The sequence below is a fragment of the Kocuria massiliensis genome (assembly GCF_900169715.1).
GTDB classification, from domain to species: Bacteria; Actinomycetota; Actinomycetes; order Actinomycetales; family Micrococcaceae; genus Rothia; species Rothia massiliensis.
Genome location: NZ_LT835161.1, coordinates 1 through 57,671, shown reverse-complemented (window position 1 = coordinate 57,671; position 57,671 = coordinate 1). Strand labels below are relative to the sequence as shown.

At 62.7% G+C, this 57,671-nt stretch carries 43 protein-coding genes and 1 rRNA gene (1 of these 44 running past the window's edge); 13 read left to right on the top strand and 31 right to left on the bottom strand.

The window, feature by feature from the left end; translation table 11 throughout:
- Window positions 1-743, top strand: the 3' end of a protein-coding gene (pknB, locus tag B9Y51_RS04575; RefSeq protein WP_085528960.1) for a Stk1 family PASTA domain-containing Ser/Thr kinase. Its footprint begins 1,444 nt before the window's first position; 743 of the gene's 2,187 nt are visible here — the last part of the coding sequence; its start codon lies off the left edge, out of view; its stop codon occupies window positions 741-743.
- Window positions 744-811: 68 nt separating this feature from the next.
- Here the strand turns inward: pknB and B9Y51_RS04570 are convergent, their stop codons facing one another.
- Window positions 812-1,744, bottom strand: a complete 933-nt coding sequence (locus tag B9Y51_RS04570; protein WP_085528959.1) for a hypothetical protein — start codon at window positions 1,742-1,744, stop codon at window positions 812-814.
- An 88-nt stretch (window positions 1,745-1,832) separates the two neighbouring features.
- Between B9Y51_RS04570 and B9Y51_RS04565 the strand changes: the two genes are divergently transcribed.
- Window positions 1,833-2,570, top strand: a complete 738-nt coding sequence (locus B9Y51_RS04565; protein WP_085528958.1) for a hypothetical protein — start codon at window positions 1,833-1,835, stop codon at window positions 2,568-2,570.
- Window positions 2,571-2,599: 29 nt separating this feature from the next.
- Here the strand turns inward: B9Y51_RS04565 and B9Y51_RS04560 are convergent, their stop codons facing one another.
- On the bottom strand, window positions 2,600-3,007 hold the full coding sequence (locus tag B9Y51_RS04560; RefSeq protein WP_143468004.1) for a nuclear transport factor 2 family protein: 408 nt from the start codon (window positions 3,005-3,007) through the stop codon (window positions 2,600-2,602).
- A gap of 46 nt (window positions 3,008-3,053) precedes the next feature.
- Between B9Y51_RS04560 and B9Y51_RS04555 the strand changes: the two genes are divergently transcribed.
- On the top strand, window positions 3,054-3,536 hold the full coding sequence (locus tag B9Y51_RS04555) for a MarR family winged helix-turn-helix transcriptional regulator (RefSeq protein ID WP_158088251.1): 483 nt from the start codon (window positions 3,054-3,056) through the stop codon (window positions 3,534-3,536).
- On the opposite strand, the gene B9Y51_RS04550 is transcribed toward B9Y51_RS04555, so the two are convergent.
- From B9Y51_RS04550 to B9Y51_RS04525, 6 genes are all read right to left on the bottom strand, one after another.
- A complete protein-coding gene (locus B9Y51_RS04550; protein ID WP_085528955.1) occupies window positions 3,505-4,959 on the bottom strand; it encodes an amino acid permease in 1,455 nt (484 codons plus the stop codon). The two genes, B9Y51_RS04555 and B9Y51_RS04550, sit on opposite strands and share 32 nt — an antisense overlap.
- 173 nt (window positions 4,960-5,132) lie before the next feature.
- Window positions 5,133-6,473 (bottom strand): 4-aminobutyrate--2-oxoglutarate transaminase, encoded by a 1,341-nt coding sequence (gabT, locus tag B9Y51_RS04545; RefSeq protein ID WP_048683286.1) that lies wholly within the window; start codon window positions 6,471-6,473, stop codon window positions 5,133-5,135.
- A 29-nt stretch (window positions 6,474-6,502) separates the two neighbouring features.
- The gene (locus B9Y51_RS04540) at window positions 6,503-7,933 is read right to left on the bottom strand and encodes a gamma-aminobutyraldehyde dehydrogenase (protein ID WP_085528954.1); all 1,431 of its coding nucleotides are present in this window, start codon (window positions 7,931-7,933) and stop codon (window positions 6,503-6,505) included.
- A 43-nt stretch (window positions 7,934-7,976) separates the two neighbouring features.
- Complete coding sequence (locus B9Y51_RS04535; RefSeq protein WP_085529670.1) at window positions 7,977-9,452, bottom strand: NAD-dependent succinate-semialdehyde dehydrogenase; 1,476 nt, start codon at window positions 9,450-9,452, stop codon at window positions 7,977-7,979.
- Window positions 9,453-9,561: 109 nt separating this feature from the next.
- Window positions 9,562-10,455, bottom strand: coding sequence for a universal stress protein (locus B9Y51_RS04530; RefSeq protein WP_085528953.1), 894 nt, complete (start codon window positions 10,453-10,455; stop codon window positions 9,562-9,564).
- Entirely contained in the window at window positions 10,452-11,900 is a 1,449-nt protein-coding gene (locus tag B9Y51_RS04525; RefSeq protein WP_085528952.1) for a flavin monoamine oxidase family protein, read from the bottom strand. Before B9Y51_RS04525 ends, B9Y51_RS04530 begins: the two co-directional genes overlap by 4 nt.
- A gap of 138 nt (window positions 11,901-12,038) precedes the next feature.
- On the opposite strand from B9Y51_RS04525, the gene B9Y51_RS04520 reads away from it, so the two are divergent.
- Window positions 12,039-12,761 (top strand): TetR/AcrR family transcriptional regulator, encoded by a 723-nt coding sequence (locus B9Y51_RS04520; protein WP_085528951.1) that lies wholly within the window; start codon window positions 12,039-12,041, stop codon window positions 12,759-12,761.
- Between the two features lie 50 nt (window positions 12,762-12,811).
- Here the strand turns inward: B9Y51_RS04520 and B9Y51_RS04515 are convergent, their stop codons facing one another.
- The 3 genes from B9Y51_RS04515 to B9Y51_RS04505 form a co-directional block, all read right to left on the bottom strand.
- Window positions 12,812-14,344 (bottom strand): APC family permease, encoded by a 1,533-nt coding sequence (locus B9Y51_RS04515; RefSeq protein WP_048683422.1) that lies wholly within the window; start codon window positions 14,342-14,344, stop codon window positions 12,812-12,814.
- Between the two features lie 184 nt (window positions 14,345-14,528).
- Window positions 14,529-16,253, bottom strand: coding sequence for an amidase (locus tag B9Y51_RS04510; RefSeq protein WP_085528950.1), 1,725 nt, complete (start codon window positions 16,251-16,253; stop codon window positions 14,529-14,531).
- Complete coding sequence (locus B9Y51_RS04505) at window positions 16,250-17,302, bottom strand: agmatine deiminase family protein (protein WP_085528949.1); 1,053 nt, start codon at window positions 17,300-17,302, stop codon at window positions 16,250-16,252. Before B9Y51_RS04505 ends, B9Y51_RS04510 begins: the two co-directional genes overlap by 4 nt.
- A gap of 231 nt (window positions 17,303-17,533) precedes the next feature.
- On the opposite strand from B9Y51_RS04505, the gene B9Y51_RS04500 reads away from it, so the two are divergent.
- Entirely contained in the window at window positions 17,534-18,607 is a 1,074-nt protein-coding gene (locus B9Y51_RS04500; RefSeq protein ID WP_085528948.1) for a YdcF family protein, read from the top strand.
- Here B9Y51_RS04500 and B9Y51_RS04495 read toward each other — a convergent pair.
- On the bottom strand, window positions 18,604-19,260 hold the full coding sequence (locus B9Y51_RS04495) for a WbqC family protein (RefSeq protein WP_085528947.1): 657 nt from the start codon (window positions 19,258-19,260) through the stop codon (window positions 18,604-18,606). The two genes, B9Y51_RS04500 and B9Y51_RS04495, sit on opposite strands and share 4 nt — an antisense overlap.
- Complete coding sequence (locus tag B9Y51_RS04490; RefSeq protein WP_085528946.1) at window positions 19,257-19,877, bottom strand: PIG-L deacetylase family protein; 621 nt, start codon at window positions 19,875-19,877, stop codon at window positions 19,257-19,259. Before B9Y51_RS04490 ends, B9Y51_RS04495 begins: the two co-directional genes overlap by 4 nt.
- Before the next feature lie 209 nt (window positions 19,878-20,086).
- On the opposite strand from B9Y51_RS04490, the gene B9Y51_RS04485 reads away from it, so the two are divergent.
- Window positions 20,087-21,121, top strand: coding sequence for an LLM class flavin-dependent oxidoreductase (locus B9Y51_RS04485; RefSeq protein WP_218189214.1), 1,035 nt, complete (start codon window positions 20,087-20,089; stop codon window positions 21,119-21,121).
- Between the two features lie 25 nt (window positions 21,122-21,146).
- Here the strand turns inward: B9Y51_RS04485 and B9Y51_RS04480 are convergent, their stop codons facing one another.
- From B9Y51_RS04480 to B9Y51_RS04455, 6 genes are all read right to left on the bottom strand, one after another.
- The gene (locus tag B9Y51_RS04480; RefSeq protein WP_085528945.1) at window positions 21,147-21,926 is read right to left on the bottom strand and encodes an HpcH/HpaI aldolase family protein; all 780 of its coding nucleotides are present in this window, start codon (window positions 21,924-21,926) and stop codon (window positions 21,147-21,149) included.
- Window positions 21,911-22,696, bottom strand: a complete 786-nt coding sequence (gene hpaH, locus B9Y51_RS04475; protein ID WP_085528944.1) for a 2-oxo-hept-4-ene-1,7-dioate hydratase — start codon at window positions 22,694-22,696, stop codon at window positions 21,911-21,913. The genes B9Y51_RS04480 and hpaH overlap by 16 nt, the downstream gene beginning before the upstream one ends.
- A gap of 8 nt (window positions 22,697-22,704) precedes the next feature.
- Window positions 22,705-23,811 (bottom strand): 3,4-dihydroxyphenylacetate 2,3-dioxygenase, encoded by a 1,107-nt coding sequence (gene hpaD / locus B9Y51_RS04470; RefSeq protein WP_048683426.1) that lies wholly within the window; start codon window positions 23,809-23,811, stop codon window positions 22,705-22,707.
- A gap of 104 nt (window positions 23,812-23,915) precedes the next feature.
- On the bottom strand, window positions 23,916-25,430 hold the full coding sequence (gene hpaE, locus B9Y51_RS04465; protein ID WP_048683324.1) for a 5-carboxymethyl-2-hydroxymuconate semialdehyde dehydrogenase: 1,515 nt from the start codon (window positions 25,428-25,430) through the stop codon (window positions 23,916-23,918).
- Between the two features lie 40 nt (window positions 25,431-25,470).
- The gene (locus B9Y51_RS04460; RefSeq protein WP_048683328.1) at window positions 25,471-26,148 is read right to left on the bottom strand and encodes a GntR family transcriptional regulator; all 678 of its coding nucleotides are present in this window, start codon (window positions 26,146-26,148) and stop codon (window positions 25,471-25,473) included.
- The gene (locus tag B9Y51_RS04455; protein WP_085528943.1) at window positions 26,145-27,728 is read right to left on the bottom strand and encodes a fumarylacetoacetate hydrolase family protein; all 1,584 of its coding nucleotides are present in this window, start codon (window positions 27,726-27,728) and stop codon (window positions 26,145-26,147) included. The genes B9Y51_RS04460 and B9Y51_RS04455 overlap by 4 nt, the downstream gene beginning before the upstream one ends.
- 151 nt (window positions 27,729-27,879) lie before the next feature.
- Here B9Y51_RS04455 and B9Y51_RS04450 point away from each other — a divergent pair, with 151 nt between their 5' ends.
- Both B9Y51_RS04450 and B9Y51_RS04445 read left to right on the top strand, forming a co-directional pair.
- A complete protein-coding gene (locus tag B9Y51_RS04450) occupies window positions 27,880-29,277 on the top strand; it encodes an MFS transporter (RefSeq protein ID WP_085528942.1) in 1,398 nt (465 codons plus the stop codon).
- A gap of 159 nt (window positions 29,278-29,436) precedes the next feature.
- The gene (locus tag B9Y51_RS04445) at window positions 29,437-31,476 is read left to right on the top strand and encodes a family 16 glycosylhydrolase (protein WP_085528941.1); all 2,040 of its coding nucleotides are present in this window, start codon (window positions 29,437-29,439) and stop codon (window positions 31,474-31,476) included.
- Here the strand turns inward: B9Y51_RS04445 and B9Y51_RS04440 are convergent.
- Window positions 31,473-33,221, bottom strand: coding sequence for a thiamine pyrophosphate-binding protein (locus B9Y51_RS04440; RefSeq protein WP_085528940.1), 1,749 nt, complete (start codon window positions 33,219-33,221; stop codon window positions 31,473-31,475). The genes B9Y51_RS04445 and B9Y51_RS04440 overlap by 4 nt on opposite strands.
- A 168-nt stretch (window positions 33,222-33,389) precedes the next feature.
- Window positions 33,390-34,100, bottom strand: a complete 711-nt coding sequence (locus tag B9Y51_RS04435; RefSeq protein ID WP_085528939.1) for an IclR family transcriptional regulator — start codon at window positions 34,098-34,100, stop codon at window positions 33,390-33,392.
- 146 nt (window positions 34,101-34,246) lie between these two features.
- Between B9Y51_RS04435 and B9Y51_RS04430 the strand changes: the two genes are divergently transcribed.
- Both B9Y51_RS04430 and B9Y51_RS04425 read left to right on the top strand, forming a co-directional pair.
- Window positions 34,247-36,133 (top strand): FAD-binding monooxygenase, encoded by a 1,887-nt coding sequence (locus B9Y51_RS04430; protein WP_085528938.1) that lies wholly within the window; start codon window positions 34,247-34,249, stop codon window positions 36,131-36,133.
- 156 nt (window positions 36,134-36,289) lie between these two features.
- Window positions 36,290-37,510: a M20 metallopeptidase family protein gene (locus B9Y51_RS04425; RefSeq protein ID WP_085528937.1), complete on the top strand. Its 1,221-nt coding sequence runs from the start codon at window positions 36,290-36,292 to the stop codon at window positions 37,508-37,510.
- 320 nt (window positions 37,511-37,830) lie between these two features.
- Here B9Y51_RS04425 and B9Y51_RS04420 read toward each other — a convergent pair whose 3' ends face one another.
- Window positions 37,831-39,195, bottom strand: a complete 1,365-nt coding sequence (locus tag B9Y51_RS04420; protein WP_085528936.1) for an FAD-binding oxidoreductase — start codon at window positions 39,193-39,195, stop codon at window positions 37,831-37,833.
- 81 nt (window positions 39,196-39,276) lie between these two features.
- Complete coding sequence (locus B9Y51_RS04415; RefSeq protein WP_158088250.1) at window positions 39,277-42,666, bottom strand: NAD-glutamate dehydrogenase domain-containing protein; 3,390 nt, start codon at window positions 42,664-42,666, stop codon at window positions 39,277-39,279.
- Between the two features lie 228 nt (window positions 42,667-42,894).
- Here B9Y51_RS04415 and B9Y51_RS04410 point away from each other — a divergent pair, with 228 nt between their 5' ends.
- Complete coding sequence (locus tag B9Y51_RS04410) at window positions 42,895-43,272, top strand: YidH family protein (RefSeq protein ID WP_048683351.1); 378 nt, start codon at window positions 42,895-42,897, stop codon at window positions 43,270-43,272.
- Window positions 43,242-43,640, top strand: a complete 399-nt coding sequence (locus B9Y51_RS04405; protein ID WP_173834737.1) for a DUF202 domain-containing protein — start codon at window positions 43,242-43,244, stop codon at window positions 43,638-43,640. Before B9Y51_RS04410 ends, B9Y51_RS04405 begins: the two co-directional genes overlap by 31 nt.
- Window positions 43,641-43,750: 110 nt before the next feature.
- On the opposite strand, the gene B9Y51_RS04400 is transcribed toward B9Y51_RS04405, so the two are convergent.
- From B9Y51_RS04400 to B9Y51_RS04370, 7 genes are all read right to left on the bottom strand, one after another.
- Entirely contained in the window at window positions 43,751-48,739 is a 4,989-nt protein-coding gene (locus B9Y51_RS04400) for an NAD-glutamate dehydrogenase (protein ID WP_085528934.1), read from the bottom strand.
- Window positions 48,740-48,907: 168 nt separating this feature from the next.
- Window positions 48,908-50,302: a polysaccharide biosynthesis protein gene (locus B9Y51_RS04395; protein ID WP_245826064.1), complete on the bottom strand. Its 1,395-nt coding sequence runs from the start codon at window positions 50,300-50,302 to the stop codon at window positions 48,908-48,910.
- An 8-nt stretch (window positions 50,303-50,310) separates the two neighbouring features.
- Window positions 50,311-51,186: a glycosyltransferase family 2 protein gene (locus B9Y51_RS04390; protein ID WP_048683357.1), complete on the bottom strand. Its 876-nt coding sequence runs from the start codon at window positions 51,184-51,186 to the stop codon at window positions 50,311-50,313.
- Window positions 51,183-51,725 carry a DUF2304 domain-containing protein gene (locus B9Y51_RS04385; protein ID WP_085528932.1) on the bottom strand — a complete coding sequence of 181 codons (543 nt, stop codon included), beginning with the start codon at window positions 51,723-51,725 and terminating at the stop codon, window positions 51,183-51,185. Before B9Y51_RS04385 ends, B9Y51_RS04390 begins: the two co-directional genes overlap by 4 nt.
- Window positions 51,722-52,477 carry a glycosyltransferase family 2 protein gene (locus B9Y51_RS04380; RefSeq protein ID WP_048683359.1) on the bottom strand — a complete coding sequence of 252 codons (756 nt, stop codon included), beginning with the start codon at window positions 52,475-52,477 and terminating at the stop codon, window positions 51,722-51,724. The genes B9Y51_RS04385 and B9Y51_RS04380 overlap by 4 nt, the downstream gene beginning before the upstream one ends.
- A 93-nt stretch (window positions 52,478-52,570) precedes the next feature.
- A complete protein-coding gene (locus B9Y51_RS04375) occupies window positions 52,571-54,670 on the bottom strand; it encodes a DUF6541 family protein (RefSeq protein WP_143468001.1) in 2,100 nt (699 codons plus the stop codon).
- A 104-nt stretch (window positions 54,671-54,774) separates the two neighbouring features.
- A complete protein-coding gene (locus B9Y51_RS04370; protein ID WP_143468000.1) occupies window positions 54,775-56,778 on the bottom strand; it encodes a DUF6541 family protein in 2,004 nt (667 codons plus the stop codon).
- 165 nt (window positions 56,779-56,943) lie between these two features.
- On the opposite strand from B9Y51_RS04370, the gene B9Y51_RS04365 reads away from it, so the two are divergent.
- On the top strand, window positions 56,944-57,432 hold the full coding sequence (locus B9Y51_RS04365) for a GNAT family N-acetyltransferase (protein ID WP_085528929.1): 489 nt from the start codon (window positions 56,944-56,946) through the stop codon (window positions 57,430-57,432).
- Between the two features lie 121 nt (window positions 57,433-57,553).
- Here B9Y51_RS04365 and rrf read toward each other — a convergent pair.
- Window positions 57,554-57,671: ribosomal RNA gene (rrf, locus tag B9Y51_RS04360) — 5S ribosomal RNA — on the bottom strand.

Sequence of the window (57,671 nt, the reverse complement as noted above, 5' to 3'; positions counted from 1 at the left end):
CAACCGTCGCGAATCAGGCCGAACAGCAGGCCGAAGACAACCTCCGCAATGAAGGCCTCAAGGTCAACGTCAAGGAAGACTTCTCCGACAAGGTCGAGTCCGGCCACGTGATCGGCACCGACCCGGTCGACGGGACTCAAGTCGAGAAGGACTCTACGGTGACGTTGAAGGTCTCCAAGGGACCTTCCTCGGTGACGATTCCCGATGACCTCGCGGGGCAGTCCGAAGCATACGTGCGATCCCGGCTGGAGGAGTTGGGGCTCAAAGCGGGACGAGTACAAAACGCCAATAGCGCGTCGGTTCAAGCCGGCATGGTGATCGGGACCGAACCCAAACTCGGAGGTCAGGCGGCCGCCGGGAGCACGGTGGATCTGATCCTCTCCACTGGCAAGGTTCAGGTTCCGAGCGTCGTCGGGCTCAACCGTGACGCCGCCATTGCCACACTGACGAGCCAAGACACCTTGCTCTCGACGGAAATTGTGAACCAAGATTCCAGCGAACCCGCCGGAACCGTGATTCGGCAGTCGGCCCAGGCTGGCACCTCGGTCCCTCAGGGATCGACGGTGACGATCACCGTTTCTTCCGGCCCCAAGGCGACCCCGGCGCCTGCGCCGTCGTCGTCCCCATCGTCAGGGCCCTCTTCGGATAACAACTCGAATGACAACTCGAAGCCGAGCAGTAGCCCGTCGTCTTCGGCCCCGGAGCCATCCAAGTCCTCGGAGCCGAAGCCCAGCAAGAGCTAAATCGGGCTGGTAGCTGCACCTGTTGAGGGTGACGACGTCGGGCATACGACGGCGTCACCCTCAGCGGTTTAAGCGGGCTTCGGTCCATTCGTGGGATCTTCGACGCGTGTCGAGGGAGGCCTGCGCAGGTTGGATGCCGGGGTTTCCGGGCGGACCAAGTCGATCCGACGGGTAGCCAGTTCCTCGCGAGACGCGGCCTTGGAGATATCTGTCCGAGAATCCAGCGCCGGGGTCATTCGACCGGCCGCTTCGGCCCGACGGACGGTGAGCTCCTGGCCCATGAACCACAGGCGCAACACGATCGTCGTCACCCATCCCGCCACGATCACCACGAGCGCCACAGCGAAGATATATCCCCTCGCCGATCCCAAGGCTTCAAACCAACTCAGGATGCCGGCGGCGATGAGCACGTACATGGTTCGACGACTATTCATCGGCCCTTGCAGGAAGGTGCCGATCTCGCCCAGTTCCCCTAGGGCCGTGAGGTACGGGGCGACGACGGCCAGCAGGGCTGCGGTCCAGGCAAGGGTCAGACCGGTGTCGAGATGATCCGACGTGAGCCAAACCTGACGTGTGGCAGCGCCCGCGGCAAGCAGCAAGAGGACGTCGGCGGCCGCGTCGATAAGGTTCACCGGAATGTCTCCGATGCGACGGTTCCCCGCCACTTTGGTTCGGAGCGATTCCAGCACCACGTTTCCCGCAAGCCGGAGCCCCAGGAGGATTACGGCGAGCAACGACCACCAGAATCGCGCTAGGTCCGATCCGGCCCACGCGCTGAGGGCCAAGGTCAGCGCCGCCAAGAGCCCGCTTCCGGCGGCCACCAGCGATAGCTTCCGTGGCGGGATTCCGGCTCGATGGGCTGCGTCAGCGACCTTCACTAAGGCATGTCGCGTGTTGTCGGGAATTCCGCGGCCCACGGATTCCACCGTCTCCCAAGGAACGGAGACTCGGGCCCAGGGCGCGGTTCGAGGTCGGTCAGTGCGGCGAGTGCTCTCCTCCATGACTCCTGCTTTCTGCGGACGAGCGATTGATAGGTCCAGCATAAGCGGCGGGTAGGGTGAATGGAGGACACCAATCGAAGGAGCACAGATGGGGTTTGTCCCGAAAAAACAGAAGCGTCGCAGCGAGTGGCAGATCTCCCTCTCGCCGGACGAGACCAAAAAGCGCCGTCACGAGGCCAAAGAACGTCAGAAGGCCATCGCCGAGCGATCCACGAGGTCGCGAGGAACGCACAACGGCTCCGCGAAGAACGGCTCGAATTCTGCTCGCTCGGGTGCACTCCGCGCTCATGTGGTGGCCTTCGGCCTCGGTATCGCCGACGGTGCCTTGGGCGTCATCTCCCCCGAGGTGTGGACCACCAACCTCGCGGTGCGTCATGCCCGGCGCGGGCTCTCCGCCACCATCTCAGCCACGGCGGGTTCCCTTGTGGGAGGCGCACTGACGTATTACCGCGCCCAAGAACTCGGCAAGCGCCGCACCCGCAATGAATTCTTGGACCGTCCCGGCATCACCGCCGAAACACTCTCCCTGGTGGAACGTGAGTCCAAGAAGTACGGTGCTCGCGCCGTAATATCCGGGCTCGTCGAAGACATCCCGTACGCCGCCTACGCCCGAGAGCAGGGCCTTCGGGATGCGGATCTCCAGGAATTCTTGGGCTGGTCCGCTGTCAACCGACTGACCCGCTTTGGCGCACTGACCGCAGGAACCGCCGTCGCCTCAGGTTTAGCCCACGGCCTGGCCCCTCGCCTCACGAAAGTGGCGGCACCCGTAGCACTCAATGCCGCATGGATCGCCTATTACAGGTGGCGTTGGGCCAAGTCGGCGTAACCGCACATCGAGAGCTCGTGGCAGGGCATCTAGGCCTGCCCGAGCCCTCGATCCCTTTCTGAGCCCTCGGTCATCAGGGTGACCTCTTGAAGCTCGAGGAACCGTCCGTCCTGATCTCGACGCGCGAATACGTACACTTCCTGAACGGTCGATTCGCCATTCCTCTTGTGGATTCGGAGGATGTGGTGATCCGCGTACCGCTCACCCTCGACGAGTTCACTCGCCACGGTGATATCCATGCTTTCGACGACGTCGCGCACCCTCGAAAGATGGGAAACGAATTCATCCCGGGTTGACCACGACCCATTGGTCCGTTGCCGGTAGCCCCGGGCGAAATACGTCTCAACGATCTCTTCGAGGGGCACCCGCCGTTGGTTGAATATCTCATCAAGCATCTTTTTCATCAGGGGCCGGCCCACCTCAGTTATGTGCATCATGCACAGAACATATCAAATATGTGCATATTGCACATATAATTCGGCTATGTCACAGGAAGCACATGAGATCTCCGCAGCGCTAGGTGCAATACTCAACCAAGGTTTCAGAACGTCCCTCTACGCCGAACTCACCGCCGGAATTCACGAGGGCTTCGATGCGGGCACGTACACGACCCTGAGCGCCTTGGAACGCTGTCTCGGAATAGAGGAGTCCGTCAACGCGGCAACGGTGGCCCGTCACCTGGGCCTCGACCGCAGCGTCGTGAGTCGCCGCTGCTCGTCCCTGACCGCGCAGGGTCTCCTCCGGGTCGAGCGTTCTCCGGACGACGGACGTCAAGCGCTGCTTTCCCTCACCCCAGCGGGTCATGAGGCGATGGACATGGCTCGTTCTCGGCTCAGGAGAGCTATCGACGCGCGAACGTCGGGGTGGACGGTCGACGAGAAGACTACGTTCGCAAGACTTTTGAAACGCTTCACCGACGACGGCCCACTGCGACTCAGCCGCGCTGAGCCGCCTTCCGCTTCTTGAGCCCGCGACGGACGAGGGGCCAGAAAATCAACAATACGAGGGTCGCAATGAGGCTCGTCCACACCTGACTCCGGCCATCCGGCGTCGTCAGCATGACCACCAGGACAAACGCGACGCCTGCCATCAGAAGCAGATTGAGCCACGGGTGGAACCACACCTTGAGTTTGAGCCCCGCACGCTCTTCCGGCGTCATCTTGCGGCGCAGGTTCATTTGCGTGAGGGCAATGAATACGTACACGAAGAGTGCGACGAGTCCCGCGGAATTCATGATGAAGTCGAAGACACCGGAATCCGGTGCGGCGAAGTTAACGATGGTGGCCACCACGCCACCGGTCGTCGAGGCCAAGAGCGCCATATAAGGGACGCCTCCGCGAGAACGGCGGGTCACAAATTTGGGCGCGAATCCCTGGTCTGCGAGGGCCGCGAACATGCGCGAGGCCGAATAGAGGCCGGAGTTCAACACCGAGAGCACAGCTGTGAAGATGATCAGCTGCATCACCAAGTCGGCCCCGGGAAGCCCAAACTTCGCAAAGGCCAGGGTAAACGGAGCTTGCGAAACGTCGCTCGGCACCGGGAGTTCATCCCACGGAATCACGGCGGTAATCACCAGGACCGCACCCACGAAGAACAACAGGATGCGCCAAATCACCGTGGACGTGGCCTGCCGAATTCCCTTGGCGGGGTCCTCGGATTCGGCCGCGGCCATCACGGCGATCTCGGTCCCGAAGTAGGAGAAAATCACCAAGGCGACGCCGGTAAAGGCCACCCCGAAACCGTGCGGCGCAAATCCTCCATGTTGCCAGAGGTTACCCACCGAGAAGTCCGCGTGCGGCCACCATCCCAGCGCGAAAAGCACGCCCACCACGAGGAAGACGACAATGGAGATGACTTTGATGCTCGCGAGCCAGAACTCCACCTCGCCGAAGGTCCGCACCGAGATCAGGTTGGTGCCCACGAAGAGCGCCAAGAGGGCGAAGGATCCCGCCCAGGCCGGAATCGCCGGGAACCAGCCGTGGAGGGTCTCTCCACCCAGAACGGACTCGTACGCGAGGACGCCCACCCAGAAGTACCAGTAGAGCCAGCCCACGAGGTAAGCCGCCCAGTCGCCGAGCCCTTCTCGCGCGTACTCCATGAACGAACCGATGGCCGGACGCGCGGCCGCCATCTCGCCGAGCATGCGCATCGCGAGGAAAACCAACAAGCCGCCGATGAGGTACGAGACCACGGCGGCTGGGCCCACGGATCGGATGACGTTGCCGGAGCCCACAAAGAGGCTCGCGCCGATGATTCCACCGAGGGTAATCATCGTGACGTGTCGCGATTTGAGCTTGTGTCCGTTCGGTTCACCGGACCGAATACGGCGAGCAGTGGAACCCATCGATGTTTGAGGCGAAACGGGCTCATCATAGGGGGAATGACTCATGGGGGATATTCTGGTCAATTTGCACGGCCCCTGTCGCATTTTCTTGAAAATATTTATTGATGACGTGCGCCCACTTGCACATGACACGTCCTTTTACTTCACATACGTCGACGGTGCGCTCCCTCCCTCGGAAGGTCGCGCACCGTCGTCGTGATGTTCGGGGCTTCTCGGGCTTAGACCGAGCGGATGCCCTCCACGAGAACTGCCAAGGCCTCGTCGAGGAGGTCGTCGCCGATCGTGAGCGGGGGAAGCAAACGGATGATATTTCCGTACGTTCCACAGGTCAGGATTACGACGCCGCGTTCGAGGCAGTAGGCCGCAATATCCTTCGCGGCTGAGGGATGCGGCTTTTTGGACACGGAATCCGAAACCAGCTCCACGGCCATCATGGCGCCACGGCCACGCACTTCACCCACGATGTCGAGTTCATCGACCAACGGTTCGAGCGCGCTGCGAACCGACTTCTCAATAGAGGCGGCGCGTTCGTTGAGGTTCCACTCCTCCATGGTCTCGATCGAGGCCAAGGCGGCGGCGCACGCAACGGGGTTGCCGCCGTATGTGCCACCCAGGCCACCGGGGCCCACGGCGTCGAGCAGATCGGCACGGCCGGTCACCGCGGACAACGGCATGCCTCCCGCGATGCCTTTAGCGAGCGTCACCAGGTCGGGTTCGACTCCCTCGTGATCGACGGCGAACCACTTACCCGTGCGGCAGAATCCCGCCTGCACCTCGTCGGCGATGAACACGATGCCATTTTCACGCGCCCACTCGGCCAGTCGAGGCAGGAAACCTTCCTCCGGAACGATGAATCCGCCCTCACCCTGGATGGGCTCAATGAGAATCGCGGCAACGTCCTGTCCGCCGATTTGCTTCTCGATCTGCAAAATCGCGCGCTCGGCGGCTTCCTTCCCGTCAATCTCCGCGGGTTCGCGGTACGGGTAGCTCATGGGCACGCGGTACACCTCAGAGGCGAACGGACCGAACCCACGCTTATAGGGCGCGGCCTTGGCCGTGAGCGCCATCGTGAGGTTCGTGCGGCCGTGATATGCATGGTCGAACACGACGACGGCGTTGCGCCCGGTGGCCGCTCGAGCCACCTTGACGGCGTTCTCCACGGCCTCGGCACCGGAGTTGAACAGCACGGAACGCTTCTCGAAATCACCGGGGGTGACTTCGGCGAGCTTCTCCGCCACCGCAACGTACCCTTCGTACGGGGTCACCATGAAGCAGGTGTGCGTAAAGTGCTGCGACGCCTCTTGAACGGCCTCGACGACCTTCGGGGCGGATGCGCCGACCGAGGTCACGGCGATGCCGGAGCCCAGGTCAACCAGCGAGTTTCCGTCGACATCGACGATCACGCCGCCGTCGGCGTCGGCAGCGTACACCGGAACGGACGAGGCCACGCCGCCCGGCACAACCTTGGCGCGGCGATCAGCGAGGGCCTTCGACTTGGGGCCGGGGAACTGCCCGTTGAGTCGGATCTCCTGAGGGAGACGGTATGAAATCTCGGTCATGAATGAAGCCTCTTTCTGGCGAAGTACGGTTAGGCGCTGAGGTCGTGCATCACGTGCTTGACGCGCGTGTACTCTTCGACGGCGTACATGGACAAATCCTTGCCGTGGCCGGAATCTTTGAATCCGCCGTGCGGCATTTCCGCGGCGAGCACCACGTGAGTGTTGACCCAGACGCAGCCGAAATCGAGGTCACGGGAGACCCGCATCGCGGTTCCGTGATTCGAGGTCCACACGGAGGAGGCCAAGGCGTAGTCGACGTCGTTGGCCAGCTCGAGGGCCTCTTCCTCATTCGTGAACGTCTGCACGGTCAGGACCGGAGCGAAGGTCTCTTCCTGAACGATCGGATCGTCTTGGCGGACGCCAGAAATCACGGTCGGTTCGATGAAGAAGCCCTTTTCTCCCAGCTGCTTGCCGCCGCATTCAACGACCGCGTGCTCGGGCAGGTTTTCGAGCTTACCCATGACGGTGCGGAAATGATTCACATTGTTGAGGGGGCCGTAATAATTCTCGGCGTCGTCCTCGGAACCGGTCTTGGTCGCCTTGGCGGCCTTGACCAACAATGCGGTGAACTCCTGAGCTACGGACTCCTCAACGAGCACTCGGGTCACGGCGGTGCAGTCCTGCCCCGCGTTGAAATATCCGAATTCCGTGAGCATTTGGGCCGTGCGCTCGAGATCGGCGTCGGCGAAGACGACTGCGGGCGCCTTGCCGCCGAGCTCCAAATGGGTCAGCTTGAGGTCCTTCGCCGCAGACTCAGCGACGGCCCGACCAGCCCGAACGGATCCGGTGATCGCGACGAGGCGAGGGGTCTTGTGCCCCACCACCTTGGCGCCCACCTGTCCGTCGCCCAACACGATATTCACGACGCCGGCGGGGAAAATCTCCGAGATCAGCTCGGCCAGAACGAGGGTGGATTCCGGGGTGGTGTCGGAGGGCTTGAGGACCACCGTGTTCCCGGCGGCCAGTGCCGGCCCGAGCTTCCAAATCGCCATGTCCAGCGGGTAGTTCCACGGAGTGACCTGTCCGACGACGCCGATCGGCTCGCGGCGTACGTACGAGGTGTGGTCCTCGACGTACTCCGTGGCGGCCTTCCCCTCGAGCGCACGGGCAGCACCGGCGAAGAACCGAATCTGGTCTGCGCCTCCGGTGACCTCCTCGGAGAGGATGGTCTCCCGGGGCTGCCCGGTGTTTCGGTACTGGGCGTCGGCCAGACGCTGGGCGTTGGCTTCCATGGCATCGGCAAGGTCCAGCAACATTTTTTGACGTTCCGAAGGAGTCGTCTTGCGGAAGGTCGTGAAGGCCTTCGCGGCCGCGGCGTAGGCGGCGTCAATGTCCTGATCGGTCGAAATCGGGGAGACCGCGACGGTCTCACCGGTGACGGGGCTGACGATGTCGAGGGTCTCCGTCGCGGAAGATTCCACGAATTCGCCGTTGATGAAGTTCTTGAGTCGGGTGACCATAAGGTTCCTCCTACTGAATATCTGGGTGAAAGTCGGGGGGGTATCAGTGCCCTGCGTAGGGGTCTTTGATGCCGATGTATTGGATTGTGGTGTATTCGTCGAGGCCTTCGGCCCCGCCTTCGCGGCCCAAGCCGGACTGTTTGACTCCGCCGAACGGCGCGGCCGCGTTGGAGATAACGCCCGCGTTGAAGCCCATGAGGCCGAAATCGAGGTGGTCGGAGACTCGGAACATGCGCGAGATGTCTTGCGTGTACACGTACGAGGCCAGACCAAACTCCGTGGCATTGGCCAGCTTCATCGCTTCTTCTTCGGTCGAGAAGGTCACGATGGGTGCTACCGGACCGAAGATTTCCTCGGTGATGACTCGGGCGTCGCTTGGCACATCGGCCAGGACGGTCGGCTCGTAGAAGTAGCCGGCACCCTCCCCTGCCTTCCCTCCGACGAGCACTTTCGCCCCGCGTTCGGTGGCGTCGTCGACGAGCTCGGAAATGGACTTCAAGGCCTTGGCCTCGACGAGCGGACCGCAGGTGGTTTTCTCGTCCAGTCCGTTACCCATGGTGAGCTCCGAAATCTTCGCGGCGAATTTCCGGCCGAATTCCTCGGCCACGGATTCGTGCACGAGGAACCGGTTGGCCGCGGTGCAGGCCTCGCCGGTATTCCGCATTTTGGCACCCATCGCCCCAGCAACGGCGTCGTCCAGGTCAGCGTCCTCGAAGACAATGAACGGCGCGTTCCCACCGAGCTCCATGGAGGTGCGCAACACGTTCTGCGCGGCCTTGGCCATCAGCTGTTTGCCGACCTCCGTCGATCCTGTGAAGGAGACCTTACGCAACCGGGAATCATCCATGATCGGATTGGAGATCGCCGAAGCCGAAGCACCCGAGACGACGTTGAGGACACCCGCCGGCAGACCGGCGTCGAGCATCGTCTGAGCGAAGTATTGGCTCGTCAAAGGGGTAAGCCGGGCCGGTTTGAGGACCATCGTGCAACCAGCGGCCACGGCAGGGGCGACCTTCCGGGTTCCCATGGCCAGCGGGAAATTCCACGGCGTGATGAGCAAGCAAGGGCCGACCGGCTTGCGGACCGTCAACATCCGCAGGTTGCCCTCGGGCGTTGGGGCGTATCGACCGTAATCACGAACGGCTTCCTCCGAGAACCACCGAAGAAATTCACCGCCATAAACGACCTCGCCGCGGGCCTCGGCCAGGGGCTTGCCCATCTCGAGGGTCATGAGCGTCGCGAACTCTTCCTTGCGCTCTTGCACCAGGTCAAAAGCACGCCGGAGGATGTTGGACCGTTCCCGCGCGGGAGTTGCGGCCCATTCGGCCTGAACCTCGCATGCAGCGTCCAAAGCGGCACGGGCGTCGTCGCTCGTGCCCGAAGCCAAACGTGCGATCGTCTCACCGGTTGCGGGGTTTTCGACGTCGTACGTGCCGCCGTCGGAGGCATCCCGCCAGGTTCCTCCAATCAACAAGCCGGTGGGAACGCGAGCGAGCAAAGCATCAACATCGATGGCCATGGTCTCAACCTCTTTCGTGTGTCCTATGGCAGGGATCGTACCCTCGTTAACCATTAGGAAAAATTTGTTTCATGATATGCCAGAACGGCCCGAATCGCCTCTGGCCGGGCTAGATGGCCTTCATCTGACCGGTCCACGGTTGAGACTCGGAGCCATACCGCCCCGGGTGGTAGTCGCGTGGGACCACCACCACTGGGATCGGCAGGCGCGAGAGTATCGCGGTCGTCGTGGTCGACAGGAAGAGTTCACCGCGCTGAGCCAGCTTGGATGAACCGGCCATCAGGATCGCGCCCTCCTCCCACTCGACCGATTCCACGGCCTCCGCAATACCGCGGCCATGACCCACGACGACCTTCAGCTTCTCGGGCTCCTCCGGACGGACGCTGGAATCGGCCACGAGCTTCTCGACCGCCGCTTGCGCGCGACCGTCGTCTTCAGCGGAGGAACCGTTCACCATGCACACCAGCCGAACGGGCAACTCCGTGCGATTCAGGGTCGCGATGGCTTCCTCAACCAGGCCGATCGAGTCCACCTTGGGGCTAACAGCGCAGTCGATCGAGGTGATCGACGTCGATTCTTTGTAACTACTGGGGGCCATGATCACCGGCAACGTGGCGCGGTGCAGCAACGCATTGCCGACCGATCCGATGCCGTGCCACAGCCAAATGCTGTGCGACGATCCACCAACGATGATCGCCCCGGCGTTAACGACCTCAGCCATCTCCATGAGACCCGCCGCGACATTCGCCGAACGCCGCAGATGATATCTGGCGGTGACGTCCTCCGGGACCAGGGAGGCGGCCTCGCGCAGCCACTCTTTGGCCTGACGCTCCACCAATTCCGTGTAGTTGCCCATTCCCCGGAGCACGCCGGTGTAGGCATCCTCCACTTTGAGGACGAGCACCACATCGAGCTCGGAATTCATGGACCGCGCGAGCGCGATGCCCAGATTCAGGGCGTCGCGTCCCTTCTGATCCGCGGTATAGCCGACGACGTATTTCATAGTGAATCCACAATAACGGCGGCGGTCTTTTGCCCCATCCGGACGGCTCCGTCAACGTGCTGGTAGCCCTCCGCGGCAATATCCGAGCAGGACCAGTGGATCGGGCCGACCGGCTCGGACTGATCCATGCCGTAACGATGCAGACCGCCGAGATCGTAGCTCGCGGCGTAGGCCCCACGAGTCCATTCTTCGTTGCCCCAGTCGGACTCGTAATAGACCACCGGGTTCTTGGCTTCTTCGCCCAGCAGTTCGGCGATGGATTCGAGGATGGCTTCCTTGCGTTCCTGCTCGGACATCGCGAAGACGTGGTCCGCCTTTTCGTCGGACACGAATCCCACGAGGGTTCCACGCGCTTCTTCCTCGCCGGTGGCAGGGTCCACGTTGGTGTTGTCGTAGACCTCCTGGACCAGGGAATCGGCAGAGAATGCGGTACCGGAGAGGCCCTTAGCCCGCCAGAACGGGGTCTCGTACACGGCGTGCACCTTAATAACGAGGCCCAGGGACTGATGCTGATGCAACTGGTGTTGGCGACGCGGGAGAGCCGGGACGTAGGAAATGCGGCTGTAGAGGTTGGGCGGAACCGCGACGACTGCCCGGCGGGCATGCACAATTACGCCGGCACCGGTGGCCTCGCCCGATTCGGAGAATTCCTCAGCCTCGACCAAAACCGGGTATTCGCCCTCTTCCTGCCACCGCAACACCCGCACAGGGTGACCCGTGATGACGTCTCCCCCGAGGCGCTTCGCCATGGCCTCGGAGACGGACTGCATGCCACCAATGACGCGCTTATCCAAGATGAAATCTTCATCCACAAGATTCGAGAACGAACCCGCCGAGGCCGCCATCAGCACGGCCTGTAGTGCGGAGAAGGCGTGGGAAGGCTTGGTGAGCATGCCACCGGCCACGAAAAGGCCGATGTTATTGCAGGCCTCTTCGTCCGACGATTGCTCCCGGAGCCAATGGTGGAAGGAAATGGTGTCCAACTCGCGCGATTGGGGGTGAGCCCAAGGCTCGTGCGGACCGATCTCCGCCGCGAGATCGTCCAGAAGGTCGATCAAACGCTGCATTTCCTGCTCGGTCTCATGGGAAACCGGGAACATCTCGCCGGTGTACTGCGTCACCGTTCCATCCGGTGCGCGGTAGATGCCTTTGCCCTCGCGGTAGCGCGAGAACGTGCCCAAGCCGAGTTCTTCGACGAGGTCTGAGAGCACCGTTTGATCCGGGGAAATCCACTGACCGCCGATCTCCAAGAACGCGCCGTCCACGTGCTTCGACCAGGTGCGCCCACCCACACGCTCGCGGGCCTCCACCACGGTGACGGTCTTGCCGGCTTCACGGAGCTTGGTGGCAGCGGACAAGCCGGACGGTCCCGCGCCGATCACGACGACGTCGGACTCGCGGACCGTCCATGAGGAGTGCTGAGGATTATGGGGATTGGCGTTCATGATTCGACCTTTCGGGGAATGCGTTGGTACTAAACGAATCAGTTTCGTTTATATTATCGGTGCCTCTGACCTTTGTGAAGTGAGGAGGGGGCTACTGCCACGTTTTTGTGGAAATCTCCGCCGGGTAAAGTCTTCGGTGTGGAAACCAAGGCGACGAGACGACGAGGGCGACCGCCCCGCAGCATCCTGAATTCCGAGACGATCGTGCGGACGGCTCGGGATCTCATGGAGACCAACGGGGAAAATTTCACGATGACGATGCTGGCCAAGCGCCTTGGCGTCGCGGTCTCCTCGCTGTACAACCACGTGGAATCTCGCGATGAGATTTTCGCGAAGATTTCGGACGACGTCGTCCGGGGCATCGACGTTCGCCCGCTGAATCGATTGGCGAGACGCATGGACCGGGTCGCCGGCGGAGCGCCCGATCCTGCCGAAGCCGCATCCGCGTGGCGTACCGCCGTCGAGAAATGGGCTCGCTCGTACTACCGGGCCTTTGCAGCCCAACCCTCCGTGGTGGCAACCCTCGCTCTGACGCCGGTGGCCGAAGCGCCTCAGACCCTGGTGATGTATGAGGCCGTGACCAGGGGTTTCCTCGCCGCAGGCTGGCCGGAAGACCAAGTGTTGCGCGTCGTCGAGACGTTGGAGTCGTTCTTGCTCGGAACCGCCATCGATGCAGCCGCGCCCTCCGACATCTACTATCCCGGTGAACAGAAGGACGAGTTTCCGGTGATGTCCCGGCTGTACGCCGCCCGTGCCCATCTCAGCGGGCCTGAAGCCGCCGAGGAGGCTCTCGACGTCGGCCTCACCAGCATCATGGACGGGCTTGAGGGGCGGCTGCGCGAGACTCTCTCCGCCGCCTGAACCACCGAAAGTTCGCCCCCGCAACACCGCAAGCAGCCCGATCTCCGACATCACGACTGATCCACAGATCCCGGCGCGATGACGTTTTGACCGCGGAAGAAGGTCGGCAGCTTCCGGGACAGCAACAACATCACGACGACGCCCAACACGAGCACGCCCATCCCAAGGTAAAAAACGAGGCCGATACCAAAGAGGGACGAACCGGATCCGTAGGACGGGTCGAAAGAATCGATCGTGGTCTGCACGAAGAACACCAACAGCATGACCCCGCCCAGCAGCGGCCCGACGAACTGGGTCAGGATGGTCCGCGCCGAGGAGAAGGCGGTCTTGCGGAAGTACCAGACGCACGCGAGCGCCGTCAGCCCGTAGTAGAAACAGACCATGAGACCCAACGCGGAAATCGTGTCCCACAGGACGTCTTCCGAAACCACGCGCATGATCGCGTAAAACAAGGTGGCGATGACGGTGGCCGTGACGGTCGCGGCGCTCGGGGTTTGGAATTTGGGGTGAATTCGGGAGAGCCGCTGAGGGAGCGCTCCGTAGTAGCTCATCGAGAGCATGGTGCGGGCCGGAGAAACCATCGTCGACTGCAACGACGCGATCGATGACATCAGCACGGCGATGGACATGAGAATTCCGAGCGGGCCCAGAACGGGGGTGGCCAAGGCGGCGAACACGTTTTCCTGGATGTTTCCGTTGGTGAGCCCAAGTTGACCATCGCCGACGCCGGAATATGCCAACGTTGCGCACGCGACCAGCAGGTACAGCACGACGACGATGCCGATCACGAGCAAAGCCGCCCGACCCGGCGTCTTATCCGAACCCTCGGTTTCCTCATTGAGCGTCAACACCGTGTCCCATCCCCAGTAAATAAAGACCGAGAGGGATAGGCCGGCCGAGAATGCGGAGAAGGAATCTATGTGGAGGGGGTTGAACCATTCCAGGCTCGGCATATGACCGTCGAAAGCCGTGCCATTTCCGACGTGGATGAAGGCCACCACGGTGAACGCGAGCATGACGAGAAGCTGGAAACTCACGAGGAATATTTGGAATCTCTTGGTCTCTTCGACGCCGCGATAGGAAACCACACACGCCCCCGTCATAAACACGACGCAGGTCAGGATGTTGAGAGGAATGTTGCGCGTCAAATCCGCGATCGCGTCGTTATGGAAGATCTGGGAGAGCAGTAGGTAAAAGAAGTCCACACCGATTCCGGCGAGGTTTGATAACACCAGAATCGTGGAGGCCAACAAACCCCAGCCGCCCATCCAGCCCACCCAGGGACCGAAAGCTTTGGTCGCCCAGGTAAAGGTGGTTCCCGAATCCGGCATGGCCGAGTTCAGTTCTCGATAGCCCAGCGCGACCAGCAACATTGGGATGAACCCGAGCAGGAACACAGCCGGGAGGTGAAATCCGACCACCGACACGGTCGGGCCGAGCGCACCCGACAACGTGTAAGCCGGAGCAATGGTGGAGACGCCGATGACGGTCGCCCCCACCAAACCGATACTGGCGGCGCTGAGCCCTTTGGCTTGCCGAGCGATGTCTCGATCGACGGTGGTGGAGGCGCCCTGCTTCGACATGGACACGACGGGGGAGGTCGAGGTGTGGATCGTGACGCCAGCGTTGCCGGAAGTGCCGTTGCGCTTTCCGGAGGGTGCTTCTGAGGACATGTGTTCCTCCTATGGGGAGAGAAAATGAGTAGAGCCACTCACCAGGGGGATGAGCGAAGACTGCGAAGACGACGTGCCGTTCTGACGCCGGGGGTTAGCGGTTCAGACGCTGCGTTCGTTTCGGTTCGGTGCGCCGGGGCCCCAAGGCGTCGTAAGCGAATCCGAGCTCCAATAGGTGGTTATCCGAATAAGCCCGGCCCGCGAAGGTCAGGCCTACCGGCATCTCAATGTCGTCGAGGGTTCCCATGGGCACCGTCACTGTGGGGATCCCCAAGTGCCGGATCGCCAGGTTCCCATTGGCTACCCACACCCCGTTTCGCCACCCCTGATCGGCTGATTCGGGGTTAACGTCCATATCGGCGGGGGCGACGTCGGCGAGGGCGGGAAACACGACGGCGTCCAAGCCCCGCTCTTCCATCCATTCCTCGAGATCGATCTGGCGCGTTTTTTCGAGACCTGGCAGGCCCTCACGAATTTCGGGGATCTGATCCAGCGACTCGATCGGGCATTCCCTGATCAGATCGGGGTACGTCGCGATGTCGTCGTCGAATCCGTCGTAGCGATCCGCCAAGGCGCCGTCCGGGTGCGGGAAGATGTCGTTACCGTCCACGCAGGTCAGGTCGGGAAGGTTAGGGTCGGCGTTGGACCGGAGGAAATCGTCCCAGGCCCACGCTGAGAGTTCCGAGATTTCTCGATCGAGATACTCCCCGGTGACAAAACCACGCGTGCGCACCGTGGGTTCGCCAGGACGATCACCTTCATACCGGGTGACCACGGGGAAATCGACCTCGACGACACGAGCGCCAGCGGCTTCGAGGTCCGCCCGGGCACGCTCCCATAGAGTCACGACGCTCTCGCGCGTCCGAATGGGCTGCCCCGTCGAGCCGCCGATCCCCGGGTTTTCCGCGGTGCCGGCGTCGGGATCCTGGTTGATATACATGCGCGGAACCCCCAAGGTCTTTCCCTTGAGGTAGTTCCTCGCGGCCACGGCACTTTCGGGGACCAGAGCGGTGTACGAGTCAGGACGAACCTCGGAGGCCTTCGGAATCGGCACGACGTCTTGGACCCGCCAAAAATCGCCACGCGCCGTTTCGTCGTCCGCGACGACGACGTCGAGAATCTCGGCGAGGTCGGAAGCAGTGCGAGCGTGCGGAACCACCACATCCATGGTGGGGACCAGTGGCCAATTGCCCCGCACCGAAATCACCCCGCGCGACGGCGTGTAGGCAAAGAGAGCATTACATGACGCGGGAGCACGGCCGCTGGACCAGGTTTCTTCCGCCAGACCAAAAGCGGCAAAACTCGACGCCGTCGCCGTGCCCGAACCATTGGACGAACCCGAACCGAAAGCCGAGGTTAGCCTGTCTGCGTTATAAGGGCTCTCGGCTCGGCCATACAGCCCCCGTTGCATCCCACCGTTGGCCATCGGGGGCATGTTGGTGAGTCCCACACAGATCGCACCGGCGGCACGGAGCCGCTCAATCGTGAATGCGTCACTTTGGGCGACCAACTCGCCGAATGCGGGACTTCCCGCCGCGGCCGTCAGGCCCTCGACGAGGTAGCTGTCTTTCGCGGTGTACACGATGCCGTCCAGAGGCCCGAGCACGCGTCCTTCGGAACGACGCCGATCCGAGGCTTGCGCTTCGGACCTCGCCCGAGGATTGCGCACAATCACGGAGTTCAGCATCGGCCCGGCGACGTCGTAAGCGTCCATGCGTGCCAAGTATTCGTCGAGCAGCCCCTCGCTGGTGATGTCACCTGATTCGAGGGCAGCCCGCAGCTCCGCGATACTGGCTTCAACTACGTCGATCCGGCTCACGAGCGATCACCCACGGCGGGCTGCTGCTGGGTGATGCAATGGATTCCTCCGCCGCGTTCGAAGATCGGGCGCGCCTCGACCGAGACGACCTCGCGCCCCGGATACGCCTCCGAGAGAATTTCTCGGGCTCGACCGTCCGCCCGATCCTCGCCGAAGGAACAGGCGACCACCACACCGTTGGCCACGTAGTGGTTGATGTAGCTGTAATCCACCGGGCCGTCGGCATCGCTCAGGCGTTCCGGTGCGGGGACCTCGAGGATCGACAGACGACGCCCCTCGGCGTCGGTCTGAGTTTCCAGAGCTTCCCGAATCTGGACCATGGCCTCGTGATCCGGGTGCTCGGGATTTTCCTGGGCGTGCAACAAGACAGTCCCGGCTGAAGCGAAGGTCGCGACGATGTCCACGTGGCCGTTCGTGCCGAACTCGTCATAGTCGCGCGTCAAACCACGAGGCAACCAGATGACCTTGCGGGCGCCCAAGGTCCTCGCAAATTCGGCCTCGACGCGCTGGCGGTCTGCGTAGGGGTTACGCCGTCGGTCCAGTTGAACCGTTTCCGTGGCCAAGACCGTGCCCTGGCCGTCCGTGTGGATGCCGCCGCCCTCGTTGACTAAAACCGAGGAAACGACCTGGGCGGATTGAGGTGTTCGGGAGTGTTCCGCGACCCACCGGCCAAGCTTCGCCGACTTCTCCCAGTCCGCCCACTCGTTGGCACCCCATCCATTGAAAATCCAGTCCACGGCCCCAAGACGCTCGGGGTCTTCGTCGTCTCGCACGAAGGTTGGACCGATATCGCGCATCCAAAACTCATCGACCGGAGCCTCGAGAACTTCGATACCTTCACCCAGCAGATTTCGGGCGCGTGAAACCTCAGAAGGGTCGGCCACCATGGTTACGGGCTCGTATTCTGCAATGGCACGAGCGACGGCGGACCACGCCTCGTATCCTTCGGCTCGTTCGGCATCGCTCGCACCAAGGGTCTGACCTTCACAGGGGAAGGCCATCCATGTGCGTTCGTGGGGCGCCGTTTCGGCGGGCATGGTCCAAGCCATGTGGGGATCTCCTTTCGGAAACGACCAACTCGTCCGCTCGTCCGCAGGGATTTCCGACGAACTTAACGAACCTGGTTCGTTTACGTTGAGAGCCAGGCTACAGGCAGAGCCGGCATCTTGTGAACCCACTCACCTTTTTTGTGCCTGAATTACTTTCGGCCCCGGCTTGGATAGAGTCGAGACACCCAGTCCGACTCTCGAGTACGGACCAACTCCTGCCCCACGGACACGATGTATTCACCTCACACCGCCACCCATCTCTTCTACATTGCGCTCGGGCTCGGAATGCTGGGCTACTGCGTCGCGGGATTTCGGCGCGCCGGCCATCGACTTCGCTACGGTGCGTGCAGCATTGTCGGCGTGCTGATGATCCTCAACTCGGCGTTGAGTCTTTTGTCGCAAACCAACCTCGATTGGCTGACTTTCATCATGGGCCTCGTGGTCCTTCTGGCCATGTTTGCCCTCATGGTCGGCTATGTCAGCCTGATCGTGTTCTTACTGATCAACGGCGCCACGATCATCCGCAAGGAAGGGCGTCGGCCCAAAAATCTGTTGGCGCTGGGGGCAGGGCTATGGATGATCGCGCTTCCGTTCGGCGTCATCGTCATCTTCATTCTCGCCGCGAGCGGCGCCACTTGGGTGGCGGTGGTGGCAGGCATGGTTTACGCCCTGCTGTGGTACGCCACCGGCTACATCGCTTTCTGCTTCTTAAGCTTCCTCATATCCACGCTGGCGTACCGTCGCCTCTCGGCCCGCTTTCACCCGAAATACGTGATCATTCTCGGGGCTGGCCTGATGGGTACCAAGGTCACGCCACTGCTCGCCTCGCGATTGGACCGCGCCGTGATGGTGTTCCGCCGAGAACAGGCCGCAGGGCGTACCCCCATGTTGATCCCCAGTGGAGGTCAGGGCCCTGATGAGGTGGTGCCGGAGTCTCACGCGATGCGCGAGTACCTTCTCGAACAGGGCATACCAGACGAATTCATCCGGGTGGAAGATCAGTCCACAACCACCTTGGAAAACCTGCGCTTCTCTCAACGGCTCATGGATGACCCCAAGGCCCCGGTTTACGTCGCAACCAGCGACTATCACGTGTACCGTGCGGCCATTTTCATGAACCGAGTGGGACTCAAGGGACGCGGCGTCGGCGCCAAAACGGCTCGCTACTACGTCCCCAGCGCCTTCCTCCGCGAATTCGCCGCGATCATGGTTGCCAACCGCTGGATCCACCTCATCGCACTCACGCCCATTGCTCTCGGCACGCTCGCGATCGTCGTCCTCGCCGTCATGGCCCAAGTAAACTAGAGACGTCGCTGATCGCCGGCGCGGCGAAGGATCGCTGGCATGGGATCCTCCAGGTCCATGAGCAGGCTCACCACGCTGTCTCCGGTGACGTGCTCGTGATCGGACCACGTCAGGGTGATTCCGTGGTCGGCAAAATACCCTTCGGGATCCTCGCCCATGTAGGCGCGTCCGCCCGCACCGGCCAAGTATTCGTCCCCGCCCACGGCCTGAACCTGCTCAATCAACCGATCTCGCGCATGCGCTTGTGGCGGGTCCGTGAAGAGGATCGGAGTGGTCAGACCCAGGAGTTCACGAATGAGGTAGATCAAAGATAGGTTGACTTCGTCCAGGTGCGTCCCTTGAGCGGCAAGAATCCGCTCGCACAGGTCGGCACCGCGCTGCTTCCACAGGGGCGCTCCGCGATACCTACCTGAAATGGTATCCACGAGCCGCTGTTGCCAGCCCTCCCGAACGACGACGTCCGTGATCGGCACGAGCGACGGTTTGCCTTCCAGCATGTGCGAGCACCAGCGATCCCGCATGGTCACCCGACGTTGATACCCGTGCTTCTGGAACTGATCATGCTTCGAGACGATGAAGGCATCACTTGTGGCCATTTTGAACCAGAACCCGGAGTACGGCAGAAGGTCCGGCTGATGAATCGTGACCTTCATGAGCGCACGTGCCTCACGAGTGCATACTGCTCGGCAAAGGGCAATCCGCGCACCTTGCCGACGGCCGCCGCAAGTTCCTTGATCGCGTTGATCGGATGGGAGTCTCCGGGGGTTTCGGATTCATAGCAACGGCAGGCTTCGGCCTTGAGCTCGGCGTCAGTCTCGGTCAGCGGCTCGAAAACGTTCCAGCGAAGGTCGCTCGGATACAGGCTGACGTCGTACACCGCGACGTCGTAGACGTAGACGCTGGGAGTGCTCCAGTGATCATGGGACATCGATAAACGCGACGTCCTCATACCGGCCTCATACGCGGAAATGTGATCCTGATGGAGCGAAGGGAACGGGAGGTAGAGCTCGTCGGGCCGAACGTCTCGGCAGACCCGGTCCAGTTCGCCGACGAGATCCGCCATATGTTCGCCGACACTCCCGTCCGGAAGATTGAGCTCGATCACCTCCGTGACACCCAAAGTGCTCATGGCCGCCTGGAACTCGCGGCGTCGGGTTTCATTGCCCCTTGCCGTCACCACGACGACGCACTCTTGCGGATACTTGGCCAATAAGCCTCCACACCCCATGCTTTCGTCATCCATATGGGGTGCGACGATGAGTCTCTTCATGTGGTTCCTCGATGTGGTTCGAATGGCTTGGACAGTCATGCTCGCTGACCACAGAGTAACAACGTTCCTGGAGGTGAGGTCCGCGATTTCGAAGCGACCCTGATATATGTGCCGTCAACGCTGGTAGGCGAAGGCCCTCGAAATCCACAGGGCAGGCAAGACGTTGGCCCTAGTGGAAGCGGAATAGGTTGCGCCTGCCCGGGGTTGAGATCGATGTGAATACACGCAAGAGCATCGGCTTCCTCTCCTTCGGCCACTGGACTCCACACCACTCCTCAGCAACCCGTAGTGCCGGCGACGCTTTGACCCAAGGCATCGAACTGGCCGTCGCCGCCGAAGAGTTAGGGGTCGACGGCGCCTACTTCCGAGTGCACCATTTCGCCCGACAACTCGGCACGCCCTTTCCCCTGCTCGCTGCAGCAGGCGCGAAGACCAGCACGATCGAGCTCGGCACGGGCGTCATCGACATGCGCTATTCCAACCCGATGACGTTCGCCGAAGATGCGGCCGCGGCCGACCTCATCGCCGGCGGCCGGCTTCAACTGGGGCTCTCCCGAGGGGCGCCGGAGCAAGTCATCGACGGGTGGAAGTATTTTGGCTTCGAACCTCAGGACCATGAATCCGCCCCGGATATGGCGAGGCGTCACACCCTGGAGGCGCTAGACGTCATGACGGGGCGGCAATTCGCCCAGCCCAATCCGCTTCCGATGTTACCCAACCCGCCAGGCCTCCTGGCCCTAGAACCTCAGTCGGAAGGCCTTCGCCAGCGCATCTGGTGGGGTGCTGGCTCCGACGCAACGGCACGTTGGGCTGCCCAGAACGGCATGAACCTCATGTCCTCAACTCTTAAAGACGACGAAACCGGCGAACCGTTTCACGTGCAACAACGCAAACAGATTGAGGAATTCCGGAAGGAATGGGGCAAGCACGACCACGGATTTGAGCCCAGGGTCTCGGTCTCACGCTCGATTTTCGCGATCACGAATGACCAAGACAAGCGCTATTTCTTGGCCTCGGGCGACGGTGAGGACCAGTTCGGAATCATCGACAACACCCGCTCCGTATTCGGCCGTTCGTACATCGACGAGCCTGACATGCTTATCGAACGCCTCCGCCACGACGAGGCGATCCAGGCAGCCGACACCCTGTTGCTGACGGTGCCCAATCAGCTCGGCGTGGACTACAACGCCCACGTGATGGAGTCGATCCTGACGCACGTGGCACCGGGACTCGGGTGGCGCTAAGCCCCCCCCGCCCGGGGTCACGGGGTCACGGAACGAATTTCTCCGCCAACCCCCGCGAGGCCTGAGTGAGGAGCTGGACGTCCGCACCCACCAGCACGAACGAGGCACCGGCGTCCAGATACTTCCGAGCCTGCTCGTGGTTGAACGCATTCACGCCAACCTTCTTCCCGGCTGCCCGCACCTTCTCAAAAACCGAGAGCACCGCTGCCGTGATGTCCGGGTGGGTCTGTTCACCGAGCAGGCCCATGGAGGCGGCCAGATCCGACGGCCCCACAAAGACGGCGTCGACGCCGTCCACCGCAGCGATCTCCGCAGCCTGCGACACCGCAGCTTCCGACTCAATCTGCACCGTCAGCGAGATCGTTTCCTCGGCTGCGCTCAAGTACCCCTCGACGGCGCCCCACCGCGAGGCTCGCGCCAATGCTGAGCCCACTCCCCGCACGCCTCGCGTCGGGTAACGAACTGCCGCCACGGCCTGACGGGCTTCCTCGGCCGAATCGATCATGGGAACCAACAGGTTTTGGGCCCCGAGGTCCAGGAACTGCTTGATGGTCGCGTCGTCGAGCACAGGAACGCGCACCATCGGCGTCATCGGATAGGGGGCGACGGCGCGCAACAACGAGGCCGTGCTTTCCAGTCCGATGGGCGAATGCTCGCCGTCGATAAGTACCCAGTCCAGCCCCGAACAACCCGCGATTTCTGCAGCGACGGGCGAGCCGGAGCACACCCACATACCGACGAGCGGCCTCTCGGCGGCCTGCAACTCGCGGGCGAAGGTCTGCGGAAGTTCTACGCGAAACGGCATGTGATGGCCCCCAAATCTCCATAGTCGGCGTGCACGGTATCTCCTAGATGCACCCACAGGGGGCGGGTGAAGGAACCGGCCAGAATGATCTCTCCGGCCGTGAGCTTGTCGCCGTGAGCCGCGAGCTTGCGGGCTAGCCACACCACCCCGGCGGCCGGGTGATTCAGGACAGCCGCGGCCACACCGGTCTCCTCGATGGTCTCGTTGCGGTACAGCATCGCCGCGACCCACCGTAAGTCCGTCGCGTCGGGAGCGATGGGGCGACCACCCAGAACCATCGCCCCGAGAGCGGCGTTGTCGCTGATCGTATCCACAATGGTGCGCCCCTCCATCTCGACGCGAGAGCTCAGAATCTCCAACGCCGGAGTCACGTATTCGGTGGCCCGCAGGACGTCGTAAATGGTGACGTCCTCGCCTTCCAGGTCCTCCTTGAGCACAAACGCGAGCTCCACCTCAATGCGCACGTTGGAATACTGCCCGTGCTCGATCACCGAGCCGCTTTCGTACACCTGGTCGGCGAATATGGCGCCATAATCCGGCTCTGTGATGCCGGTGGCCTGCTGCATCACCTTTGAGGTCAAACCGATCTTGCGACCCACCAAGCGTCGTCCCGCTTTCTCACCCCGACGTCGCCACTCGTTCTGCACCGCGTAGGCGTCCTCAACCGTCATCTCGGGATACCGAGCCGTCAGGCGAGGGATCATGGTGCGGTTTTCCTCAGCCTGCGCCAGATCATCGGCAATGGAGCTGAGTTGGTTCTTCTCCAGCATTGTTCTCCTTACAGCTGATGACCGATCTTGAAGCCCTTCGAGGCCTCACCACGGTAGGTTCCGTCTTCATCTCCGGGACGGGTGTAGGAGAACCCGTCCGCCCCGATGGTCACGTCCATCTCGGAAGAGGCCTCACGTTTCCGGACCTCCTGCGGATTGCCGTCCAGATCCAGAACAAGAGACGCCTCGGTGTACCACGAAGGGACCACGGGATTGCCCCACCAGTCGCGACGCTGGTTGTCGTGCACATCCCAGTGCACGACCGGGTTGTCCGGGTCGCCGGTGTAATAGTCCTGCGTGTAGATCTCGATGCGATGGTCGTCCGGATCCAAGATGTACAGGTAAAACGCGTTCGAGACGCCGTGGCGCCCGGGCCCGCGCTCGATCCGGTCCGACATCCGCAAGGCACCCATCTTGTCGCAGATGTAGAGGATGTTGTGCTTCTCGTGCGTCGCAAAGGCCACGTGGTGCATTCGCGGGCCGTCACCGCCCGTCATGGCCGTGTCGTGCACCGTTGATTTGCGGCGCATCCACGCGGCGTACTCGGTGCCTTCCGCATCGGAGATGTCCTCGGTGATGCGAAAGCCGAGGCCCTCCATGTAACGGCATGCCCGTGGCACATCCGGGGTGACCTGGTTGAAGTGATCCAGGCGGACCAAAGCACCCGCGCCATACAGCTCATAGCGCCAGGCAAGTCGCTCCACATGTTCCGTCTCGTAGAAGAACTCGTAGGGGAATCCCAGCGGATCCTCCACGCGCACCGAATCGCCGATGCCATGGACGAACCCCTCTTTGCGTCGCTCAGTTCGGCAACCGAGCTCCTGGAAGTACGCCTCCGCCTTGTCGACGTCCTCGGGCGTGCGAACCCGGTAGGAGAACGCGCGGACCGCTGCGACCGGGCCCTGCCGCAGAATCAGGTTGTGGTGGATGAACTCCTCCATGGGACGCAGGTAAATAGCCTCATCGTCTTCTTCCGTGACGACGAGGCCGAGCAGGTCCACGTAGAACTCGCGAGACTTCTTCAGATCGGTCACGATCAGTTCCATGTACGCGCATCGGAGGATGTCCGGGGCTGGAACGGAGGGAGTGGGGATGGGGGTACTGGTGAGGGTCATCTCAAGCGTCCTTGCTCTATCGATGGAATCGGTGGTGTGCCAAATGGGGGCCGGCGTGCGGCGGCCGGCCATGGGTGACTGCCGCCGCACAGATTTCGGTGGGCTTACTCTGCCTTGCCGAAGACGGGGTTGTGGACCTCGCCGAGATTGATGTGAACCGCCTGCTGGTCGGTGTAGAAGTCGATCGAGCGGTACCCGCCCTCGTGGCCCAGGCCGGAAGCCTTGACGCCACCAAAGGGTGTCCGCAGGTCACGCACGTTATTGGAATTGAGCCAGACCATTCCAGCGTCCACGGCCTGCGAGAAATTGTGTGCCCGCTTGAGGTCATTGGTCCAAATGTAGGCGGCCAGACCGTACTTCGTGTTGTTGGCCAGTTCCAGCGCTTCCTCTTCGGTGTCGAAGGGCGTGATCGCGACGACGGGTCCGAAGATTTCGTCCTGGAAAATCCGCGCATCCGGGGCGACGTCGGCAAACACCGTGGGTGCCACGAAGTTTCCGTCCTCAAATCCTTCGGGACGCCCGCCTCCGGCCATCAGCCTGCCCTCGGACTTGCCGATCTCCACGTAGCTCATGACCTTCTCGTAGTGCTCGGGGTGCACCAACGCCCCAACTTCGGTCTTCGAGTCGGAGGGCAAACCCACCTTGACCCTCTTGGCCTGAGCGGCGTAACGCTCCACGAATTCGTCATAGATTCCCCGCTGCACCAGGATGCGGGAACCGGCGGTGCACCTTTCGCCGTTCAGGGAGAAGACGCCGAAGACGGTCGCATTGATCGCGGCTTCGAGGTCGGCGTCGTCGAAGACTACGGCCGGGGACTTGCCGCCGAGTTCCATGGAAAGCCCCTTCAGGTAGGGCGCGGCGTTGGCGAAGATCGTTTGTCCCGTACCGGATTCGCCGGTGAAGGAAATCAACGGGACGTCCGGGTGTTTGACCAGGGCGTCGCCAGCATCCTCACCGAACCCGTTGACCAGGTTAAACACGCCCTCGGGGAGGCCCGCCTCCTCAAAAATTCCGGCCCACAACGAGGCCGAGAGAGGAGTAAATTCCGCCGGCTTGAGCACCACGGTGTTACCGGTCGCAATCGCCGGCGCGAGCTTCCACGATTCCAACATGAACGGCGTATTCCAGGGCGTAATGAGACCCGCGACGCCGATGGGCTTGCGGTTGACGTAATTCGCCTGGCGGCCGGGGACCTTGAACGCGTCGTCGTGCTGGGCAACGATCAGGTCCGCGAAAAACCGGAAGTTCTCCGCCGCGCGGCGAGCCTGGCCCAGGGCCTGGGTGATGGGAAGACCGGAATCGTAAGATTCCATCGCGGCGAGGCGCTCCCCGCGGGTTTCGACGATGTCCGCGATCTTGTTGAGCACCCGAGCGCGTTCCCGGGGAAGCATCGTGGGCCACGGGCCTTCTTCGAAGGCCTTCTTCGCGGAGGCCACCGCGGCGTCGATGTCGGCTTTCTTGCCCGCCGCCGCCTTGATATACGGCGTGTTGGTTACCGGATCGATGACGTCAAAGGTGCTTCCGTCCACCGAATCCACCGAGCGTCCGCCAATGTAGTGGCGGATCGCCTCGGGAAGGTCTTCGGGCTGTGCGTGCTGCTGTGTCTCTTCCGCAATCATGATTGCTCCCTTCGATCAGGACATCCGTAAAAGTCTGGAGTTAGGTCGTACTGCGTTGTTTGGCGAGGTAGCTCTTGAGGGTGTTGTGCCGGTGGTCTCGGGCAGCGCGTTCTAGGTCGACGACGTCGGCCCCGCTTTCGATGAGGTCCAGCATCTTCGCGTGCTCGGCCACAGACTCGCGAGCGCGCCCCGGAACAAACGAAAAGGTTGAATCCCGCAAGTGGCCCAGTCGCTCCCACTCCGCGGCGACCAGCTCCGTCATCCTGAGATTGGGGCACTTGGCGAAGAGCACCTGGTGAAAGGCTCTGTTGGTCTCGGTGAAGGAGTGCGGATCGAAGTCGTCCAGCGACGCCGCGAGCTGCTCATTCAACTCACGGGCGTAGGCCAAGTCCTTGGCGGTGAGATGCGGCGCAGCGAGAGCGGTTGCGGCTCCTTCCAGAATCCCGAGGCTCTCCATGGAGTACCGGTAGCGTTCCTCGTCGACCATCGCGACCTGCGCCCCGACGTTGCGCTGGAAGGTCACGAGCCCCTCTGCTTCCAACCGCCGAATCGCCTCTCGCACAGGAACCACGGACATATCCAGCTCTCGACCGATGGTGTTCAGCACTAGTCGGTATCCGGGGGTGAATTCCTGGCGGGCGATCCGCTCCTTAAGCCACTCATAGGCGCGTTCGGCCTTGCTCGTGCCGACAGCGGCGGGAACCTTGAGTTCGGTCATGATTGACCATCCTCGGAACCGTTAGACGTCTCCCGGTCGGAGAGCCACCGCTGGTAGGCCTCTTTCCACTCCCCGGTCGGCGGGAAAAGACCGTCCACGGGATGACCTTCGGCCACACGTTCGGCGACCCAGGCATCCTGAATCTCCTTGGCCTCGGCCGCGTTCAGGACCTCTTCGAGTGACTCACGGGGAATCACGATCACGCCGTCGTCGTCGCCAACAATCACGTCCCCCGGCACAACGGTCGCATTTCCGCAGGCCACTGCGACATCAGATTCCCAGGGAACGTGCTTCCGGCCCAGAACCGCCGGGTGCGCGGCCGTGGAAAACACCGGCAAGCCGATCTCGCGGACGGCCGCCGAATCGCGGACACCCCCATCGGTGACCACGCCCGCCGCCCCGTTGGACCGTGCGCGCAGGGCGAGGATGTCCCCTAAGGTCCCGGAACCTGCCTCGCCGCGAGCCTCGATCACGATGACTTCACCGGGCTGAACGGAGTCGAAAGCTTGTTTTTGCGCGTTATAACCGCCACCGAATTTCTTGAAAAGGTCTTCGCGGGCGGGAACGAATCGGAGGGTTTTAGCGACCCCGACGAGTTTGGTACCCGCTTGAGCCGGCCGGACGCCTTCAATGCTGACCTGGTTGAGCCCACGCTGACGCAGCTGTGCCGAAAGTCCCGCGGTGGGCGTTTGAAGGAGCCGCGCACGGACGTCATCCGGGAGCGGTCCGGTCGGGGTGGCATCGGTCGAGGGTTCATCCTGACTCTCCGGAGCAAGGCCCGCCGCCTCGCGAGAACCCCACGCCTCTTCTCGCTGACGGTCGTCCACGGCCGGCAGGGCACCAAGCTTCGGATCAAAGTCTCCGCGGCCTTCAACCACGCGCGTTACCAAGCGCCCGGAGGTGGGAGTTCCCTTGGCTTGAGGGGCGTCCACTTCCACTTCGACGACGTCGCCAGGTGCCACGACGCTCGATCCCGCCGGGGTGCCTGTCAGGATCACGTCGCCGGGTTCGAGGCTCACGTGTTGGGAAAGGTCCGCAACGAATTGGGCGAGCGGAAAAATCATTTGACTCTCGGAGGTGCCGTCGCTCTGAGCAAGTTCTCCGTTAACCCACGTGCGCACGCGCAACTGGCCCGGATCGACGTCGCGCGCGTCGATGAGATCGGGGCCCAGCGGGGTGTATCCATCGCGGCCCTTATTGCGCAGGTTCGAGCCTTTGTCGGCGGCACGATAGTCGTAGACGCCAAAATCGTTGGCGGCCGTGACGGACTCGACGTAATCCCACGCGTCCTCGAGGCGAACATTGCGTGCAGGGCGCCCGATCACGAGCGCGACTTCGCCCTCGAAGGCCAAGAGTTCGGTGCCCGCCGGGCGTTGAATCACGGCGCCGGAACCGGCCAGGGAACTGGTGGGCTTGAGGAAATACGAGGGAGCCTGGGGACGGCGACCTCGCTGTGCGGCCCGCGATTCGTAGGAGAGGTGTACCGCGATGATTTTTCCGGGGCGAACGGGCACATCAGCACAGTCGCCTTGGCCTCGAAACTCGGTGTTATGCGTCGACAACGCTGCGGGATCCGCCATGGAGCCTCCTCGTTGAAACTCTTGATTAGCTTCCCAAATCGTATATGATCGTATCTCAGATCACAAGTTACCCAGATCACAGCACGTGATAGGGGTCTCCGTGATCGTCGTTGATTCCATAGCGACCGGCACCCGAGACAAAGGAGTCTGCATGTCGGATCTTCACCATGACCCCACAACCACCACGGCGGCCCTCCGAACCGTGGCGCAGGCCAAGGAACAGCGCCGCGTCATCGCGGGAACCATCGTGGGAACCAGCATCGAGTGGTACGACTTCTTCCTCTACGCGTCGGCGGCGGGACTCGTTTTCGGCAAGCTCTTCTTCGGCCCGATGGGCCCGCAAGCCGCTCTGGTCGTGTCCTTCCTCAGCGTCGGGTTGAGCTTCCTCTTCCGTCCATTCGGGGCATTTCTCGCGGGCCATCTGGGCGATCGCTGGGGCCGCAAGCGAGTCCTCATGATCACGCTGATCGGCATGGGAGCCGCCACCACCCTGATTGGGGTTCTGCCGACCCACTCGAGCATCGGCGTTCTGGCTCCGATCTTGTTGATTCTGCTGCGGATCCTTCAGGGCATTTCCGCCGGTGGCGAGTGGGGCGGGGCCGCCCTCATGGCGGTCGAACACGCGCCCGTGGATCGTCGCGGAATTTACGGATCCGCGCCGCAGGTCGGGGTGCCCCTTGGCCTCCTCATGTCTTCGGGCATCCTCGCCCTGATGACGACCATCGCGCCAGGCGAAGCGTTCATGGCCTGGGGGTGGCGCATTCCGTTCCTGCTGAGCGTCATCCTGATCGGCGTCGGCTACTGGATTCGCCACGGCGTCGAAGAATCGCCCGTTTTCCAGCAGATTGCGCAGGTCAAGGACGAGCGCAAGGCACCTATTGGGCTCCTGTTCCGTAAGCACGGAGTCCTGGTGATCTTTGCGGCCCTCATTTTCGCGGGTAATAACGCGGCCGGGTATATGACCACCGGCGGATTCATCCAGAGCTACGCAACGAACCCTGAGGGCCCGCTCGGATTCGACCGAGGCCCCGTGCTTCTGGCCGTGACCGGATCCGCCGTCACCTGGCTGATCTTCACGATCGTCGGCGGGTGGTTCTCGGATAAGGTCGGCCGGAGGACCTCCTACCTGGTCGGCTGGGTCGTCCTATTCCTCGGAATCCTGACACTTTTCCCGCTGGTCAATAGCGGTAGCTTGGGGATGCTCTTCCTCGGACTCGTGATCCTGACCATCGGCCTGGGCCTGACCTATGGCCAACAGTCCGCGACGTACACCGAGCTCTTCCCGGCCTCGGTGCGGTTCTCGGGGGTCTCAATTTCCTATGCGATCGGCGCGATCCTCGGGGGAGCCTTTGCGCCGATGATCGCCCAGTCCCTCCTCAACGCGACCGGCAGCACGGCATCCATTGGCGTCTACCTGTGCGGCATCGTCGTCCTCGGATTCCTCTCCAACCTGTTGCTTCGCGACCGAACGGGTATCCCTCTGGGGCACGGCAACGAGGAGGCTCAGTCCGTGAGCCCACTCGTTTTTGCCGGTCGCAAGGACTCCTAGAGCAGGGCATCGCGACCTCATCGGACGACGGCGTGGCCAGAACCGGCCGCGCCGTCGTCCTTTGAATTTTTAGGACTTCCGCCCGACCGCGCCATGAGGTATCTTTCAGGTCATTGCCAGGTTATTCATCGCAAATAACCTCTGACATCAAGGAACCCCATGCACCTTTCCTCACTCGCACTGTCCATCACTCGTTGTGCCGCTGCCGGGACCCTCGCTCTGGCCCTCGCCTGGGCTCCGATGACAACCCTCTCGACTCCCGCACAGGCGGCGACGACGGCCGCCACGCAGGTGACCCCCAAAGGACCAACCTTCAATGAGACGGCCAAGTCCGTCTACATCCCCTCCGACCAAGGCGTTCGGTATTACATCACCGTCGACGGGGCCAACATCACCAAAGAAGGCCTCCCGTACGCCAAACCCGGCACTTACACCGAAGCTGACGGGCTCAAGGCCGGCGTACCCATCACCGTGACCGCCAAGTCCGCGGGCAGTTCCACGGTTCTGGTGGGGACGACGCACTGGGAGACAACCTTTCGTAAGGCACCCAGTTACGACCTCTCCCGCGGCGACGATTTCAACGACCCATCCGAACTGCCGTCGGACCAGTGGAACGTATACACGACCCGGGCATCGAGCCTGGGCGCCAACGGGAACACGATCTACACGGCCAACAACGTCTCGGTGAAGGATGGCAACCTCGAGATTCGCACCGAACGCCACTGCCTGTCAGGCTCGCAGGAGCCGAGCGCGGAGACTGTGAGCCCGGGCGGCGCGGTCTGCCCTTCGGGCACTCGGACGGCGTACACCTCAGGCCGCATCAACACCGGCTTCATCTACAACGCTCCCTTCCGCATGGACGTGCGGGCGCGGATGTCAGACGACGTCGTCGACGGCCTCCACTTCGCCGCGTGGCTGCGCAACGATCAGCCGTACTGCACCCAGGCGGGCGTGGAAAAATCCACCCTTGCGGAGCTCGACACCATGGAAGTGTTCAGTCAGCACTCCTACACCACCAACACCTCACACATCACCTGCACCAAGCAGCCCAATGGCGGAGCGGGCACCAAACGGGATGCCCACCGGATGGACACCCAGATCGCCGGCGCGTGGCACGAATTCTCGATGACCTGGGACGGTTACGCGATCCGGTACTTCCTGGATGGCCAGCCGGTTCCTTCTAGCTGGGGTCAGACGCCGGAAACCACCGCGGCCACGCTCGGCATGAGCGACGAGGAGTTCCAGTCGGCGCTCAATGACCGCCCGTACCAGGCCATCATCGACTCGTTGGCCTTCGCCCAAGACACCACCTGGATCAATCCGCCCAAGGCCGACCAGCCCTTCCCCGCTCGGGTGGACAAGGTCGATTACATTCACATGACCCCGCTGGAGAACATTCACCCAGTCGGGGCCATTGACGGTAAGTGGAAGCAAAATTCCTGGCTCGGTGCACCCACCGCCCCGGAGACCGACGCCGGCCCCGCCGGTGCCCGGGTTCAGACCTTTGAGCACGGGGCGGTGTACTGGTCCGCCGCGACCGGAGCCCACACCGTGAAGGGCGCGATCCAGGGTGCCTACGACTCCCGTGGCGGTGCCTCCGGTGCCCTCGGATTGCCGACGACGGATGAGAACCAGCTGAAAGGCGGCGCGTCGCAGTCCTTCCAGGGCGGCCAGATTCACTGGTCGCCGTCCACCGGGGCCCACGTGGACCGCGGGGCGATTCAGGCGTATTGGGCCCAGCGGGGATGGGAAAAGGGTTGGCTCGGCTACCCCACCGGAGATGAAATCACCGGACTGGCAAGCGGAGGCGCGTCACAGACCTTCCAGGGTGGAACGTTGTTCTGGGACGCACGGACCGGCGCGGTACACGAGGTCCACGGAGGGGTCTTGGGTACCTATGGACGTCACGGATACGAATCCGGTCGTTTGGGCTACCCCACTACCGACGAGATTCGCCTGCGGGGCGGGGTTTCTCAGGTATTCAACAACGGTGAGATCCACTGGTCACCATCCACCGGTGCCCACGCCACCTATGGCGCGATCCAGGACTACTGGCAGCGCAACGGCTGGCAGGATGGCTGGCTCGGCTACCCCACCGGTGAAGAAACCCCCACGTCCGACGGCGGCGTGCGACAAAGCTTCCAGCACGGTGAGGTGACCTGGTATCGCGACCGACCACTGACGGCGGTACGGCGTTAGTCGGTCAGCACCGCGTCCCGGACTGTTGCGGGGTCCGGGTTCGCGGTGCTCGCCGAAGGCGCCTGAAACCCCAACATCTCCTCCACGTGCGGATGGTGACGGCGCGCTTCGTCGAGCGCGGCGATGATCCAGTCGGCCCGGAGATCGCCGGTGATGCGGCAGTCCAGAACGTAGACGCCGTCGGCGCCTTCACGAGCCCATTGCTCAAAATCGACGAGGTCCCTCATGTTTGTGACGGTCGCGCTGCGAGCGCCCAAGGCCTGGAAGATGCCCGCGAAGTCGATGTCGGGAATCATCATCGCGGCATCGCTAACTCCGCGGCGAGCGTATTGATGCACCTCGGCGCCGTAACCAGAGTCGTTGAGGAACACCACGACGCCGCGGCGGGCCGTTCGGACGAAGGTTTCGGCGTCGGCAATGCCCATAAGCCCACCGCCGTCACCCGAGACCAGCACGGGCAAGCGATCCCCGGCCGCTGTGATGACGCCCGCGGCTGAGGGAAGCCCTAGGCCGATCGACTGAAATTGGGTCCCCACGGTGATGTGGCTATCAGGGCCTTGAGTGCGTAGGTAGGTCAGCGGCCACTGCATAAAGTGACCGCCGTCGGTAAAGACCACTCGGTCCGGCGGAAGTACGTCGTTCAGCCGGCTCATGACCCGGCGGGGGTCGAGAAGGCCGTCGGGGGCCACCTCGTCACCGACGGGCCGACGTTGGGCTTCGACATCGTTCGGCACGGTGCGCGCGCTACGTCCGCCAACCCCCGACTGCCGCAGTTCCTCGCGGATCGCGCGAATAGCGAGAGTCGCGTCCGAACGGCACGATAGGTTCACGCGCGGATTCGTCGGTTCTTCGGCGAGGTCGATCTGGATCACGCGGGCGGTGTCGCCAAAGGCGTGTCCGTGAGCCACGGTGAACTGGTTGAGGCCAGCACCGACCACCAGCACGACGTCGGCCCCACGGATTTCTTCCGCGGCGACCGGGGCAGCGAATCCCCCGCAAATCCCCAGATCTCGATAATTCGGCCGCCGGTCCTGGAAGGCGTGAAAGTAGCCCTGAGTCGGAACGGTGGTGGCGACATCTGCCCCTAGAGTCTCGGCGAGCCCCCGCAGGTCCGCTCGGGCCTCAAGCGCTCCGCGACCCGCGAGGATCAAGGGGCGTTCCGACGTAGCGAGCTCGGAGGCGATGTCGCGCAGGACCGAGGCATTACCCTGCGGCGGTGTGGCGCGGTCCGGGAGCGCAGGAATGATTTCGCCCCGTTCGCCGATCAGCTCGGCGGAGAGATCGTACGGAATCGCCAGCACGACGGGCCGCGAATGGTCCCGAGCGTCGGCGAGCGCCTGGATCGTCACGGTTCCGACGTCGTGGCGCCCCACCGTAAAGGTCGGCACCCCAACCGCCTCAGCCAAGGCATCCTGTTGCACGTCGAGGGGGCGCGGGCCGGACGTCGGACGGTCCCCCACCACCAGCACGAGCGGGATGTGGGCCAGCGCCGCCTCGGCGAGGGAGGTCAGGGTGTTGGTGAATCCCGCTCCGTAGGTCGCGGTCGCGACGGCGATCTTGCGGGTCATGCGGTAATACGCGTCCGCGGAGGCCACGGTCGCGGTCTCATGGCGGACGGGTGTCGGCTTGAGACCTAGGCGTTCGACGGCGTCGATGAAATAGGCGTTGCCGTTGCCCATGAGGCAGAAGTACTGGTCAACGTGGCGCGAAAGGGCGCGCGCAATCGTTTCGGATACGGATTGCATGGTGTTTCCTCCGGAAGCACATATGAACTTGAGTAGGCCATATATGTCTGACCGCCGGAAGAAGCGGCTGAGTGTCCCTTTTTCGAACACCGGCAACTACAGTGATGCCGGACACACTCAACATAAACCGAACGTTCGGTTGGCGCAACCTTTCGCCCATCACTCGACTTAATGCACGGGAGCCTCCCGCTGAATAGCTTCAGCCACCTCCTGAAGCCGCTCGGCAATGCCCCGAGGATCACCATCCCCCACGAAGACAGTAGCCACGGCGGCCGCTCGGCCACCCCGAAGATTCAGCGGGACTCCCACGGAGCGCAACCCCGTGATCACCTCATCGGCCGTCTCGACCCATCCACGCTCCCGCACGAGCCGAACCTGCTCCCGGTCAGCGTCGGTCACATCGCTCGGCCACTCATGCTCGGCGGTTTGAGCCAAGATGACCTTGCCGGGTGCGCCCAGCCGCAGCGGATGACTCGTACCCGGGCGTTGAGCGACGACCGCAATCGCTTTGGGTGGCTCGACGCTCGACAGAGTCAAGCACTCGTCACGGTCGCGCACACCCAAGAAACACGTCATGCCCAAATCGCGCGCCGCCAGGGTCAACTCGGGAACCGCGACCGCCTGCAGATCCCGTTCGACGCCAGCCGCGAGGGCCGCCAATCGCGCCCCGAGCACCAGACCACCACCCTCGCGGCGCCCCACAAATCCGTGATCTTCAAGGGTTCTGATCAGCCGATATGCCACCGAACGATGCACGGCGAGCGCCGCCGCGACGTCGTCGATGGTGAGCGAACCAGGGGCTTCATCCAGGAGTTCGAGGATCTGCAATCCCCGGCTGAGAGTCTGCGACGCCGCACCCTTGGCCTTCGAGTCCGCCATGACCCACCCTTCTGAGACCCTTGCCACATGTGACGCAGATCGTATATGGTCTGAAACTATTCGGAATGAGAATTCTACGTTCTCATATAGAACACACCGAAGCAATCGTGGCTCCAACATCGTGGTTGGGGAAGGAGACCCGCTCCATGCAGTTCCACCATCACGGCTATGTATCTGGCGATCCGACTCGTGAGGAGGCTTCAGGATTCGGCATCGACCGACCGGAGGAACTCCCCGATGCGGTGGACGTCCTCATCGTCGGGTCCGGCCCCGCCGGCATGATCCTTGCCGCTCAACTCTCGCAATTCCCTGAGGTCAACGCGCGCATCATCGAGCGGCGACCTGGTCGCTTGGAGATCGGCCAGGCCGACGGCATTCAGGCTCGCAGCGTCGAGACCTTCCAAGCCTTTGGCTTTGCCAACAGCATCATCGACGAGGCATATCACCTGACCGAGATGTGCTTCTGGAAGCCCGATCCGCACAACCCCGAAAACATTATTCGCACGGCTCGCCCCGTAGACGACCCGCAGGGAATCAGCGAATTCCCCCACCTGATCGTCAACCAAGCCCGCGTGCTGGACCACTTTGCGCAATTCGCCAAAAACTCTCCCGGGCGCATCGTGCCGGACTACGGCATCGAATTCCTTGACCTCGAGAACACCAGCGACGGTGAATACCCGGTGTCGGTCAAGCTCCGTTACACCAGTGGCGAGCACGAAGGTCAGGAGCGCACCGTCCGAGCGAAGTACGTCGTCGGATGCGACGGCGCCCGCAGCCCCGTCCGGCAGTCGATCGGTCGCACGCTCAGCGGAGACACCGCAAATCACGCCTGGGGCGTCATGGACGTTCTGGCCACCACGGATTTCCCGGACATTCGCACCAAATGCGCGATCCAGTCCATCCACGGCTCGATCCTTCACATTCCCCGCGAGGGTGGCCACCTCTTCCGCATGTACGTGGACCTCGGCGAGGTTGCCGCGGACGACAACCACGAGGTGCGCAAGACGACGATCGAGGACATCATTGCCAAAGCCAACGCGATCTTGCACCCGTACAGCGTGGACGTGAAGAACGTCGCGTGGCATAGCGTCTACGAGGTCGGGCATCGGCTGACCGACAAATTCGACGACGTCCCCGCAGATCAGTCCGGCCAACGCACACCCCGCGTTTTCATCACGGGCGACGCCTGCCACACGCACTCTGCCAAGGCCGGACAAGGCATGAACGTCTCGATGCAGGATGGCTTCAACCTGGGGTGGAAGCTCGGACACGTCCTTTCCGGGACGAGTCCCGAGTCGCTGCTGAGCACCTACTCCGCCGAGCGCCAGGTCATCGCGAAGAACCTGATCGACTTCGACAAGGAGTGGTCCAGTCTCATGGCGGCCAAGCCGGAAGATCTTCCGGACGCCTCCACCCTGGAGGACTTCTACGTCAAAACAGCGGAATTCCCGGCGGGATTCATGACCGAGTACACGCCGTCCATAATCACTTCAGGTACGGAGCATCAAGGGGCCGCCAAGGGGTTCCCGGTCGGCAAACGATTCCACTCGGCTCGTGCCCACCGGGTGTGCGACGCCGTCCCACGCCAGATCGGTCACGAGGCCACGGCGGACGGTCGGTGGCGCATCTACATCTTTGCCGATACCCCGTCCGCCGGCGAACCCTCGCAATTGGCCGACTTTGCCGAGTGGTTCGCCCAGGACCCCTCGTCCCCGCAGGTGCGGTACACCCCTCAGGGCGCGGACGACGACGCCGTCTTCGACACCAAGGTCATCTATCAGCAGCCGCACGTGGAGGTCGAGATTAATGACGTCCCGCGAATCTTTAAGCCGACGGTCGGCCCGTTCAAGCTGACGTACCTCGAGAAGGTCTATGCGACGCTACCGGACGACGACATCTTCGCGGAGCGCGAGGTCAGTCGCGATGGCGCCGTCGTGGTGGTGCGCCCGGACCAGTACGTCGCCGCCGTGCTCCCGCTGTCCGCCACGGACGAATTGGCTCGATTCTTTGAACCAATTTTTACCGAACGGTAGTCACGGCGATCGGCACCATGCCGGTCTTCCGTCCCATGGCTGGGCCGTATCGCTGCGTGTGAGGCCCTGCCATGGGCGTCGTCGAGCTCCTGGACATGCCCTCCGCCGCGTCACACAATATAGTGACGCAATATTTCAAGATGCGGAGATTTCACCATGGCCGACGAAAGCCTCACCCAACAGTCCGTCCCCAATTTTCTGCCCGACGCCAACGCACTCGCCACGGAGCTCAAAGACCTCCGGCGCTCTTTGCATCGGCATCCCGAACTGGGCAATAACCTTCCCTGGACGCAATCGGCCGTAATCGACGCCCTCGATGGCCTCCCCCTGACGATTCACCGTGGAAAGTCGGTGACCTCCGTGACGGCGGTTCTTGAAGGACAGTTGCCCGGTCCGACCGTCCTGCTTCGAGGCGATATGGATGCGCTGCCGGTTGAGGAAAATTCCGGAGAAGACTTCGCCTCGACCAACGGGGCGATGCATGCGTGCGGACACGACCTGCACACCGCAGGGCTAGTCGGCGCCGCTAAGATCCTGAGCGCACACCGGGAGGAGCTCCCCGGCAAGGTCATTTTCATGTTCCAGCCTGGAGAAGAATCCCCCGGAGGCGCAGCACCCATGATCGAGGAGGGGGTTCTCGACGTCACGGGCGAACGACCCGTCGCAGCGTACGGGTTCCACGTGGTCCCCATGCCCCTCGGTGCCTTTATGTATCGCCCGGGAACCATCATGGCCGGGGCATACAGCCTGCGCGTCGTCGTGCATGGCAAGGGTGGTCACGGTTCGGCACCGCACTCGGCCCTGGATCCCGTGCCAGCACTGACCGAAATCGCCACCGGCATCCAGACCATGGTCACCCGACAGTTCGACGTTTTCGACCCGGTCGTCGCGACCATCACGCAGCTTCAGGCCGGAACCGCCGCCGTCAATGTGATTGGCGACGACGCCAGCCTCGGCGCAACCGTGCGTGCCATGACCCGCGAGTCCGGCGAGAAGTTCGGCGTGGCCGTGAACCGCCTGGCGACACATATCGCGGAAGCTCACGGATGCACTGCCGAAGTCGAATTCGCCACGCAATACCCGCCGACGGTGTGTGATGAGGAAGAGACCGAACGCTCGGCCGCCGCCCTCCGCAGGCTGGTGGGCGACGAAGCCGTGGTGAAAGTTCCCGAGCCACGCATGGGATCTGAAGACTTTTCGTTCGTCTTGGAAGAAGTGCCGGGAACCTTCATGTTCGTCGGCGCCTCGTACCCCGTCGAAGACCCCTGGAACCAACCCATGAACCATTCCGCCGAAGTCCGCTTCGACGACTCGGTACTTCCGGTGCAGTCTGCTGCCCTGGCAACGCTGGCCTTCAACCGGTTAGTGGAGGCATAGCCGCCCCCTTTTCGCCCTGGGTGCGGCATTCGGCTATCAGGTGGCGGTTTCCCAGTTGAGTGGGCCTGACCCCTGACCTGACGTAGGGGAAGGGAGGGAAACCGTCCCTGTTCGGTGGTGTTACCCGAGTTCTGAGGTGCTTAATGCCATTAGGTGGCGGCTACATCGCCTCCTAATAGCGGTGGGCCCACCCAAGAGGCCTAACACCACCCAACCCGGGTAACCCCACCAAACGACGTGTTCCGCTTCGCGCCCACCATCATGATCGCCGAACGAGCTGCGGAGCGGCTCATCGACGAAGCGTAACTACCCGCCGGCGGCTAGATTCCCCGGCCGGGCGTCAAGATTCCGTGAGGGTCCAGCGCTGCTTTGATCGCGCGCTGGGCCCTCAACGTCGGTTCGTCGAATTGCAGCGGAAGTTCCCGGTATTTCAAGGAACCGACGCCGTGTTCGCCGGTGATGACCCCACCCATACTGATTGCGAGCTCGGTGATCCGGTCCACGACCTCTTCGGCCCGCTTCCTGTCTTCTGGGGTTTCGTCGGACTCTATGGCCGGATGCAGATTGCCATCGCCGGCATGGGCCAGAATGCTCACACCACGGCCGGATTCGGCGGCGATCTCCTCAACGCCGCGCATCATCTCCACGAGGTTTCCAACGGGAACGCCGACGTCGCAATGTACGGCGTAGCGCCCGGCCAGCAGCGCACCGTTGGCGAGTCTCCGGGCCTCCAGGAGTTCTTCACCCTCAAAGACCTGGCTTTGGGTGGCGCCCCACCGCTGGCACGTCGCGGCGAGAATCCCTGCGTCGCGCTCAGCCGTTGGCCCCACCGTTTTGCCCAGGAGGAGAGCCGCTTCCGGTTGCGGTAGCCCGCTCGGTTCAAATTCCTCGATCAAGCGAGCGCACGTCGCGTCGATCAGCTCCAGGACTTCCGGGCGTGGCTCGGTAGACACGATCGAGGTGACCGCTCGTCCCGCCGACTCGAGATCGTCGAAGCTCGCGAAAAAGGTCCGCGGCTCTCCTTCGGGAACCGGTTTCAGCCGCACCGTGGCGCGGGTGATGATTCCGAGCGTGCCTTCCGACCCCACGAAGAGCGGCGTCATGTTCAGGCCGGTGGAGTTCTTGATGGTGCGCGCCCCGGTATGGATGATGCTCCCGTCCGCGAGCACGACCTCCAAGGCCGCAACCGCCGCGTCGGTAGTCCCGTGCGCTATGCACCGGAGGCCTCCGGCGTTGGTCGCGATGTTTCCGCCTACCGAGGAGATGTGGGCGCTGGCGGGGTCCGGCGCAAAGAACAGGCCGTGCTCGCGTGCGGCGGCATCCAACTCGGAGGTGATGACTCCGGGTTCGACGTCGGCCAGGCGGTTCTCGACGTCGATGTCCAGGATCGCATTCATAGCTTCCAGGGAGACCACGAGGCCTTCGGGATACCCCAAGGATCCGCCCGAAAGACCCGTTCCCGCGCCCCTCACGGACACCGGCGTGCGGGTCCGATTCGCCCAGCGCAACGCACGGGCGACGTCGTCCGCGGAGCCCGCGACGACGACGCCCCGCGGCATCCCCTCCGGTTCCGCGATGGATCGGTCATTGATGTAGCCGCGCACTTGGTCGGGATCGGTGAGTAGGCGCGTGCCGAGTTCGGCGGCCAAGTCGTCGAGTGTATCCGTGGGGTTGTGGGTCGTCATGCTTCCTCGTGCTCTATTCATGGCGTGGGTCTCGCAGACAGGGCCGCCGACCGACAAGGTCAGCGGCCCCTCCGGTCGAACTCAGATGTCGCCTCGCGGATTCAGCAGGGTGCGCACGGCCACCGAAATGGTCGCGACGTTCACCTCAGCTTCGTCCTCCGCGGCCTTGCGAATGTCGTCGGCCATGTCGCGGGTCACGCGCGCCAGGCCCGATGCGACGGCAGGATGATCTTCCTCCCACGTCAGAAGCGCCTTCCGAGCACTCTCGGGATCCTCCGGCAAGGACGTGCCCGCCTGAGAAAGGCCTTCCACGACCCACTCGGTCAGCATCTCGGCCGCCCGGTACACGTCGGCCCGCAAACTCGCGCGCAATACCGACTCCCACCGATTCACCCGCGGCAGATCGGTCACGGCGGACAGCAATTCGTGCATCGAGTACCGCTCATACACCGCGAAGTAGACCAACGCGGCTTCCTTCGCTTTGACGCCGGTCGCCTCCGCCACCAAGCTGACGTCGAGCAATGGGAGCACCGCCCAGAAGCGGGCCCACGACGTCGCGAGCTCCTTCGGCAGCCCCCACGATGAGCCTTCCTCCTCCCGCTCGCGAAGTTCCTGAACCGCCTCGTCGGACAAAAGGTCCGTCAGCTCATCCACCACGTCGACGCCGGGTCGCAACCGCTGGATCGCAGGCTCAATGACCTCCTCACCGCCCTCTTCGGACGGTGATACCAGCCCATTCCGAACCACCCAACGCACCGCTCGATCCGTGAACCGCTGGATGCCTTGGATGACGGCGCGCCACGCCTCCGGGTCGGTGTCCGCCGGGATATTCCGGTGTAGCTCCCGCAGGTGTGGAAGGTCGAAAAGCTCACGCACCACGAGGAAGGCGCTCGCCACGGTCGATGCGCTGGCACCGGTTTCCTCCACGATGCGTTGCACAAAGACGATCCCCGCGGTGTCGATCATCTCGTTGGCCACTCGCGTGCAGATGATTTCTCGACGCAGAGGATGGGACTCAAAGTGATCCCCGAAGCGCTCGGTCACGGCGCTCGGGAAATACTCCCGCAAGATCTGGGCCAACCAAGGATCACGGCCGAAATCGTCGTCCAGAAGAGCTTGGGTGGCTTCGATCTTGGAGTACGCGAGCATCACGGACAGTTCGGGGAGCGTCAGGAGTTCTCCCTGCTCTCGACGCCGCGCGAGTTCCTCGTCGGACGGCAAGAACTCGACCGCACGATTCAATTCGGCATGCTCCTCCAAGTAATGGAGGAAACGCGAGGCAGAGCTGTTGGTCGGGCGGGTTCCGAGGCGTTCTGCCTGCAAGACGATGTTCTGGTCGCGATTGCTTCGCAAGACCCTATGACCGACCTCCTCGACCTGAGCCTCGATGAATTCGGCCCTTTCCTCCGGGTCCAAGTGCGACTTCTCGACCAACCGGTCCACCAGGATCTTGAGATTGACCTCGCGATCGGAGGTTTCCACACCCGCGGAGTTATCCACCGCGTCGGTATTGACCAAGACGCCGCGTTGGGCGGCCTCGATGCGAGCGCGCTGGGTCAGGCCCAGGTTTCCTCCCTCGCCCACCACGCGGACCCGCAATTCCGAAGCGTCGATGCGCAACGGATCATTGTCCGCATCGCCGGCATCTCGGTCGCGCTCGTCGGACGCTTTCACATAGGTGCCCGCGCCGCCGGTGTACAGCAAGTCCACGGGCGCCTTCAGGATGGCCGAAACCATGCGCGCCGGAGAGAGGCTCGTGATCTCGTCGTCCAGGCCCAGGGCCTCGCGCATCTGCGGCGTGACGCGAATGGATTTCTCCGTGCGCTTGAAGACACCGCCGCCCTCGGAAATCAGCGATTCATCGTAGTCCGTCCAGTACGGCCGGGGGAGGTCAAAGAGCCTCTGACGTTCTTGGAAGGAGCGGGCGGCGTCCGGATTGGGGTCGATAAAGATGTGGCGGCTGTCGAATGCGGCGACCAAGCGCGTGTGCTCCGAGAGCAGCATTCCGTTGCCGAACACGTCGCCCGCCATGCCTCCGATGCCGACCGCCGTAAAGGGCTCACTCTGGCAGTCCACCCCGAGCGACGCGAAATGTCGTTTGACCGATTCCCACGCGCCCTTCGCGGTGATGCCCATGTCTTTATGGTCGAACCCGACTGATCCGCCCGAGGCAAAGGCATCCCCCAGCCAGAAGTCATTCTCTTGGGAGATCGAGTTCGCGAAGTCCGAGAACGTCGCCGTTCCCTTATCCGCCGCGACCACGAGGTAATGGTCCGGGCCGTCCAGAATCACGACGCCGTCGGGGTGCACCACTTCGTGCTCACCGGATGCGTTGGTCTCGAGGTTGTCGGTCACGTCCAGAAGGGACTGAATGAACAACCGGTAGGACTCTTCGCCCTCGCGCTGGTAGCCGTCCGGGTCTTCGTCGCGACCGGGCGCGTTCTTGGGGAAGAATCCTCCCTTAGCTCCGGTCGGAATAATCACGGAGTTCTTGGTCATCTGCGCCTTGACCAGCCCAAGGATCTCGGTCCGGAAATCGTGCCGACGGTCGGACCAGCGCAAACCACCGCGAGCGATCGCGCCGAAACGCAGATGCACACCCTCAACGCGCGGCGCATAAACCCAGATTTCGTAGGCCGGACGAGGCAGGGGCGCCGCCTCGATCTCGCGCGGGTGCAGCTTCAGGGCGATGGTTTCCTGGCCCAAGTATGCGTTCGTTCGAACGGTCGCGGAGACGACGTCGGTCAGCGTCCGCAAGAATTCGTCTTCCTTCAATCCGTCGACGTCGTCGAGCGCTTCCCCAATCCGCTGACGGATCGACTCCTGCTCTTGACGACGCTGGTCCTTGGTGAGGTTTTCCCCGTGCTCGGGGTCGTGACCGGCCTCGAAGAGCTCGACAAGAAGACGGGTGACCGCGGCATTGTGGATCAGGGTGTCGGCCATGAACGAGGTGCTGTAGCCCGTACCGAGCTGCGCCAAATACCGGCAGTAGGCTCGCAGCACGGCGACGGTGCGCCACGGGAGCGCCTCGAACATGACCAGCCTGTTGGCCGACCCCGCCTCGGTTCGGCCCGTCAAAGCCGCGCACAACGCATCGTCCAAGAGCGGGAGAACCTCGTCCGGATCGACGCCGTCGGGGAAGGACACCCCAAAGTCATAGAGGTGAACGACGGCGCCGTCGTCGACTTTCACTCGGTACGGGACCTGATCGATCACGTGCAACCCCAGGTTGTGCAGGGTGGGAAGGAGCTCGGCGAGCGGAATGGCTTCCCTCAGGTACACGTGCAACCGAAGCTGAGTCTCGGACGCCTCATCGGAGCCCGAATCCGTGCCGTGGACCAGACGTAACGCCGAGGGATGATCCGCGCCGGGTTCCGCCAGCTGGCGAAGGGCCTTGGCATCGAGCCTCTCTTCGGGGAACGTGAAGTGGACTCGTTCCGCCACGATGTCGATCTTCTCGTTTCCAGCCATGCGCGTTCCTTTCGATTCCGGCGACGACCACCGTGGTGGTCCACGTAACACTGTTTTCAGGGTACGGGGAGGACGGCGGACACAGTCATCCCGTTTCAGCATGTGGGGCGCACGTTACGCAGGCTACGCCGGCCATCGCCCGCGAATTCACGGCTGGTTCAAGCGAGATCGGCCCTTCAGGTTACGGGGCGCAATATAGTGTGAGGCAGGCATCGACCTGGAGGATTCATGAGCGAAGAGCACGAACGGCGCGACCGAATATCCCGAACTCTTCTCCCTGGTGGTGAGGAGCCGGACCCCCGGTTCACCTTGGCCAATGAGCGAACGTTCTTGGCATGGATCCGTACGGCGTTAGCCTTTTTGGCCGGCGGCATCGCGCTCGAAGCCATCGCCAGTGGGATCTTCCCCGAGGCCCTGCACCGTGGCCTAGCCGTTCTGGTGATCGCGCTGGCGTTCCTCGTCAGCCTCGGCGCCGCCGTCCGATGGTGGCGCACCGAGAACCGATTGCGACACGGCAGGCCCCTGAGCCTTCCGCTCATTGTCCCCTTGCTCAGCCTGGGCGCTACGGTGGCCGCGTGCCTGATCCTCGTGATGGTCTTGCGGTGACCCCCGAACCATCCCCTTCGAGCCAGGGCCACCTGCCAGGCCAGCTCACCGAACCCGCCGACCCCGGCCTTCAGCCCGAACGTACCGTACTCGCGTGGGGCCGAACGGTGCTCGCGGTGGGGGTGATCGGAGCCTCCTTTCTCCGTTGGGTGCCAACCTTCGGGCCGTGGGTCGTCATACTCAGCCTGCTGGCCGCTCTGACGAGCACCGGCATCTACCTCACGCAACGACGCCGATACCGCCGCCAATCTCACGGCCTTCGGCACGGACAATTGCATGCCGACCCCCTCGCGGTCGGGCTAGCCAGCCTGGCCGTAGCGGTCATGTCCGTCATCGCCGTGGTGTTTATCCTCGTGAGCGGCCGGTAGAACGCCCCCCCGTTGCGGGCCACCCGGATAGCTTCCGTTAACGCACGACGGCGCGATGACCTCAGCCATCGCGCCGTCGTACGGAGCCTCGAGCCCCGAGGGTTCTTCCGCTAGATCAGGCCGCGCAGGGTGCGCACCGCCACGGAGAGCGTCGCCAACCGCGGCGCAACATCATGGCCCTCCAGCTCCTGGCCGAGCTCTCCCATGAGACGCTCGATGCGGGAGGAATGCACGGGATGCTGCTCTTCCCAAGCAGCCACAACCTCATGGGCCGCGGCGGGATCCTTCGGCCACGAAACCGATCCGCCGTTCAGTTCCCCGTGCGAAATTTCCCGGGCCACGGTGACGGTCAACGCGGCGACGGTCTCGTACAGATCCGACCGCAAGGACGAGCGCGCCAGAGTCTCCCACCGGTCGCTCCGCGGCAAACGCGACACGGCCGCAAGCAACCGGTCGATGTTGAACCGGTCCGACAACGCGTAGTACAGCACCGCGGAACCTCGCAGGTCACACTCCGTCTCCTCGTCGAGCACGGCAATATCCATGAGCGGGAAGACGTCCAGCAAGCGGGCCCACTGAGCGGCAAGCCCCGCCGGGATATTCCAGGAGAGGGCCTTCTGCTCCCGTTCGCGAAGCTGCGCAGCGGCCTTCTCGCCCAACAGGCTCGGGACCTCGGGGGCCAGCTCCAAGGCCGACGCAAACCGGTCGATCACGGCCTTGATCTGCACGTTCTCCGGAACCTCATGGCGCAGGTCGCCGGTCGCCAACGATCCTTCGTTGATGAGCCAACGAGTCGCACGGTCAATCACACGCTGAATTTCGCGGGCAATCGACCTCCACGCGGAAAGGTCAATGCTGGCCGGCAAATCACGGTGCGCCGCCATGAGCTCGCGAATGTGGAAGAGTTCGCGAGTCACCAAGAAGGCGCTCGCCACGGTCGCCGCCGAAGCCCCGGTTTCCTCGATGGCCCGGTAAGCGTAGGTGATCCCGGCGACGTCGACCATTTCGTTGGCCACGCGCGTGCAGATGATCTCCCGACGCAACGGGTGCTCGGCCAGATACTCTCCGAAGCGGCTGGTCACGGCCTCGGGGAAGTATTCGTCCAAGATATTTTCGAGCCACGGGTCATCGCCGAAGCCGCTCTCGAGCAGGGCGCTGGTCAGGTGAATCTTGACGTACGCCGTCAGCACCGCGAGCTCCGGACCGGTCAAACCCCACCCCTGCGCGATGCGCTCCTCAAGCTCATCGTCCGAGGGTAGGAACTCGATCTCTCGGTTGAGACCCGCGTTGTCTTCGAGGTGATCCATCAAGCGTGCCGCGGTGGTGTTGGTCGGCATCGTACCCATCCGCTCAGCCTGCAACAGGCCGTTTTGCTCGCGGTTGGTCTCCAATACCAGCGTGCGGACGGCGTCGGTCTGTGCCTCAATGAACGACGCGCGCTCGGCCGAGTCCAAGAGACCCTTGGCGACCAGACGATCCACCAGGATCTTGATGTTGACCTCACGGTCGGAGGTTTCCACGCCGGCCGAGTTGTCGATGGCGTCCGTGTTGACCAAGATTCCCTTGCGGGCGGCTTCGATGCGGCCAAGCTGGGTCATGCCGAGGTTTCCGCCCTCGCCAATCACGCGCACCCGCAGGTCCTCGCCGTTGACGCGCAGAACGTCGTTGGCCTTATCCCCGACCTCGCCGTGGGTCTCGGAAGCAGCCTTGACGTAGGTTCCGATCCCGCCGTTGTACAAGAGGTCCACCGGAGCCTTAAGGATCGCGGAGACCAGGTCGGCGGGCGCCAACCGCGTGACGCCTTCCGAAAGCCCCAGGGCCGCACGGATCTCCGGGGTTAGCTCGATCGACTTCTCCGCGCGGGAGAACACGCCACCGCCCGCCGAGATCAGCGAACGAGCGTAGTCCTGCCACGAGGAACGCGGGGTGTCGTACAGCCGTTGACGTTCGGCGAAGGAGGTCGCCGGATCGGGGTTGGGATCAATGAAGATGTCCCGGTGATCGAAGGCCGCCACGAGCTTGGTGTGCTCGGAGCGCAATAGACCATTGCCGAACACGTCTCCGGACATGTCGCCCACGCCCACGGCGGTGAATTCTTCGTTCTGGCAATCGATGCCAAGCTCGGCAAAGTGCCGCTTGACCGATTCCCACGCGCCACGAGCGGTGATGCCCATGGCCTTGTGGTCGTAACCGACCGAGCCACCCGAGGCGAATGCATCGCCCAACCAGAAGCCGTACTCCTGAGAGATCGAGTTCGCCAGGTCTGAGAACGACGCCGTACCCTTATCCGCGGCCACCACCAGGTAGGTGTCGTGGCCGTCGAGCGCGACGACGTCGTGCGGGGTCACCACGTTTTCCTGACCCGCCTCGTCGGTCACCAAGTTATCCGTGACGTCGAGCAGGGACCGGATGAACAGGCTGTAGGCTCCCCTGCCTTCGGTCATCCAGGCCTCGCGGTCCTTCGCGGGGTCTGGGAGTTGCTTGGCGAAGAAGCCACCCTTGGCGCCCGTCGGCACAATCACGGCGTTCTTCACCATCTGGGCCTTGACCAGCCCGAGTACCTCGGTGCGGAAGTCTTCACGACGGTCCGACCAGCGCAATCCACCGCGCGCGATGTCACCGAAGCGCAGGTGCACACCTTCAACGCGGGGCGAGTACACCCAAATTTCGTATTCGGGACGCGGCAGCGGAGCCGAGCTGATCTTTTGCGGCAGGAGCTTGACGGCGATGGAATCGTGCCCGACGTACGCGTTCGTCCGGACGGTGGCGGCCACGACCTCCGTCAGGGCGCGCAGCATCTTGTCGGCGTCGAGGGTGGGCACCTGGTTGAGGGCGTCGTCGATCTCGGAAAGGATCTCCGTGCGGCGGGCCTGACGCTGTTCGGTCGACTCTCCCGTGGCGGGATCGAAGCTGGACTCGAACAGTCGGACCACCAGGCGAGTCACCGCGGGGTTCGCCAACAGAGTGTCAGCCATGAAGCTCTGTGAGAGACCCGTGCCGAGCTGGACCAGGTACCGCACGTAGGCGCGCAAGACCGAGACCGTGTGCCACGGCAATTTCTCGCCGAGCACGAGACGATCCAGCGAGTCAGACTCCGCACGACCGGCCAGAACGGCGCACAAGGCCTGCTCATAAAGGTCGCCGATGTCCTCAGGACGGACGCCCTCGGGGAAGGTCACCCCAAAGTCGTAGAGCAAGAAGTTGCGGCCATCGGCGGTCGTGAGATCGTAAGGCTTCTGGTCGACGACGGTGAGCCCGAGGTTCTGCATGATCGGCAGAAGCTCGGTCAAAGTCTTCGGTTCGCGGAGGTACGTCTTGAGCCGGTACTCGTTTTTGACCCCGTTCGCCGCAGCGTCGGGCCCGGTTCCGTGGATCCGCACGGCCGCAGGGCGTTCGGGACCGGCCGATTCGAGCTCTTCGAAGATTCCGGCGTCGGCGACGGCCTCGGCGATGTCGTAGTCGGCGCGGTAGGTCACCGGTGCCGCGTTGACCCATCGAGAGGCCAGTTGCATATTCTGTGCGCCGATTGCCTCTTCCAATGCCTCAGGCCACGAACGGGTCGCCTCCTGAAGCCTCTTCTCCAGGGCGTCCACGTCGACATCGGGGATGTGATTCGGCTCGGTGAGACGCAAGCGCAAGAACAACCGCGCCAGTGCCGAGGCAGAGTGGCGAATTTCGAAGTCGATCGAGGCCAAATCCATGGTCTCGTTGAGAACCTTCTCGATGCGCAATCGGACGCTGGTGCTGTAGCGGTCTCGCGGCAGGAAGACCACGGCTGAGACGAAACGACCGAATTCGTCCGGTCGAAGGAACAACCGCGTACGACGACGTTCTTCCAACCCAATGATGCCGGCGAAAGTCTCGGTGAGACTGTCTTGATCAGCCTGAAGCATCTCCAGGCGCGGGTAGTCCTCGATCATGCCGGTGAGGGTCTTATCCGAGTGGGAACCGGGCTGGAAGCCCAAGCGGTTCCGGATCACCCGGACGCGTTCGCGCATGAGGGGAGCTTCGGTGGCCGGGAGGGAATAGGCCTGCAGGGAGAACAACCCCAAGAGCACGTATTCGCCGATCACACGGCCGTTGGCATCAATGTCGCGGACACCCACGTAGTCGAGGTATTCGTGACGGTGAATCGTCGACCGAGAATTCGCCTTGGTGATGTAGACGATCTTGGAATCGCGGGCGTTCTCCTTAGAGAGGCCCGTGAGGTGCTTACAGGTGGGGCCCACGGTTTCGTCGGCGTTTTCGGAGTGGTCCGCGAGGATCCCGAGGCCGGTTCCGGGGCGGTCCCAAATGCTCGGTCCTTCAGGACCGTCACGCAGGTCGCGTTCCTTGTATCCGAAGAACAGGAAGTTGTCCCGGGCCAGCCAATTCAGGAATTCCTGAACCACGCGCGGGTGCTCGGCGGCATCAGGCGCTTCCGACCCACCGGTCCGAACGGGCTCGGGGAGAGAACCCACTCGTTCAGATAGGGCGATGACTTTGTCTCGGATGGCCTCGGCGTCGTCGTTGGCGTGACGGACATCGGCCAAGACGGTGCGGACGCTGCGGGCGATCTCTTGCGCGGTCTGTTCGGACTGTCGCCCGAGAAGCTCCACCGAAATCCAGGACTCCACGGCGCTGTTTCGGCCTGTTGCTCGGCCCAACGACGGCAATACCGCCGTGTCACCACTGGCCACCGGCTGCTTAAGGTTCAGACCGCGCAGCTCCTCGATGGCGCCGGTCTCGCGATTGCGGTTGACGATGAAGAGCGGGTGAAACAACGCGTCCGATCCGCCATAACGCGCGGCCACCTCGGACGTCACCGTCGAGACCAAGAACGGCATGTCGTCGGTGACGACCATGAGAATCCACGAATTGCCGTGGTGCACGACCTCGACGTTCGTTCCGCCAGGCTCGCGGGTCTCGGCGAGCTGCCGGTGCAAGCGGGCGCGCTGGGTCAGCTCTTCTTCGCTGAATTCCGCCAGATCGTCCTGCGTTGCGTGCTGATAATAGGTTTTAATCCAGGCTTCGGGTCCACCGGAGTCGCTTCCGCCACCTCCACTGTGTGGCTGACGGTTGTCGGTCTCATCGGAACCGGGCTGCTGGTTTAAGGGCACGTCAATTACCTTCCTAGAAGACTGCACCACCTCGTTGTGGTTGTCTTTACCTCCCAAAGGATACCCACCTCAATTGAGGAAATTCGCGCTGCGCGTCAGGGCGTTTGCTCAGGGCCGGAAAATTGCGCACTTCCGCCCAGATGGCGTAGTGGTCTGCCGCAGATTCGTTCAGCCGTCGACGGCCGCGGACTCCTCCAAAGGCGTGGGCCCCGGAGTGCGTCGCGAGATCAAGACCATGCCGATGAGGTGCACCGCGAACCCGACGGCGGGCCCCACGTAGAGAGCGATGACGGTGCGAGGAACGAGGTCCAACGGCAAGAACAGGAGCGCGGCGGCGAGGATCGCAGCGACGACCCAGCCGATGATGTAGAGCCGGTGCGCGTTCAGTGCCAAGACCGCAGTCCCGGAGAGCACGAGCAAGGCCATGATCGCCGAGCCGAAGGTCAGGGATCCGAGAAGCCATCCGTGAATCACCTCGTGATACGCGGCGGCCTCTTCAGGCTTTGGCCCGTAAATCAGGAAGAACAGCCACGGACCAATGACCCAGGCCAGGGCCGCACCCAACGCGCCAATGCCCAGCAGCGCGCCCACCGGTTTGGCCATCGCCGCAACCGGGCGATGTCGCTGCTTGAGAAATGCCGAGATCGCCACTCCCTGGAAGGCCTGGAGGGGAATCATGATCGGCGAACGGGTAATCGAGATCGCGAGGATCAACGCCCCCATCCCGATCTTCGTGTTGCTCGAGGCGTCGTCGCCCACGCTGGCTTTGAGCACCACGGGAAGCCCCACCATCAGCACGGCCGAAGCGGTCGAGGAGCCCATGGCAAACAGAATGTTCTGGACGAATCGTCCGGCGCCGACGTCGGCCCGAACCGCGAAGGTCTTGCGCCCTTCCCGTGTGAATGCCGCAATGAGAATCCACAACAGGACGGGCGAGACGGTTGCTGCCTCGAGGCCACCGAGCGAGCCGGCGAAGAGCGCGACCACGATCATGGCAATCAGGCGCCACGCGGCCTCGCCACCGCCGAGTCCCGAAAATTGGAACCACTTCTGCCGTCCCGCGGCGGCACCGCTCATGGCGACGTGCACCGCATACAGGCAGGAGCCGAAGCACATCAGGAAAACGGCCCATCCCATTCCGGTGGGCACTTGGCTTTGGGCCCAGAAGGGGGAACTGAGCCCCACCACCGCGGCAATGGCCACGCCGAATCCGGCGGCCACGAGCATCACGCGGGTGCCCGATGAGGGCCCCGTGCCAACACGTCGGTTCAGCTCGGCCGCCCCGACGGCGCGCGTCGTCTCTTGCTGCACGCCCGAGACGATGCCGTAGATGCCGAACAGGGCCGACCAAAACACCAGGAATTCGGTGACCCCTTCACCGGACAGGGCGTGCTTGGCGATGAACGTGGCCCCTAGCGCGGAGACCGCGGAAATTAACGACGCCAGAAGGATCGTCGATGATTCCCGTTTCGAGATGGACTTCTGGTCCGGACTGTTCTCTGCCGTTACCTCGGAGCCCATACCGCTCGCGTAGGGGGCCTCCCCTTCGCCGACTCGATCCACGTGCGGCCCTATTTGACCAGGTGAGACGCGAGGTTCTTGACCCCGCCCCAGTTCTGGATCTTGGCGGCCTTGGGCAGAAGGCTCGCAGCGTGCAGACGGGAGGAGAGGTGCAGGCGAGCGACGTTCGCAGCCTTATTCCAACCGAGGGCTGACATCTCTTCCCGCATCATCTCGAAGAAGCGGCGCTCCTCATCGAAGCGGGTGCCGTCCAGGGCACGCCACGAAGAGTCGGAGGCCTTGTGACGGCGGTACATGAAGGCGGCGGTCTCGTCGTAGAACAAGGCGCCACCGGACATGGCCACGTCCATGACCAGGCACATGTCCTGAACGACGTCGAGGCCTTCCCGGAAGCCCAGGCCCACGATGGTCTCAGCTCGCCATCCGAGGGACGGGAAGTACAGCCAGTCGCCGCGAAGGATCGACACGGCAAGGTCTTCGCCCTTAAGCACCGTGGTGCTGTTGGGACGGTAGAATGCCTTGGTCTTCTCCACCAGCGTGTTCGAGGGAGCGTTATTCTCGTCGATCACAAACACACCGGGCTGGAAGATGCCGGCCTCGGGGTGCTCTTCCGCGGCGCGAATGAACCACTCGATGTAGTTCGGCATCATGACGTCGTCCGCGCCCATGACCACCACGAGTTCGTTTTCGACGAAGGTCAGGCACTTACGGTAGTTCCCGTTGGCACCGAGGTTCTTTTCGTTGCGCATGTAGGTCACGCGCTCATCGTTGAGGGAAGCGAACCAACCGGGGATCGATTCGTCGGGGTAGCCGTCGTCGACGACGATCAAGCGCCAGTCGTCGCTCGTCTGGTGCAGCACGGATTCGACCGCCTGCTTCATGAGGGCAACGTCTCCGTAGTAGGGGAACAAAATGTCAACGGTCATGGCTTCTCCGTGGTGTCGTTGGACTCGGCATCGTGTATCGGATGTTGGGGAAAATCGGTCTCGGGGCGGCTCGCGTCCCGAGGGTCTTTCGTCTCACCAGCGGCCCTGGAGCCGTGGGCTTTGACGGCGTGGGGGCCTTCGTCGTCGGCCTGGACGATCGGCATGGCCTGTGTGGGATTACGAAAGCGGCTGATCTCTTCGAGCTGGCGATTCAGCAAGGAGCGCTGGATAGCAGCTTCCTCGGCCAGAACCCGCGTTTCATCTTCCAGTCGCGAAATCTCCAAGGAAAGGTGCAGGCACACGCCCAAGAGCAAGACCAACCCGATGAGGAACAGCAGGTTGACCGGGGTGGCCACTCCCACCAGGGAGGCCACCTTATCCAACAGGCGGGGGAACACCATGAGGACGGCGATGACCAGAGCGGTCAGCAGCCACAGGGCCGCGTACTTCTCACGCAGCTTGAGGTTCCGAACCAGTCGCAGGACCGAGACCACAAGGATCAGGCCCAGGATCAGAAAGAAAATGGATGCCGTGGTCATTCACTGCCTCCCTCGGGCTCGTTGACGGTCATGCGCTTGCGCGTCATCGAAATGAAGAAGGCGAACATGGAGCGGATCAAATAGATCGCTGCCTTATACGGATTATTGGACGGCTTTCCGGCTTGACGCTCACGCATTTCCACGGGCACTTGAGTCACCGTAAGCCCGGCGCGCAAGGCCATCGCCAGGGAATCGATCGTGTCCCCTAAGTATTCGGCCGGGAAGTACCGGCAGTACTGGGAGATCGCGCGTCGGTTAGCGGCCCGGAAACCACTCGTCACGTCGGTCAAGCGGGTCTTGGCGACCCGCGAAAACATCAGGGCTAACAGGTTCATGGCCCATCGGCGCGGCCCGGTGGCTTTATAGGTGCCGCGTTCGGCGAATCGGGCACCGATGGAGATATCGGCGTGATCCAATCCAGCGAGCACTCGCTCGATGTCCCGGGGGTCGTGTTGGCCGTCGGCATCCACTTGGATCGCGCGGTCGTAGTCCAGGCGTTGTGCGTACTTGAATCCGGCGCGCATGGCTCCGCCGACTCCCATGTTGTACGGCAGCTGAAGCACACTGGCACCCGCGGCGCGCGCAATGCGAGCCGTGTTGTCGGTCGACCCGTCGTCGACGACCAGCAGATCGTGGCCGGGCATGGTGGATTGAAGCTCCCGGATGGTCGATCCGATGACTTCATCTTCATTCCACGCGGGCATGATGATGAGGCAGCTCAGCGTTCGTTGAGCGTCGGGTGAGTTAGCCATAGTCCTCTCAGCCTACCTGGTCACCGGCCGCGACCGTATTTGCGCGTGGCGGCGCCATGAGCGCCGAGTACCGTCCAAAGCCGCAGGCCATCGTCAGTTTTCGCCGCACGCCGTGATCTTCAGGAGCTTCGCGTCCCCGGCCTGATAGACCGTAGTGGCGAGGCCACGTTGTTCGAGGTCCGCGAGTCCCGCGTACTGCTCACTATGGTCACCGTGGTTCACCTCTTTTTTCCCGAAATCCAGGACATATCGCGCGTTCTCCTGGTGAACGGCCGAGCACACCTTGGGATCGCTTCCGGCTTCGTTGAGTGAATGATTGATGATGTCGACCGACGGCGTCGGAATGTACAGGGCGTGCGAGGCGGTGACGTGACGGCCCGCGAGCGCGTAGGCAAGGCCTCCGCCGTTCCAGGGCATGGTCACGATCTTTTGGTCGCGGGGAACGAGCGCATTCACGTGATCGATGACATCGAGTTCGTCTGTCGTGATGAGTTGTGAATCGGCCCGCGGTTGGTACGTCGCGTAGGTCTGGCCCACCATCTCCTTCATGGGTCCGACGGCCTGGGTATATCCCGCAAGCAGAATCATCGCCACGATCCCGACGGTTTTTTTCATCGCTGGACGACGCCGCCCCGACCACCTGGCGCTGAGCCGGGAGTTCATCAAGGCTTCACTGAGCCAGTGAATGGCAACGACCGCCAAGGGAATGGCCAGAACAGGCAGGAGGGCGGCCACCCGGAACGGATCGTTGTACCAAACTCCAGTGATCCACATGCGGTCTTGGTCCCATTTGAGCCACCGAACACTGATGTAGAAGTAGACCAGCACGCCGTAGGAGAGCACGAGCCAGTGGTTACGCCGGGCGTACAGGATGGCCAACGCGCCGATCACCACGAGGGCCGAAACCACCCACTGTGGCGAGACCTCGCTGACCGGGCTATTGACCAAAGCCTCACCGAAGGCGAGCGTATCCGAGCTCGAGGGGCCCCATGTTGAGGCTCCCGGGGCAGGACGAATAACGCCCCAAAGGAACCACACCGCCGCCAAGAGCGCGGCGATCGCGACGACCTGCAACAGAACCGCCCACCACCGAGAGCGGCGCATGATGCCACCCCCGATTTGGAGCACTGCGCGCACCACCGCCACGGGCACGGCGATGACGAGAAGCGACATCAGGGCGTTCGGAAGGGCCAGGCCCACTCCCAGAGCCACCGGGATGCCAAGTACGATGCATTGCACAGTGTCCACGCGGCGAACCCGAGACATGCGGAAGAAATTGATCACGATGCCCACGCCAGCGGGCAATAACGCAATCCCCAAGAAGTTGGGGTACAGCACCCCGAATTTGATCAGCAGAAACGGAAAGGCGGTAAATCCGGTCAGGATCGGTCCCGCGGCGAGAACGGCCGGCAGGTTGAACCGCATGGTGGCTCGGACCAGGAATAACATGGACAACGGCCACGCGATGCCCGCTATCGCGAAAATTGCGGCGTTGGTTGCCGCGGGAACGGAGCTTTGACCCGTTCCCATGAAGATCAGCGAGACAAAGTCGTGCCAGGCGGCCGGATAATACGGAATCGGCCCCTGGCCCGTCGTCATCGCGTTGACGAAAAACGAGGAACCGTTGTGAGTCTCAGCGATAAAGCGGACCGCATTGAGATGGAAGTTATTGTCGAGGGTCTGCGAAAACCATTCCGGGCCGCCCAGGGAATTCTTGATGGTGCGAGCCATGAGGAGGGCCGCGACCAGGAACGAGACCCAGTACGTGGCTTGTCCTCGAGAGAACCACTTCCCGCGGGACAGCACGCCGCCTCGATGTTCGGCTGGCATCCATCGGCGGGCGCCAGAGGCTTCCGACCACGGAGCTCGGCGTCCCCGGCGTTGGGGAGACGAGTCCGCCGCTGATCGCTCACCGGGAAAGTCCGCGACGCCGAGTCGACGAGCAAGCGCCACCACGCCGCCGGCAACCAGTGCCACGAGGGCGCCCGCGGCCAGAGGAACCCAGAGGGCCCAGTCGATGCCGAGCGATCCGGCCACGATCGCCGATACGGCAATGATCGCTATAGAGACGGCGGGCGCCAAGGCGAACGCATCGAATCCCTTCAGCCGCGCGGCAAGAGTCACCAGTAGCCCAGGCACCAGCAGTGCCAGGACGCCTATGAGCAATCCCGGAGTCAGACTCAACCATTCCATCGACTCAGGGGCCTCCATTCAGTGCGCTGGGTCAAGGCAAACTCTCCTCATCCTAGTGCCAAAGCCACCCGGTTGCCTCACGATCTCTCCGTTCGTGGCCGACCTTACCCGCACGCATCGATGCGTAAGAGTCTTGCTTCTCCGGACTGGTACACGGTCGTGGTGATTCCCGACGTTTCGAGGCGCGCCAGACCCGCAAAGGTGGGACCGCCGTAATTACCCATGAAGGGCGGTCCGGCAAAGTCGTAGACGTAGTACGCCTTATTGCGGGTCACGAGATTGCACACTTGAGGATCCACGAAGGCTTCATTCAGGTGCGCCGAAAGGTAGGCGTCGTCGGCATCGAGCTTTTCCAGGAGGTGGTGAGACGACGTGTTGACCCCGAAGAGCCCATAGGCCATACCCCCTCCCGTCCACGGATTATTGAGGACTTTCTCCCCCGGCCCGAGGTACTCGGCGGTGTGACTCATGACGTCGTACCGATCCGACGTGACCATCTCCGACGTGGGGGTGACCCGAAAACGATCCTGTGCATGCCGCACGGTGTACACCATGGTGTCGTTGGTCGCCAGCGGAACAAACAGCGCCAGTGCCACCACCACGACGACGCTACGGCTGATCGCGCGGCGTCGGCTCACTCGCATATTCCTCAACAGTTGGGGAAGCTGCCGCCGAACGAGAACACATAATGCGCCGAACCCGAGGGCAATGATGGGAATCCCGACCATCGGGAGTATGGCCGAAACACGGAACCTGTCGTTGTACCAGGCCCCGGTCAGGATGTTGCGGATCGGCCAATTGAAGGTCATCCCTGCAATCAGCAGAAGGCCAACCATCCCGTAGGAGGCAAGAAGCCACAGGTTCTTGCGTTGGGAGACCAAGATGCCGGCCCCGACCAGAAGTATCGCTACGGCGAGAATGCTGATCGGGTAGGAACTGTATCCGGGCACGTCAAAAGCGGGAGCCATCGCCAAGACGCGAAGAACGGATTCTCCGAACGGCGTGATGGGGTAATTCTGTGGAACAGCATTCGCTGGCCGCAGCAGCACCCAAATGATCGGGATACCGGACATGAAGATCAGGACCAAGAGAGCTTCGATGGCCGGATAGGAACGGTGAGGAAATGTGCCCCTCACAATCCAGCGGATCAGAAGCGCAAGGCGGTACACCATGGCTGGAAGCATGACGGCCAGACACACCAGCACACCGCTGGGGTGGGCCAATGCCATGCCGCCGAGCGCGCCCACGGTGAGCACCAACGCACGGCCTCGAGTAATAACGGGCGAGCCGAGCCGTAGAGCGCAGACACCGAGCCCGAGGACGACAGGAACGACGGTGTACGCCATCATGTTCGGGTACAGAATTCCCCAAAACATCAAAACCGACGGGAATGCGGCGAATGCATTCGCCAATATCCCCGACAAGAACCATGCGTAACGATTGCGCGAGAGTGTCCGCACAAAGAACATCATGCTCAGCGGCCACACCACAGCAATCAGCCATATCGTCATGACATTCGTGGCCGCCGGGACACTCACGCCGGAAAACGAGGCAATCAGGGCTCCCAGTGCGTGCCAAACATCGGGGTAAAAATATGGCGGCTGGTCGCCCGTCGTCATCGTACTGACGAAGAAGGGACTAGCGTTTTCGTGATCCATCACGTACCGGATGGCATTGAGGTGAAAGACGTTGTCAAAGGCGTCGGAGAAATTCTCCATATTCCAGTCAATGAGGTTCAAAGTATGGAAGACGCCGAAAACTATTGCCGCGACTAAACCGAGCCACACGCCGAGTCCGACGCTGCGTCGCGGCTCCCGAGACGCGTGAGACGACTGTGAAGTGGTCTCCACGGGCAGGGGGCGCATGCGGCGAACAGCCCACGAGCCAGACCACAAAACCAGGGCTACGAGCAGGCCGACAAGCAAAGGCGTCCCCGGACTCCACGGAATGCCAAACGGGCCTCCCACGAGTGCAGACGCTCCTATGGCGCCCATAGAAAGCACGGGCGAGAGTGCCAGTGCATCGATTCCACGAACTCGCAGGGAGAGCGCGACCAATGCTCCGGGGACGACGAGGAGCACACCGCATACTACAAATGCTGTAATCAAGAACCTCTCCCCGGTTGAGATAACACCCTGAAACCTACACCACTTATCCGAATTCCACAGAAGAGTAGGCTCAAAGAATCCGCAATACCGCGGACATTCAGCGACATTCCGCTGAAAAGGTGACGACTCAAACAGAGATAACGGGCGAAAATGTAGTCTGTTCCTATGCAAAATTACGACGCCGGCCAGCCCCACTCGCCTGTCGACGAAGCCTATACCGTGCACAGCGGCGCGTGGCTTTCCCTCGACCCACGCGTCGCCTATGGCATCGCCCAATTGCGGTTTGTGGTCTTTGCCATGGAACAAGGCATCACGGATGAACCCGAGCTCGATGGAGTCGACCTCGAGGATTCAACGACCACGTACTGGGCAGCGTGCGACGGTGTTCCCGTCTCTACCCTGAGGGTCATGACTGGTAAGGACGGATCCGCATCGATCGGCCGCGTGGCCACATTACGAGAGCATCGGGGTTTGGGCCTTGCCAGGCGCCTCATGGGCGCGGCAATTGCGGCGAATAGCGGACGATCCATTCATATCCACGCACAGGCATATCTTGAGCGGTGGTACGAACAATTCGGCTTCCGAACAACGGGACCCGCCTTCGACGAAGTCGGAATTCCCCACCTACCCATGACTCGTGAGCCATCAGCCTAATTCACGACCGAGCGGTCGAGCACATCATGAGCGGCCATCCCAAACGGGTGTTAAATGAAAAAGGAGGAGAAGCGTCCACACCCCAACACGGGGCACAAACACTTCTCCTCCACAAAAATATTTTCGGCGGCGACCTACTCTCCCACACACCTACCGGGTGCAGTACCATCAGCGCTAAGAGCCTTAACTACCGGGTTCGGAATGAGACCGGGTGTACCCCTCTTGCCATAACCACCGAA

Bases quoted from the DNA above. Each gene is read 5' to 3' on its own strand.
- B9Y51_RS04480 (WP_085528945.1), bottom strand. From the start codon at position 21,926: ATGCCGTTTCGCGTAGAACTTCCGCAGACCTTCGCCCGCGAGTTGCAG.
- B9Y51_RS04565 (WP_085528958.1), top strand. From the start codon at position 1,833: ATGGGGTTTGTCCCGAAAAAACAGAAGCGTCGCAGCGAGTGGCAGATC.
- B9Y51_RS04385 (WP_085528932.1), bottom strand. From the start codon at position 51,725: ATGACCACGGCATCCATTTTCTTTCTGATCCTGGGCCTGATCCTTGTG.
- B9Y51_RS04380 (WP_048683359.1), bottom strand. From the start codon at position 52,477: ATGGCTAACTCACCCGACGCTCAACGAACGCTGAGCTGCCTCATCATC.
- hpaE (WP_048683324.1), bottom strand. From the start codon at position 25,430: ATGATTGCGGAAGAGACACAGCAGCACGCACAGCCCGAAGACCTTCCC.
- B9Y51_RS04540 (WP_085528954.1), bottom strand. From the start codon at position 7,933: ATGGTCACCCGACTCAAGAACTTCATCAACGGCGAATTCGTGGAATCT.
- B9Y51_RS04415 (WP_158088250.1), bottom strand. From the start codon at position 42,666: ATGGCTGGAAACGAGAAGATCGACATCGTGGCGGAACGAGTCCACTTC.
- B9Y51_RS04505 (WP_085528949.1), bottom strand. From the start codon at position 17,302: ATGGCTTGGACCATGCCCGCCGAAACGGCGCCCCACGAACGCACATGG.
- B9Y51_RS04515 (WP_048683422.1), bottom strand. From the start codon at position 14,344: ATGTCGAAGCAGGGCGCCTCCACCACCGTCGATCGAGACATCGCTCGG.
- B9Y51_RS04430 (WP_085528938.1), top strand. From the start codon at position 34,247: ATGCAGTTCCACCATCACGGCTATGTATCTGGCGATCCGACTCGTGAG.
- B9Y51_RS04410 (WP_048683351.1), top strand. From the start codon at position 42,895: ATGAGCGAAGAGCACGAACGGCGCGACCGAATATCCCGAACTCTTCTC.
- B9Y51_RS04435 (WP_085528939.1), bottom strand. From the start codon at position 34,100: ATGGCGGACTCGAAGGCCAAGGGTGCGGCGTCGCAGACTCTCAGCCGG.
- B9Y51_RS04490 (WP_085528946.1), bottom strand. From the start codon at position 19,877: ATGAAGAGACTCATCGTCGCACCCCATATGGATGACGAAAGCATGGGG.
- B9Y51_RS04530 (WP_085528953.1), bottom strand. From the start codon at position 10,455: ATGAAATACGTCGTCGGCTATACCGCGGATCAGAAGGGACGCGACGCC.
- B9Y51_RS04365 (WP_085528929.1), top strand. From the start codon at position 56,944: ATGCAAAATTACGACGCCGGCCAGCCCCACTCGCCTGTCGACGAAGCC.
- B9Y51_RS04555 (WP_158088251.1), top strand. From the start codon at position 3,054: ATGTCACAGGAAGCACATGAGATCTCCGCAGCGCTAGGTGCAATACTC.
- B9Y51_RS04570 (WP_085528959.1), bottom strand. From the start codon at position 1,744: ATGGAGGAGAGCACTCGCCGCACTGACCGACCTCGAACCGCGCCCTGG.
- B9Y51_RS04550 (WP_085528955.1), bottom strand. From the start codon at position 4,959: ATGAGTCATTCCCCCTATGATGAGCCCGTTTCGCCTCAAACATCGATG.
- B9Y51_RS04460 (WP_048683328.1), bottom strand. From the start codon at position 26,148: ATGACCGAACTCAAGGTTCCCGCCGCTGTCGGCACGAGCAAGGCCGAA.
- B9Y51_RS04420 (WP_085528936.1), bottom strand. From the start codon at position 39,195: ATGACGACCCACAACCCCACGGATACACTCGACGACTTGGCCGCCGAA.
- B9Y51_RS04375 (WP_143468001.1), bottom strand. From the start codon at position 54,670: ATGGAATGGTTGAGTCTGACTCCGGGATTGCTCATAGGCGTCCTGGCA.
- B9Y51_RS04495 (WP_085528947.1), bottom strand. From the start codon at position 19,260: ATGAAGGTCACGATTCATCAGCCGGACCTTCTGCCGTACTCCGGGTTC.
- B9Y51_RS04450 (WP_085528942.1), top strand. From the start codon at position 27,880: ATGTCGGATCTTCACCATGACCCCACAACCACCACGGCGGCCCTCCGA.
- B9Y51_RS04525 (WP_085528952.1), bottom strand. From the start codon at position 11,900: ATGAACGCCAATCCCCATAATCCTCAGCACTCCTCATGGACGGTCCGC.
- B9Y51_RS04500 (WP_085528948.1), top strand. From the start codon at position 17,534: ATGTATTCACCTCACACCGCCACCCATCTCTTCTACATTGCGCTCGGG.
- B9Y51_RS04535 (WP_085529670.1), bottom strand. From the start codon at position 9,452: ATGGCCATCGATGTTGATGCTTTGCTCGCTCGCGTTCCCACCGGCTTG.
- gabT (WP_048683286.1), bottom strand. From the start codon at position 6,473: ATGACCGAGATTTCATACCGTCTCCCTCAGGAGATCCGACTCAACGGG.
- B9Y51_RS04455 (WP_085528943.1), bottom strand. From the start codon at position 27,728: ATGGCGGATCCCGCAGCGTTGTCGACGCATAACACCGAGTTTCGAGGC.
- B9Y51_RS04440 (WP_085528940.1), bottom strand. From the start codon at position 33,221: ATGCAATCCGTATCCGAAACGATTGCGCGCGCCCTTTCGCGCCACGTT.
- B9Y51_RS04560 (WP_143468004.1), bottom strand. From the start codon at position 3,007: ATGATGCACATAACTGAGGTGGGCCGGCCCCTGATGAAAAAGATGCTT.
- B9Y51_RS04390 (WP_048683357.1), bottom strand. From the start codon at position 51,186: ATGACCGTTGACATTTTGTTCCCCTACTACGGAGACGTTGCCCTCATG.
- B9Y51_RS04425 (WP_085528937.1), top strand. From the start codon at position 36,290: ATGGCCGACGAAAGCCTCACCCAACAGTCCGTCCCCAATTTTCTGCCC.
- hpaD (WP_048683426.1), bottom strand. From the start codon at position 23,811: ATGACCCTCACCAGTACCCCCATCCCCACTCCCTCCGTTCCAGCCCCG.
- B9Y51_RS04445 (WP_085528941.1), top strand. From the start codon at position 29,437: ATGCACCTTTCCTCACTCGCACTGTCCATCACTCGTTGTGCCGCTGCC.
- hpaH (WP_085528944.1), bottom strand. From the start codon at position 22,696: ATGCTGGAGAAGAACCAACTCAGCTCCATTGCCGATGATCTGGCGCAG.